Origin of the sequence: Sporosarcina sp. D27 (genome assembly GCF_000586555.1) — a bacterium.
Lineage (GTDB): Bacteria > Bacillota > Bacilli > Bacillales_A > Planococcaceae > Sporosarcina.
In genome coordinates, this window is the sequence record NZ_AZUC01000047.1 from 230686 (window position 1) to 288356 (window position 57671).

Annotated in this window: 60 protein-coding genes (2 of these 60 only partly in view); all 60 read right to left on the reverse strand. The window is 41.6% G+C overall.

Features of this window, described 5'->3' with window-relative positions:
• Window positions 1–320 carry the 5' end (the start) of a GntR family transcriptional regulator gene (locus N693_RS0111735; protein WP_025784992.1) on the reverse strand. It extends 409 nt beyond the left edge of the window, so the window shows 320 of its 729 coding nt (coding positions 1–320); the start codon lies at window positions 318–320; its stop codon lies beyond the left edge, outside the window.
• 151 nt (window positions 321–471) lie between these two features.
• The gene (locus N693_RS0111740) at window positions 472–2835 is read right to left on the reverse strand and encodes a DNA translocase FtsK (RefSeq protein WP_025784993.1); all 2364 of its coding nucleotides are present in this window, start codon (window positions 2833–2835) and stop codon (window positions 472–474) included.
• 72 nt (window positions 2836–2907) lie between these two features.
• Entirely contained in the window at window positions 2908–4575 is a 1668-nt protein-coding gene (locus N693_RS0111745; RefSeq protein WP_025784994.1) for a ribonuclease J, read from the reverse strand.
• Between the two features lie 101 nt (window positions 4576–4676).
• Window positions 4677–5570 carry a 4-hydroxy-tetrahydrodipicolinate synthase gene (dapA, locus tag N693_RS0111750; RefSeq protein ID WP_025784995.1) on the reverse strand — a complete coding sequence of 298 codons (894 nt, stop codon included), beginning with the start codon at window positions 5568–5570 and terminating at the stop codon, window positions 4677–4679.
• Between the two features lie 23 nt (window positions 5571–5593).
• Window positions 5594–6640 (reverse strand): aspartate-semialdehyde dehydrogenase, encoded by a 1047-nt coding sequence (locus tag N693_RS0111755; protein WP_037593173.1) that lies wholly within the window; start codon window positions 6638–6640, stop codon window positions 5594–5596.
• Window positions 6641–6738: 98 nt separating this feature from the next.
• On the reverse strand, window positions 6739–7332 hold the full coding sequence (locus N693_RS0111760; RefSeq protein ID WP_025784997.1) for a dipicolinate synthase subunit B: 594 nt from the start codon (window positions 7330–7332) through the stop codon (window positions 6739–6741).
• A gap of 4 nt (window positions 7333–7336) precedes the next feature.
• Window positions 7337–8116: a hypothetical protein gene (locus N693_RS19690; RefSeq protein ID WP_025784998.1), complete on the reverse strand. Its 780-nt coding sequence runs from the start codon at window positions 8114–8116 to the stop codon at window positions 7337–7339.
• Window positions 8109–8387: a YlmC/YmxH family sporulation protein gene (locus N693_RS0111770; protein ID WP_371257560.1), complete on the reverse strand. Its 279-nt coding sequence runs from the start codon at window positions 8385–8387 to the stop codon at window positions 8109–8111. Before N693_RS0111770 ends, N693_RS19690 begins: the two co-directional genes overlap by 8 nt.
• Window positions 8388–8450: 63 nt before the next feature.
• Window positions 8451–9680 carry a pitrilysin family protein gene (locus N693_RS0111775; protein ID WP_025785000.1) on the reverse strand — a complete coding sequence of 410 codons (1230 nt, stop codon included), beginning with the start codon at window positions 9678–9680 and terminating at the stop codon, window positions 8451–8453.
• A gap of 78 nt (window positions 9681–9758) precedes the next feature.
• Window positions 9759–11876, reverse strand: a complete 2118-nt coding sequence (pnp, locus tag N693_RS0111780; protein WP_025785001.1) for a polyribonucleotide nucleotidyltransferase — start codon at window positions 11874–11876, stop codon at window positions 9759–9761.
• A 185-nt stretch (window positions 11877–12061) separates the two neighbouring features.
• On the reverse strand, window positions 12062–12331 hold the full coding sequence (rpsO, locus tag N693_RS0111785; protein WP_025785002.1) for a 30S ribosomal protein S15: 270 nt from the start codon (window positions 12329–12331) through the stop codon (window positions 12062–12064).
• A gap of 129 nt (window positions 12332–12460) precedes the next feature.
• Window positions 12461–13408 (reverse strand): bifunctional riboflavin kinase/FAD synthetase, encoded by a 948-nt coding sequence (locus N693_RS0111790; RefSeq protein WP_025785003.1) that lies wholly within the window; start codon window positions 13406–13408, stop codon window positions 12461–12463.
• Entirely contained in the window at window positions 13395–14342 is a 948-nt protein-coding gene (gene truB / locus N693_RS0111795; protein ID WP_025785004.1) for a tRNA pseudouridine(55) synthase TruB, read from the reverse strand. Before truB ends, N693_RS0111790 begins: the two co-directional genes overlap by 14 nt.
• 87 nt (window positions 14343–14429) lie before the next feature.
• Window positions 14430–14783 (reverse strand): 30S ribosome-binding factor RbfA, encoded by a 354-nt coding sequence (gene rbfA / locus N693_RS0111800; RefSeq protein ID WP_025785005.1) that lies wholly within the window; start codon window positions 14781–14783, stop codon window positions 14430–14432.
• Window positions 14784–14802: 19 nt separating this feature from the next.
• Window positions 14803–15084, reverse strand: a complete 282-nt coding sequence (locus tag N693_RS0111805) for a DUF503 domain-containing protein (protein ID WP_025785006.1) — start codon at window positions 15082–15084, stop codon at window positions 14803–14805.
• On the reverse strand, window positions 15081–17504 hold the full coding sequence (gene infB / locus N693_RS0111810) for a translation initiation factor IF-2 (RefSeq protein WP_025785007.1): 2424 nt from the start codon (window positions 17502–17504) through the stop codon (window positions 15081–15083). Before infB ends, N693_RS0111805 begins: the two co-directional genes overlap by 4 nt.
• 13 nt (window positions 17505–17517) lie before the next feature.
• Window positions 17518–17832, reverse strand: a complete 315-nt coding sequence (locus N693_RS19240) for a YlxQ family RNA-binding protein (RefSeq protein ID WP_037593175.1) — start codon at window positions 17830–17832, stop codon at window positions 17518–17520.
• On the reverse strand, window positions 17829–18110 hold the full coding sequence (rnpM, locus tag N693_RS0111820) for an RNase P modulator RnpM (RefSeq protein ID WP_025785008.1): 282 nt from the start codon (window positions 18108–18110) through the stop codon (window positions 17829–17831). Before rnpM ends, N693_RS19240 begins: the two co-directional genes overlap by 4 nt.
• A gap of 24 nt (window positions 18111–18134) precedes the next feature.
• Window positions 18135–19340, reverse strand: a complete 1206-nt coding sequence (gene nusA / locus N693_RS0111825) for a transcription termination factor NusA (protein ID WP_025785009.1) — start codon at window positions 19338–19340, stop codon at window positions 18135–18137.
• Window positions 19341–19363: 23 nt separating this feature from the next.
• Entirely contained in the window at window positions 19364–19840 is a 477-nt protein-coding gene (gene rimP, locus N693_RS0111830) for a ribosome maturation factor RimP (RefSeq protein ID WP_025785010.1), read from the reverse strand.
• 310 nt (window positions 19841–20150) lie between these two features.
• Complete coding sequence (locus tag N693_RS0111835; RefSeq protein WP_025785011.1) at window positions 20151–24464, reverse strand: PolC-type DNA polymerase III; 4314 nt, start codon at window positions 24462–24464, stop codon at window positions 20151–20153.
• A gap of 58 nt (window positions 24465–24522) precedes the next feature.
• Window positions 24523–26124 carry a YbaK/EbsC family protein gene (locus N693_RS0111840; protein WP_025785012.1) on the reverse strand — a complete coding sequence of 534 codons (1602 nt, stop codon included), beginning with the start codon at window positions 26122–26124 and terminating at the stop codon, window positions 24523–24525.
• A gap of 44 nt (window positions 26125–26168) precedes the next feature.
• Window positions 26169–27431 (reverse strand): RIP metalloprotease RseP, encoded by a 1263-nt coding sequence (rseP, locus tag N693_RS0111845; protein WP_025785013.1) that lies wholly within the window; start codon window positions 27429–27431, stop codon window positions 26169–26171.
• A gap of 44 nt (window positions 27432–27475) precedes the next feature.
• Complete coding sequence (locus N693_RS0111850; protein WP_025785014.1) at window positions 27476–28624, reverse strand: 1-deoxy-D-xylulose-5-phosphate reductoisomerase; 1149 nt, start codon at window positions 28622–28624, stop codon at window positions 27476–27478.
• Between the two features lie 18 nt (window positions 28625–28642).
• Window positions 28643–29437 carry a phosphatidate cytidylyltransferase gene (locus tag N693_RS0111855; protein WP_025785015.1) on the reverse strand — a complete coding sequence of 265 codons (795 nt, stop codon included), beginning with the start codon at window positions 29435–29437 and terminating at the stop codon, window positions 28643–28645.
• Window positions 29434–30228, reverse strand: coding sequence for an isoprenyl transferase (locus N693_RS0111860; RefSeq protein ID WP_025785016.1), 795 nt, complete (start codon window positions 30226–30228; stop codon window positions 29434–29436). The genes N693_RS0111855 and N693_RS0111860 overlap by 4 nt, the downstream gene beginning before the upstream one ends.
• Before the next feature lie 127 nt (window positions 30229–30355).
• Window positions 30356–30913, reverse strand: a complete 558-nt coding sequence (frr, locus tag N693_RS0111865) for a ribosome recycling factor (protein WP_025785017.1) — start codon at window positions 30911–30913, stop codon at window positions 30356–30358.
• A gap of 2 nt (window positions 30914–30915) precedes the next feature.
• The gene (gene pyrH / locus N693_RS0111870) at window positions 30916–31638 is read right to left on the reverse strand and encodes a UMP kinase (RefSeq protein WP_025785018.1); all 723 of its coding nucleotides are present in this window, start codon (window positions 31636–31638) and stop codon (window positions 30916–30918) included.
• 80 nt (window positions 31639–31718) lie between these two features.
• On the reverse strand, window positions 31719–32603 hold the full coding sequence (gene tsf, locus N693_RS0111875) for a translation elongation factor Ts (protein ID WP_025785019.1): 885 nt from the start codon (window positions 32601–32603) through the stop codon (window positions 31719–31721).
• A gap of 93 nt (window positions 32604–32696) precedes the next feature.
• The gene (gene rpsB / locus N693_RS0111880; protein WP_025785020.1) at window positions 32697–33431 is read right to left on the reverse strand and encodes a 30S ribosomal protein S2; all 735 of its coding nucleotides are present in this window, start codon (window positions 33429–33431) and stop codon (window positions 32697–32699) included.
• Window positions 33432–33572: 141 nt separating this feature from the next.
• The gene (locus tag N693_RS0111885) at window positions 33573–34037 is read right to left on the reverse strand and encodes a hypothetical protein (protein WP_156028915.1); all 465 of its coding nucleotides are present in this window, start codon (window positions 34035–34037) and stop codon (window positions 33573–33575) included.
• A gap of 58 nt (window positions 34038–34095) precedes the next feature.
• Complete coding sequence (locus N693_RS0111890; RefSeq protein ID WP_025785022.1) at window positions 34096–34404, reverse strand: hypothetical protein; 309 nt, start codon at window positions 34402–34404, stop codon at window positions 34096–34098.
• On the reverse strand, window positions 34401–35180 hold the full coding sequence (locus tag N693_RS0111895; RefSeq protein ID WP_025785023.1) for a FliA/WhiG family RNA polymerase sigma factor: 780 nt from the start codon (window positions 35178–35180) through the stop codon (window positions 34401–34403). The genes N693_RS0111890 and N693_RS0111895 overlap by 4 nt, the downstream gene beginning before the upstream one ends.
• A gap of 150 nt (window positions 35181–35330) precedes the next feature.
• Entirely contained in the window at window positions 35331–35825 is a 495-nt protein-coding gene (locus N693_RS0111900; protein WP_025785024.1) for a chemotaxis protein CheD, read from the reverse strand.
• A gap of 1 nt (window position 35826) precedes the next feature.
• On the reverse strand, window positions 35827–36459 hold the full coding sequence (locus N693_RS0111905) for a chemotaxis protein CheC (RefSeq protein ID WP_025785025.1): 633 nt from the start codon (window positions 36457–36459) through the stop codon (window positions 35827–35829).
• On the reverse strand, window positions 36449–36922 hold the full coding sequence (locus N693_RS0111910) for a chemotaxis protein CheW (RefSeq protein ID WP_025785026.1): 474 nt from the start codon (window positions 36920–36922) through the stop codon (window positions 36449–36451). Before N693_RS0111910 ends, N693_RS0111905 begins: the two co-directional genes overlap by 11 nt.
• Before the next feature lie 15 nt (window positions 36923–36937).
• A complete protein-coding gene (locus tag N693_RS0111915) occupies window positions 36938–38968 on the reverse strand; it encodes a chemotaxis protein CheA (protein WP_025785027.1) in 2031 nt (676 codons plus the stop codon).
• Between the two features lie 12 nt (window positions 38969–38980).
• Window positions 38981–40111, reverse strand: a complete 1131-nt coding sequence (locus N693_RS0111920; protein WP_371257561.1) for a chemotaxis response regulator protein-glutamate methylesterase — start codon at window positions 40109–40111, stop codon at window positions 38981–38983.
• On the reverse strand, window positions 40108–40974 hold the full coding sequence (locus tag N693_RS0111925; RefSeq protein ID WP_025785029.1) for a MinD/ParA family protein: 867 nt from the start codon (window positions 40972–40974) through the stop codon (window positions 40108–40110). Before N693_RS0111925 ends, N693_RS0111920 begins: the two co-directional genes overlap by 4 nt.
• Complete coding sequence (flhF, locus tag N693_RS0111930; RefSeq protein ID WP_025785030.1) at window positions 40967–42085, reverse strand: flagellar biosynthesis protein FlhF; 1119 nt, start codon at window positions 42083–42085, stop codon at window positions 40967–40969. Before flhF ends, N693_RS0111925 begins: the two co-directional genes overlap by 8 nt.
• A complete protein-coding gene (flhA, locus tag N693_RS0111935) occupies window positions 42082–44115 on the reverse strand; it encodes a flagellar biosynthesis protein FlhA (protein ID WP_025785031.1) in 2034 nt (677 codons plus the stop codon). The genes flhF and flhA overlap by 4 nt, the downstream gene beginning before the upstream one ends.
• Window positions 44116–44140: 25 nt before the next feature.
• A complete protein-coding gene (gene flhB, locus N693_RS0111940) occupies window positions 44141–45220 on the reverse strand; it encodes a flagellar biosynthesis protein FlhB (RefSeq protein ID WP_025785032.1) in 1080 nt (359 codons plus the stop codon).
• A gap of 4 nt (window positions 45221–45224) precedes the next feature.
• Window positions 45225–46001 carry a flagellar biosynthetic protein FliR gene (gene fliR, locus N693_RS0111945; RefSeq protein ID WP_025785033.1) on the reverse strand — a complete coding sequence of 259 codons (777 nt, stop codon included), beginning with the start codon at window positions 45999–46001 and terminating at the stop codon, window positions 45225–45227.
• Between the two features lie 5 nt (window positions 46002–46006).
• A complete protein-coding gene (fliQ, locus tag N693_RS0111950; RefSeq protein WP_025785034.1) occupies window positions 46007–46276 on the reverse strand; it encodes a flagellar biosynthesis protein FliQ in 270 nt (89 codons plus the stop codon).
• A gap of 12 nt (window positions 46277–46288) precedes the next feature.
• Entirely contained in the window at window positions 46289–46954 is a 666-nt protein-coding gene (gene fliP, locus N693_RS0111955) for a flagellar type III secretion system pore protein FliP (RefSeq protein WP_025785035.1), read from the reverse strand.
• Window positions 46947–47657: a flagellar biosynthetic protein FliO gene (locus tag N693_RS0111960; protein WP_172643589.1), complete on the reverse strand. Its 711-nt coding sequence runs from the start codon at window positions 47655–47657 to the stop codon at window positions 46947–46949. The genes fliP and N693_RS0111960 overlap by 8 nt, the downstream gene beginning before the upstream one ends.
• Window positions 47629–47991: a response regulator gene (locus N693_RS0111965; RefSeq protein WP_025785037.1), complete on the reverse strand. Its 363-nt coding sequence runs from the start codon at window positions 47989–47991 to the stop codon at window positions 47629–47631. The genes N693_RS0111960 and N693_RS0111965 overlap by 29 nt, the downstream gene beginning before the upstream one ends.
• Before the next feature lie 18 nt (window positions 47992–48009).
• Window positions 48010–49203 carry a flagellar motor switch phosphatase FliY gene (fliY, locus tag N693_RS0111970; RefSeq protein ID WP_025785038.1) on the reverse strand — a complete coding sequence of 398 codons (1194 nt, stop codon included), beginning with the start codon at window positions 49201–49203 and terminating at the stop codon, window positions 48010–48012.
• Window positions 49196–50197: a flagellar motor switch protein FliM gene (gene fliM, locus N693_RS0111975; protein WP_025785039.1), complete on the reverse strand. Its 1002-nt coding sequence runs from the start codon at window positions 50195–50197 to the stop codon at window positions 49196–49198. Before fliM ends, fliY begins: the two co-directional genes overlap by 8 nt.
• 37 nt (window positions 50198–50234) lie before the next feature.
• Entirely contained in the window at window positions 50235–50663 is a 429-nt protein-coding gene (fliL, locus tag N693_RS0111980; RefSeq protein WP_025785040.1) for a flagellar basal body-associated protein FliL, read from the reverse strand.
• The gene (locus N693_RS0111985) at window positions 50653–50874 is read right to left on the reverse strand and encodes a flagellar FlbD family protein (RefSeq protein WP_025785041.1); all 222 of its coding nucleotides are present in this window, start codon (window positions 50872–50874) and stop codon (window positions 50653–50655) included. The genes fliL and N693_RS0111985 overlap by 11 nt, the downstream gene beginning before the upstream one ends.
• A 77-nt stretch (window positions 50875–50951) precedes the next feature.
• Window positions 50952–51749: a flagellar basal body rod protein FlgG gene (gene flgG, locus N693_RS0111990; protein WP_025785042.1), complete on the reverse strand. Its 798-nt coding sequence runs from the start codon at window positions 51747–51749 to the stop codon at window positions 50952–50954.
• Between the two features lie 100 nt (window positions 51750–51849).
• On the reverse strand, window positions 51850–52167 hold the full coding sequence (locus tag N693_RS0111995) for a TIGR02530 family flagellar biosynthesis protein (protein WP_253271193.1): 318 nt from the start codon (window positions 52165–52167) through the stop codon (window positions 51850–51852).
• 79 nt (window positions 52168–52246) lie between these two features.
• A complete protein-coding gene (flgD, locus tag N693_RS0112000) occupies window positions 52247–52894 on the reverse strand; it encodes a flagellar hook assembly protein FlgD (protein ID WP_025785044.1) in 648 nt (215 codons plus the stop codon).
• Window positions 52895–52897: 3 nt separating this feature from the next.
• The gene (locus N693_RS0112005) at window positions 52898–54178 is read right to left on the reverse strand and encodes a flagellar hook-length control protein FliK (RefSeq protein WP_025785045.1); all 1281 of its coding nucleotides are present in this window, start codon (window positions 54176–54178) and stop codon (window positions 52898–52900) included.
• Between the two features lie 45 nt (window positions 54179–54223).
• Window positions 54224–54829 (reverse strand): MotE family protein, encoded by a 606-nt coding sequence (locus tag N693_RS0112010; RefSeq protein WP_025785046.1) that lies wholly within the window; start codon window positions 54827–54829, stop codon window positions 54224–54226.
• A gap of 4 nt (window positions 54830–54833) precedes the next feature.
• Window positions 54834–55286 carry a flagellar export protein FliJ gene (gene fliJ / locus N693_RS0112015; RefSeq protein ID WP_025785047.1) on the reverse strand — a complete coding sequence of 151 codons (453 nt, stop codon included), beginning with the start codon at window positions 55284–55286 and terminating at the stop codon, window positions 54834–54836.
• Window positions 55283–56614 carry a flagellar protein export ATPase FliI gene (gene fliI, locus N693_RS0112020; RefSeq protein ID WP_025785048.1) on the reverse strand — a complete coding sequence of 444 codons (1332 nt, stop codon included), beginning with the start codon at window positions 56612–56614 and terminating at the stop codon, window positions 55283–55285. Before fliI ends, fliJ begins: the two co-directional genes overlap by 4 nt.
• 2 nt (window positions 56615–56616) lie before the next feature.
• Window positions 56617–57390 carry a flagellar assembly protein FliH gene (gene fliH / locus N693_RS0112025; protein WP_025785049.1) on the reverse strand — a complete coding sequence of 258 codons (774 nt, stop codon included), beginning with the start codon at window positions 57388–57390 and terminating at the stop codon, window positions 56617–56619.
• Window positions 57383–57671: the 3' end of a flagellar motor switch protein FliG gene (gene fliG / locus N693_RS0112030; RefSeq protein WP_025785050.1), read on the reverse strand. It continues 725 nt past the right edge of the window; 289 of the gene's 1014 nt are visible here — the last part of the coding sequence; its start codon lies beyond the right edge, outside the window — the gene reads right to left on this strand; it ends in the stop codon at window positions 57383–57385. The genes fliH and fliG overlap by 8 nt, the downstream gene beginning before the upstream one ends.

The following is a 57671-nucleotide window of genomic DNA, read 5'->3' on the forward strand; positions in this document are numbered from 1 at the left end:
ACTTCAAGAAAAATCGTTCCTGGCTCCATACCGGCATCCCGAATCATAGAAGAAACACTTGATAGTTCTTCGATGCCTGAAGAGAACAATGGACGCGCTTTCAAAAATGTCCCGACGCCGTGTTTTCGAACAATTATTTTCTCTTCTTCTAATACACGAAGTGCTTCTCGCAATGTCGCCCGACTTACTCCTAACGTCCTAGCCAGTTCAAACTCCGAAGGGAATTTTTCATTTTCTTTAAACACGCCGGCCTCAATGTCCTGCTTAATATGCTCGATGACTTGGACATATAAATGTCTTTGGTCTGCCTTTATCATCAACCCATCTCCCTCCGGCCGAGGTCAGACCTCTGATGTTTAACGTCGTTCTATTCACCCATACTATAACATTTAACGAAGAGAAAATAAACATCGTTTCAAAAAAATAATTTTCTACACCTGCTTATTGTTCTAAATCTGACAAATTCCTGTGTTACACGTCTGTTGAATCTTTCCCTACCAATACCTGTCTCGGCTTACTTCCTTCTGGAGGCCCTACCACCCCACGCATTTCCATTTGGTCGACAATGCGTGCCGCTCTTGAATACCCTACACGGAAACGTCTTTGTAGTAAGGAAACTGAGGCAGTTTGCATCTCTACGACTAACTGGACCGCATCATCATAGAGCTCATCCGTCTCATCAAAATGATGCACTTCTTCGATTTCTGTTGGAATCATTTCTTCCTGATACTGCGCTTTTTGTTGCTGTATGACAAAGTCCACAACTGACTCTACTTCACGATCCGAAACAAAAGCGCCTTGAACCCGCGTTGGCTTGGAAGCACCTGCTGGCAGGAAGAGCATATCTCCTCTTCCAAGAAGCTTTTCCGCGCCGCCACTATCAAGAATCGTTCGGGAATCGATGGCAGAAGAGACCGAAAATGCAATTCTAGATGGAATATTAGCTTTGATGATTCCTGTGATGACATCTACGCTTGGTCGCTGAGTTGCGATAATCAAATGGATCCCGGCAGCTCTGGCCATTTGAGCAAGTCTTGTAATTGCATCTTCCACTTCGTTGGATGCAACCATCATTAAGTCCGCAAGCTCATCCACGATGACTACGATATAAGGCATTTTCGGGTGCTTTTCATCATTTTCTTCATTCCAAGTGTCGATATGTGTATTATATCCCTCAATATTCCTCGTGCCTGTATGGGAAAATAGCTCATAGCGTCTTTCCATTTCAGATACGACTTTCTTCAAGGCTTGAGCCGCTTTCCTAGGGTCTGTAACAACTGGCGCCAGTAAATGAGGAATCCCATTGTAAACATTCAATTCGACCATCTTAGGGTCAATCATCATCATTTTCACTTCATGTGGCTTAGCTCTCATTATAATGCTAATAATGATTCCGTTTACGCAGACACTCTTACCACTACCGGTGGCTCCCGCGATTAGCACGTGAGGCATCTTGTTCAACTCTGAGAGCATTGCCTCTCCTGTGACATCTCGTCCTAAAGCAATAAGAAGTTTCGAATCCGGACGGTTATTCTCTTTCGCTTCTAGCACTTCACGCAAACTCACTACTGCAACCGCTGTATTAGGTACTTCAATTCCTACAGCTGATTTCCCTGGAATTGGTGCTTCAATCCGGATTCCACTTGCTGCAAGTGCAAGCGCAATGTCATCAGCTAAACTGACAATTCGGCTTACTTTCACACCGGTATCTGGCAGTACTTCATACTTGGTTACCGCAGGGCCTAGATGGACTTGGGTAACGCGTGCTTTCACGCCAAAACTGTGAAATGTCCGTTCCAATTTTTGTGCGTTTGCTTGTATTGCGTTGTATTCACCTGACTGATCATTTTCAGGAGGTTGTTTCAATAGATTAAACGATGGCAACTGGTAGGATTCGTTCTCTTTTTCTCCCGAGACACCTTGATAAGGATCGTTAGATATTTCAGTAGAATCGAGCTCCTTTTCATCTACATGAGGTACAGATTCTGTCTCTTTTTGCGTTGGTTTTTCTGCTTCTTCATTCCGTTCATTAAATGCTGAAATGATCGGCTGTACATAAGGTTCCTCTTCCTCATGCATCCCTACAACATTCGTTGTAGATTCTTTTTCTTGAACAGGCTCCTTCTGATGCTTGCTCGAGCGTGTTGTCCGTATTGGTTTTGACTTCTTTTCTGGCGTTACTTTAGGTGCAGTACGGAAATTAATGCCTTTTAGTTTCTGTTTTACAGTTGAGAATGCAGCTGGAAACCACTCAGCAAGATATGGCGCGAGCGCTTTACCAGATACGAGAATCAGACCTGTCAATAAAAGCAATACACCCGCGACAGCTGCACCTGCAGAATCGAAGAGTGAATAGAACATTGCAAAAAGGACGGCCCCGATCATGCCGCCGCCAAGCGTTCCACTTCTAGTACTAATCCCTCCATTTGAGATAAGTACTTTCCACGTTTCCTTTAGAGCGGAATCCGACATAAGGACACGACTAGCGGACAGTTCTTTAAACAAAAGGATGTGGCTAAATAAGAGCAAGCTTGCTAGTATGCAAAGACTTCCACCGACAATCCGATTTTTCCAACCAAGTTCTCCACGTTTCACCATAAACAGGATTGCTTGAACTATTAGGATGAACGGCAAAGCTACATGCCAATTACCAAAAAGGAATCTGCCAAATGAACCTAAACCTCTACCCACAATTCCAAATTCAAAAATCATGATGACTGCAAGTGCAAGCATCGCTAAACCAATTACTTCAAACAAAAGAGGATTTAATGGCGATTTCCCCTTTTTTTTACTTGGTGATCGTTTCTTTTTCTTTTTTGAGACTTTCTTAGACATGCTGTACCTCCTTTTTGCGAAAAAAGGATTTCCTGCCTGACGGCAAGGAAATCCTTAAGAAGAATCTTACGATCAATACTCCATTATTATTGGAATAATCATTGGGCGTCTCTTCGTTTGTTGATACAAATAAGAGCTGAGCGTGTCTCGGATCTCTTGTTTAATGTTTGTCCATTCAAACGTTTCTTTATTCACATATTTTTCTACAATTTTACGAATCAGATTAGATGCTTCTTCTAGCAGCTCCTCTGATTCACGAACGTAGACAAATCCACGGGAGACAATTTCAGGACCTGCCGCAATTTTCTTTTGTTTACGGCTTAATGTAATGACAATTGTAAAGATCCCATCTTGGGATAGGAGTTTACGATCGCGCAAGACAATATTTCCAACGTCCCCTACGCCAATTCCATCAATCAAAATATTTCCTGCAGTTACGCGACCACTCATTCTAATCTTACCATTCTTGTATTCAACGATATCGCCTTTATCTGCAATGAATATCTGGTTTTTGCGCATTCCAGTCTCTTGTGCAAGTTTCGAGTGAGCAATAAGCATTCTGTATTCACCCGTTACCGGAATGAAGTTTTTCGGTTGCATAAGATTAAGCATCATTTTCAAATCTTCTTGACTACCATGTCCTGAAACATGGACATTACGCGCAGACGTCAAGACGGTTGCACCCGCTTTTGCAAGTTCGTTCATCATTGAATATACAGAGACCTCAGATCCTGGAGACGGTGTAACCGTGATTAACACCGTATCTGTATCTTTAATACGAATATCCCGATGATGTTTGCGTACGATTTTTTCAAGTGCTTCGAGTGGTTCCCCTTGGTTACCTGTCAAAATAATGACGACTTCGCTATCATTGTAGTTCCCTATATCTTTAACAGAAATGACGATTCCTTCGCCAACATTTAAATAGCCAAGTTTTACGCCGACTTCAAAATAGCTTTCCAAGCTTTTACCGACAACAGCAACTTTCTTGCCTGCCTCAGCCGCTTTGTCTAAAACTTGCTGGATTCGTAAGAAATTCGAAGCATAGACTGCCACTAGAATTCTTCCCTCTGCTCCATAAAAAGTTTTTGACAATTGAGTTTCGACTACTGTTTCCGATGTTGTATAACCTGGTCGCTCAGCCTCTGTTGAGTCGGACATTAAAATAAATACACCCTCTTCGCCAAGAGCTGCCATCTTCCCAAGGTCAGGCTTGTAAGGTCCTTTAGCTGCTTGGTCAAATTTGAACTCTCCTGTGTGAACGATTGCTCCTTCACTCGTATGGAACACAATACCAAGTGCATCTGGAATACTATGAGTCGTATTGAAAAATGTCACGTATGTACGTTTGAAGTTCATACGACTCTTTGTTGACACTTCGAAAAACTTCACATTCGAAGGAGCAGGCATCACTTTTAAATGCTCTTTAGCAAGTGCAAGTGTAAGTTTTGATCCGTAAACTGGAGCTTGTACTTTTTGTAACAAATACGCGATTGCACCAATTGCATCCTCGTGACCGTGCGTTAAGAAAATCCCTTTAACACGTTCTTTGTTTTCTTCTAGGTATGTCATATCCGGAATTACGAAATCGATTCCCAGCATTTCTTCTTCTGGGAACATCAGGCCCGCATCGACAACAAATAATTCATCATCGATTTCTACCACATACATCGATTTCCCTAATTCTCCCACCCCGCCAAGCGGAATGACTTTTATTACTTCATTTTTGACTTTAGTCACATTGTTTCCTCCTATATAAAATTCCCGCGCTAAACGATTAGTTCTCATTATACTTGACATAGCACTTCTGCACAAACAAAAAAAGCCGGCAGTCTCGCCGGCTATTTCTTTTTCGAATCAAATTGTTGTTTAAATGTTTGTAGAGTAAGGTCCAAATAAGAATCCACTTCTGAAATTCCGACAAGGGGTAAACGTACATCTCCTACTGGAAGCCCAGCCTTTTTCAAGAAATACTTAATTGGCACTGGGTTAGGTTTTGAAAATACCGATTGAAACAGCGGCATGAGAGATTGATGGAGCAAGGCCGCATTGGCAATGTTTCCGTTCTGAAAATCGTGGATCATGCGTTGCATCTCGAGTCCGACGATATGCGAAGATACGGAAATAACTCCGGATCCACCAATTGCCATCAGCGGTAATGTTAACGCATCATCACCACTGTAGACACTGAATGTATCGTCTGTTCCTTCAATAATTGCAGCCATTTGTGACAAGTCTCCGCTCGCTTCTTTAACAGCTTCAATGTTCGATATGTTTGATAATCGAATCACTGTTTCTGCGGATAAATTCACACCGGATCTTCCAGGAATGTTATAGAGCAATACCGGTAGTGAAGTGCTTTCTGCAATGGATTTAAAATGTTCGTACATACCGTTTTGATCAGGTTTGTTGTAATAGGGCACTACAAGCATTACCCCATCAGCACCAAGCTGTTCGGCACGTTTTGTTGCTCGTATTGAAGCACGGGTATTATTACTTCCCGTACCAGCAATGACTGGGATTCGTTTATCCACAATTGAAATTGCATGAGCGAGCAACTGCTCTTTTTCTTCTTCTGACAAAGTAGGTGATTCCCCAGTTGTTCCATTGACAATGAGCGAATTCGTTCCGTTTTCGATTAAGTGATTAATAAGAAGTCGTGTCACTTCATAGTCAATCTCACCTTCTTCGTTAAACGGTGTGACCATCGCTGTACCAATCGAACCTAACTTCATTCGCACCCTTCCTTTTCAGTTATCTAGTTGTTTTGTGCGTCGCGATTTTTAAGGAGCTGTTCTGCAATTTGAACAGAGTTTAACGCAGCACCCTTCAACAAGTTATCCGCGACAATCCACAAGTGAAAGCCTCTTGGATGATCAGGATCTTTCCGTATACGTCCTACGTAGACATCGTCCTTATTTTCGGCAAAAAGCGGCATTGGATACGTTTGAGTTGATGGATTATCTTGAACGACCACACCTGGTGCTTTTGCAATCGCCCGACTGAATTCCTCCGCTGTAATGCCTTCTTTATCTATTTCCACATATACCGATTCTGAATGCCCCGTGACGACTGGCAATCTCACGCAAGTTGCGGAAACAGCGATGGAAGGATCATTGAATATTTTTTTCGTTTCATTAATCATTTTCCATTCTTCTTTTGTATACCCCATATCATCAAAAGAATCGATTTGCGGAATCGCGTTAAATGCAATTGGATAATGTCGCTCAGCACCAGCGCTCGGCAGCTGTGACGCTGAATTTTCCGCTCTACTGTCAAATTGTCCACTTTGCGATTTCAATTCCAAGATCGCATCTGCTCCTGCACCAGAAACCGCTTGATACGTAGATACAAGTATTTTCTTAATGCCAAATGCTTCTTTTATAGGATTAAGTGCAACGACCATTTGAATCGTTGAGCAGTTCGGATTTGCGATCAACCCATTATGGGTGTTCAATGCTTTTGGATTCACTTCCGGGACAACAAGTGGAACCTCTGCATCCATTCTGAACGCACTTGTATTATCAATCACGATCGTCCCTCGACGAGTGGCTTCAGTTGCAAGTTCTTCTGAAATTGCGCCTCCCGCACTGAAAAAAGCAAAATCGACGCCATTGAATGACTCTGGTTTCGCTTCTTCGATAGTGAATAATCTTCCACCCGCTTGTATAACAGTACCTGCTGATCTCGATGAAGCCAATAATTTCACAGAACGGAAAGGGAAAGCCCGCTCAATAAGTTTATCAAGAATTTTGGCGCCAACTGCACCTGTCGCACCAACAATCGCAACTGTATAAGTCTGCATGATGATTCTCCTTCTCTAACACGATGCCATACAAAAAATGAGGACATCGATAATTCGTATTGCAGGAATTATACCATAACATTGAATAATTGGTGGCTTTATTTTTCAGAAGAATGAAGTATTAATAGAGGCTGGAGCTGTTCCTTTTCTATCGCTGCCGCTGCTGCTTCAACAATTAATGAAAAGTCACTAATGAGGGAGTTTGGTTTTTTATAGGGATCGTCTTGACCGAATGGGATGAAGAACACATTTTTCATATTCAATAATTTGACTAGGTTAGCTGCATTCAATCCCAGAGCATCATTAGTTGAGATCCCGAGAAGAACTGGTGAATAATTGCGTAACGTGGCTTTAGCAGCCATTAGAACAGGGGAATCGGTGGCGGCGTTCGCAAAGCGACTCATTGAATTCCCTGTAAGTGGAGCGATAATCATGCAGTCGACCGGTGTGGAGGGTCCAAAGGGTTCAGCACCCGCAATTGAAGAAATCACTTTTTCGCCGGTAGCTCGCTCGATCTTCTCAATCCATTCCTCTCCAGTACCGAAACGGGTAGCTGCTGTAAGGACTGAATGAGTAATGACTGGCACGACCGTTGCTCCTGCGTCTTGAAGTTTAGTAATCATCGGCAACAATTCTTCATACGTACAATGGGACGCTGTAATCCCTAATCCAATACGTTTGTTTTCAAGCATTTTTTTACTCCTTTCCTCTGCACATCCTCAATATTGTATCTGCCAAATAGCTTGCTGCTCTTTGTGGGAAGTGTTTTCCCGGCAGTCCGAGGTGTAACGTATAGTATGCAGAGGACATTCCGGGCTTTAGGCACCCGGGCTTAGATGCCAGGTCAAACACACGGAGAGGATCTTCTGACACTAAAGTGAGCCATCGCGCGGGAATGGTGTTAATCAGATAACCCGGCTTGAATTCAACATCTGGGGATAGATTTTCCACTTCAAATCCCAAAGCTTCCGCTTCACCGAGCTGAGCTTCTGACCTTGCAAAAATTGTCAGCTTGGCACCAGCTGCCGAGAGAACGTGAGCAAGCATTCTGCCGACTCTTCCAAAACCAGCAATTTGAAAATGGGTACTTGCAATCGGCGTGTTTGTTTCCAGATAAAAGTCTTTCACGAAACCTTCTGCCGTAAGACGAGCATTATTCCAAACAAATCGTTCATCATCTAAATAGCTAGCTACAAAATGACCTGCTGATTCCAATTCTGCTTTCTGGATTTCAGGAATAATACCTGTAAAAAAGACAGTTCCCTTTGGAAATAGCTTTGAGTCGAGCAGCCCTTTCGCCCCTTGTATCGGCAACACGATGTGTGTGGGATGAGTTTCGCAAATTTTATCAGTAAGCTTATCTGATACTTCATCATTTAAGTGAGCAGTAACATCCAACCCTTTTTCTTTAAACAAACGGGCACATTCTTCTATTCGACGATCAGAACCAATCAATAGCCAACGTGCTTCACTCATCAAACTCTGCTCCATCCAGGAAGTGTGTACGACCAAATAAAATACGATGTTCGCCAATCAACACGATTTCGCTCCACGGAATATATTGTTTTGACGCCTCTTTCTTTTGAAGAAATGGTATCTTACTCGTACGATCACGAATTTCAAAACCAATAATAGTTCCGCTCGAGCGATCGAATAACAAATCCGTATCCGCTAAAAATCCATAACGAATCCCCTCTTCTACTTGAATCAGCTCTTTTTGAGCGAGTTCAGACAATAACACATGCATTCCTCCTAGTCTCTTTACAACCAGTCTATGATTGAACATGTGAAAAGCTGACAATCCGTTTGATTAGTCTTGATTTGGAGAAAGAATAGATATTGCAGGTGTATTGCCTAGTAAAGTTTTTGCCATTTCTGCTACATCTTTCGTCGTAACTGCTTGGATCCGAGCAATGACTTCCTCCTCCGTACGATGTTCGCCTAAGATCAGCTCGTTATTGCCATTTCGGTGCATTCTCGCTTCTGTACTCTCTAAGCCAATTAGGTAACTTCCGCGCATTTGTTCTTTTGCATTCCTGAGTTCTTCATCAGTTACTCCATACTCGATGATTTCGCGAATAACGGATTGAACGGTTTCAAATAACTGTTTTTCGTTCTCTGGAGAGGCTGCGCAGCCAATGACGAATGCACCTTCTTCGGCATGAGAGGCATAATAGGAGTATACCGAGTACGCCAAACCTTTTTCTTCTCTCACTTCTTGGAACAACCGCGATGACATAGTACCTCCAAGAATACTATCGAGCAATGCTAAGCTGTATATGTCAGGGTGCTTGAGAGGAAGACCTGGGTAGCCTAGGAACAGATGGGATTGCTCAATATCTTTTGCTTTTCGTCCTTCTCCACTTTTGAAATTAGCGGGTTTTAAAGTTGGACGTGGCTCTTCTGGAATGGGTTTGCTAAATGTACCAAATAGTTGCTCAATCGCTTGTAATAAGGAATCATCAAAGTTCCCTGCAACAGAAATAATAATCCGTTCCGGTGTATAAAAACGATCCATAAATGAGATAAGGTTCTGTCTTGTAAAGGACTTAACCCGCTCTGATGTGCCTCCGATCGGTCTGCCTATGGAGTGGTTAGGGTACATGAGTGCCCATAATCGTTCATCCGCATCTTCTTCTGGCGAATCTTCAACTGATGCAAGTTCGTCGATAATGACAGATTTTTCTTTCGTCATTTCCGTTTCATCTAATTTTGAATTCAATAGCATGTCCGCTAAAATACGAGCTGCGTCTGCTGCACGATCTTCTAAAACAGTGGCATAGAAACAGGTTGCTTCTTTTGTCGTAAAGGCGTTGATATCGCCTCCAAAGCGATCAAATTGCTGTGCGATTTCTTTGGCTGTCAGGGAAGTGGTCCCTTTAAAGAGCATGTGCTCAATGAAATGTGCGATGCCTTCCTCACCTTTCAACTCTTCGGCAGAACCTACTTTTACCCATATTCCAAGCGTTACCGAACGGGCGTGGGATATCGCTTCGCTTACGACCCTTACGCCATTTTCTAGTGTTTGAATAGTTACCATTATTGTGCCTCCCTATTATCCCTAAACAAAAAAGCCCCGCTCTCACAACTGTGGGAGGGAGGCTTCTTGCGATGTAAATTACTCGCCTTTTTGTTCTGCTTTTTCTTTTTCTTCTTTAATGACGATTTTACGTGATAAGTTAACGCGACCTTGGTTGTCAATTTCGATGACTTTGACGAAGAGTTCGTCGCCCAATTTCATAACGTCTTCCACTGCTTTTGTACGTTCTTCTTGAATTTCAGAAATGTGGAGCAATCCATCTTTTCCTGGGAATAACTCAAGGAAAGCACCGAACTTTTCAATGCGTTTCACTTTAGCCATGTAATACTCCCCGACTTTTGCTTCGCGGACGATGTTTTCGATCATCTTCTTCGCTTTGTCGTTCATCTCAGAATCCGGAGAGGAAATGTAGATTGTACCATCTTGTTCTGTATCGATTTTCACGCCAGTTTCTTCAATAATTTTGTTGATAACTTTACCACCAGGTCCGATAACATCACGGATCTTATCTGGATTGATGTGGATCATGATAATCTTAGGAGCATATTTTGAAAGCTCTTGAGCTGGCTGTGCAATTGTTTCGAGCATATGACCAAGAATCTTCATACGACCGATTTTGGCCTGAGTCAATGCTTCTTCCAAAATCTGACGAGAAAGACCGTCGATTTTTATATCCATTTGAAGTGCTGTAATTCCTTCAGCTGTACCTGCTACTTTGAAGTCCATATCGCCCAAGTGGTCTTCCATTCCTTGGATGTCAGACAGTACCGAGTAGTTGTCCCCTTTTTTCACAAGTCCCATTGCGATTCCCGCAACTGGTGCTTTGATTGGAACACCTGCATTCATCATAGCCATAGTTGAAGCACAAATTGAAGCTTGAGATGAAGAACCATTAGATTCAAGAACTTCAGCGACAAGTCGAATTGTATATGGGAAATCTTTTTCATCAGGAATGATTGTTGAAAGTGCGCGTTCTCCTAGTGCACCGTGACCAATTTCACGACGACCTGGAGCACGGATTGGACCCGTTTCTCCAACACTGAAGTTCGGGAAATTATAGTGGTGCATGAATCGTTTTGTTTCTTCTAATCCAAGTCCATCAATAATTTGCACTTCGCCTAGTGCACCTAATGTACAAACACTAAGCGCTTGAGTTTGTCCGCGTGTAAATAGACCTGAACCATGCGCTCTAGGAAGAATACCTGTTTCAGAAGATAGAGGACGAATTTCTTCGAGTCCCCGACCATCTGGACGTACTTTTTCGTCTGTAATAAGACGACGCACTTCGTCTTTTACAAGTTTCTCTAAAACGTTACGAACTTGTTTCATCGTCGCATCATCTGCTTCGTTTTCTTCGTAACGTGCGATCACTTCGTTTTTCACAGCAGTGATTGCTTCTTCACGTGCATGCTTTTCTTCTGTTTGGATTGCTTGGACTAAGTCGTTGTTACAGCTCTCCTTAATCGTCGAAACAAGATCCTGATCGAGTTCAAATAGTTCGATTTCCATCTTTTCTTTACCGACTTCAGAAATGATTTTCTCCTGGAAGGCAACGAGTTTTTTGATCTCTTCATGACCAAAAATGATTGCTTCCAACATAATATCTTCAGACACTTCTTTCGCGCCTGCTTCTACCATGTTAATCGCATCTTTTGTTCCAGCCACTACAAGATCCAGTTCGCTTGCTTCAAGTTGTGCCGGAGTAGGATTGACGATGAATTCACCATTCAGACGACCGATTTGAACTCCTGCAATAGGACCGTCAAACGGAATATCTGAAATGGAAATTGCAAGTGATGAACCTAGCATTGCCGCCATTTCTGATGAACAGTCTTGGTCTACTGACATCACAAGTGAAATAACTTGCAGGTCATTACGGAACCCATCCGGGAATAGAGGTCGAATTGGACGGTCAATAAGACGGCTGGTCAAAATCGCTTTTTCAGATGGGCGTCCTTCACGCTTGATAAATCCACCAGGGATTTTACCTACTGCATATAGACGTTCTTCATAATTCACTGTTAGTGGAAAGAAATCTAATGCTTTTGGCTTTTTTGAAGCCGTTGCAGTGGAGAGTACAGTTGTTTCTCCGTACCGTACGAGTACAGCCCCGTTTGCCTGCTTAGCGAGCTGTCCTGTTTCGATGGTGAGCTCTCTGCCAGCCCAATCCATTGTAAACTTTTTGTGTTCTGTCATGATTGATCTCCTCTCGATTTACATCCTGTGTATACGTAGTATGTATTACGTAATAGTGTATCAAATTAAGCAAAGGTTTGCGAAATATTTCATTAAGTGATGGGATATAGGAGTTCCGAACATCAGTGTTATTGTTCGTTTGCATAGAAAAAAGCGGGCAAAGCCCGCTTTTTCGGTTGTCAATATTAACGGCGTAGGCCGAGTTTAGCGATTAGATCACGGTAACGTGCAACTTCTGTTTCACGCAAGTACTTCAAAAGACGACGACGTGTACCGACCATCTTATAAAGACCGCGGCGTGAGTGGTTATCCTTCTTGTGTGAACGTAAGTGTTCGTTCAAGTTGTTGATCTCTTCAGTAAGGATAGCGATCTGAACATCTGCAGACCCTGTGTCGTTTTCATGAGTTTTGAATTCGTTGATCAATTCATGTTTACGCTCTTGTGTAATAGCCATCCTAGTCACCTCCCATTCTTTAATATCCCCAAGTCCCAAGCATACGTTGGTGAATCGTCATGCCAAGGAAAGGTTCGTGTACATTGTACACTCACCTATCATAGCATGCGCAACTTCCCCTTGCAACCATCAGTCTTTTTTAGAAAGAATCTTTTTGGCGGTTTCTTTATCTTGCGCAATCTGATTTATCAGCTTGTCAATTGAATCGAATTTCTGTTCAGGTCTAATATGGTCAATCCAGTCAATAATTGCTTGTTTGCCGTACAGATCTCCATCAAAATTGAAGACATTCACTTCAATCGTTTTTCGTGCTTCATCAGGATGATCGAAGGTGGGTTTGACGCCGATATTACAAACTCCATCATAAGTAGTTCCGTCTACTGTAAATCGAACGGCATAGACTCCATTTTGCGGAACTATGAGTTCAGCACCTGGGATAATATTTGCAGTCGGAAAACCAAGCTGCCTACCGCGTTTATCCCCATCTACTACTTTACCAATTGAACGGAAAGGTCTGCCAAGTAACGCTGCAGTTTTTGCTACTTTTCCTTCCGAGAGTAACTTACGGATACGTGTGGATGAAATTTTCTCATCGTTCTCAGCAACTTTTTCCACTTGAGTCGTACCAAATTCTCCATTAGCTAAAGAAGACATCTGATCCATTGTGCCTTTGCCTTTCGCACCAAACGTGAAGTCAAATCCAGCTGTTACATGACGCACATTCAACTTTTTCAACACTTGAATAACAAACTCCTCAGGTGTCAAGTCAGCAAGGTGTCGATCAAATGTAATGATAAACAGGGTGTCTATACCCATTTCATTAAGAATTCGCTTTTTCTCTTCCAAAGGCGTAATGTAACCAATCTTTCCTTTTTCACCCGAAAATAGATGCGAGGGATGAGGATTGAATGTTATGACAGCTGGTAAAACATCTAACTGTTTTGATGTATCAATCGCTCGTTGTATGACTGTCTGATGACCTTTATGCAACCCATCAAAAAAACCGATGGCTACCGAAAATTCTTTGTCTACAATTTTTACGATTCCATGGTCAACGTGCAAGTTAATTACTTCCAATGTCCTTCTCCTCCTCTTCCCTATTAATCGGGAACATTTTCACCGGTTTCATAAGCCCTTGTTTTTCTGGATGAGGCGCATACACCGCTAGCGCTTTACTATTTAACACAAACAGCGCTTCGTCTTCTGAATTGAATACTGGATGAAGTGGTAGAACTTGACCATTTAAAATCTTGGATAGTAGTTCTTCGTTTTCATCTAATTGAACCTCAACAATTCCATTTAAGGCTGATTCCAAAGGTCTTAATATTGTTTCAAGAATACCTGAGTCCTGCATCTTGCGTACTTCATCAAGAGTACGGCAGTCATTTTGTGTAAACGTTCCTGATGCCGTTCTGACTAATTGGGACATATGAGCAGGATACCCAAGTTGTTCTCCGATTTGAACTGCAAGTGTCCGGATGTACGTCCCTTTACCACAAGAAACTCTTATGGTAAAACGAGGTTCAACTCCTTTAAATTGCTCATCTTCACTTATTAACTCGATTTCATGGATGTGGACTATCCGTTCTGGACGCTCCACTTCAATTCCTTTTCTTGCATATTCGTAAAGTTTTCTTCCATTTACTTTTACAGCAGAATACATGGGAGGAATTTGTGTGATAGAACCTGTCAAAGATTCTAATGCTTGCAGGATTTGTTCCCGAGTGATGACCTTGTCCGATAAGTCTTCTTCAACAACAGCCCCGTCCGCATCTTCAGTTTCGGTTGCCTTTCCAATTAACACTTCAGCAACGTATTCTTTTCCTGAATCTGTAATATATGATGCAACTTTAGTGGCTGAGCCGATGCAAATCGGAAGGACGCCCTCTACATTCGGATCAAGAGTTCCTGTATGTCCTACTTTTTTCGTGCGGAGAATTTTCCGTAATTTAAATACACAATCATGTGAGGTTAACCCTTTTTCTTTCCACAGCGGTAGGATTCCATCCATTTCATCGCCTCCTCTTATCCAGCTAGCTAAGTATTATGTAAACGTAAAAAGGGATCGGAAATCCAATTGGATACCGATCCCTTTTGTTTAATTGTCCGACTCGTCGTCCTTCACTTCACGTAGAAGTGATTCGATTCGGTTGCCGTATGCGACGGATTCATCAAACGCGAAATCGATCTCTGGTGTTTTTCTTAAACGGATCCGTTTTCCAATTTCAGAGCGGATGAATCCTTTTGCTTTCTTAAGTCCTTCTAGTGACGCTTCTCTCTCAGAATCTTTTCCGAGAACAGAAATATAGATCGTCGCCTGTTGAAGATCCCCTGTTACTTCCACATCGGTAACAGTGACGAAACCAATACGAGGATCTTTTAAACGTTGGCCTATAATGTCACCGAGTTCTTTTTTCATTTGTTCTGCAACTCGATTAACACGCATTGACATGGAGTTTCACCCCGCTTCACTATCCTGGATAGTCAATCTGTATTTCAGTAAGTTCCCACTCTGGATTGGACTCAAGAAATCGCTGAACGCGATGAATTTCACGCTCAGCGGCTTCAGTTGATGAAGCAATTGCGACAACACCCAGTGTTGTTCTTTGCCATAAATCTTGATGATCCAATTCAGCTATAGAAACATTATACCCATTTTTGACACGATCCATCATACGTTTGAGCACTGACCGTTTATCTTTTAGAGAAGCCGCCATTGGAATGATGAACGAACACTCTGCGTAAACAATCACACGCGCTTAATTTCCTGCATGATGTATGGCTCAATAATGTCGCCTTCTTTTATATCATTGAAGTTCTTAATCGTGATTCCACACTCGTAGCCTTTTGCGACTTCTTTGGCATCATCTTTGAAGCGTTTTAATGTATCAAGTTCTCCTTCAAAAATGACGATGTTGTCGCGGTAAATACGAACTGAGGAATCTCTTGTAATCTTACCGTCAGTTACATAACTTCCGGCAATTGTACCGATTTTAGATACTTTAAATGTTTCACGGACTTCTACTTGACCGATTACTTTTTCTTCAAATTCAGGGTCAAGCATACCTTTCATTGCAGATTCAATTTCTTCTACAACTTTATAAATGACACGGTGTAGACGAATGTCTACGCCCTCTTCATCCGCAGCACGCTTTGCATTTACATCAGGACGTACGTTGAATCCGATGACGATCGCGTTTGAAGCAGCAGCTAAGGAAATATCCGATTCATTGATGGCGCCAGCACCAGTGTGAATGATTTTCACATTGACACCTTCTACGTCAATCTTCATGAGAGAAGCCGCCATTGCTTCCACTGTACCTTGAACATCCGCTTTGACAATCAGGTTCAATTCTTTCATTTCGCCTTCCTTCATCTGATCGAACAAGTTATCCAATGTAACACGCGTCTTTTCAGTACGCTGTTCTTGGATTGCTTCCCCTGCACGGCTCTCACCGATTTGACGGGCTGTTTTCTCATCTTTGAAGACTACAAAACGATCTCCTGCTTGCGGAACATTGCTAAGCCCAGTAATTTCAACAGGAGCAGAAGGACCCACTTCTTTTACACGGCGCCCAACATCATTAATCATCGCACGAACGCGACCGAAAGTGTTTCCTACTACAATCGGATCTCCGACTCGAAGTGTTCCATCTTGAACAAGTAACGTTGCAACTGCACCTCGACCGCGGTCAAGCTGAGCTTCAATGACAGTCCCTTTTGCTCGAACAGAAGGATCTGCTTTCAATTCAGCAACTTCAGCAACCAGTAAAATCATCTCGATCAGCTGATCGATTCCTTCACCTTTTAATGCTGAAATCGAAACAAAGATTGTATCTCCGCCCCATGCTTCAGGAACTAGTCCATGTTCTGTCAATTCTTGCATGACACGATCCGGATTAGCTGTAGGTTTATCCATCTTATTCACTGCAACAATAATAGGAACTTCAGCAGCTTTTGCGTGGTTAATCGCTTCAATGGTCTGCGGCATAACACCATCATCAGCCGCTACGACTAGGATTGTGAGGTCAGTAACCTTTGCACCACGTGCACGCATTGTTGTGAAAGCTGCGTGTCCAGGTGTATCAAGGAATGTGATCTTTTTCCCGCCGGACTTAATCTGATAAGCACCGATATGCTGAGTGATTCCGCCTGCTTCACCTTGAGTGACTTTCGTATCTCGGATGGAGTCGAGCAATGTTGTTTTACCATGGTCAACGTGTCCCATGATTGTAACAACAGGTGGACGCTCAGTAGCTTCTGTATCAGCTTCAACAGAATCCTCATCTGTATCTGGATCTTCAAAGTAAATTTCAAGGTCCGTTACATCAATGCGAATTTCTTCTTCCACTTCAACATCGTACTCTGCACAAATCAATTCAATGGCATCTTTATCAAGCTCTTGGTTAATGGTAGCCATAACACCAAGAAGGAATAGCTTCTTAATGATTTCTGATGGCTCGCGACCTAGTTTGTTCGCAAGTTCTCCAACAGATAGTGATTCATAAAACGTGATTTTTTCCGGTAACGGTTTTTCCACTTTAGGCATCGGGTTCGCTGGACGATGTCTACGACGCCCTTGGTTAATGCCTCGTGCTGGCGGACGTCCGCCTCGACGATTTCCGCCACCACCTTGTCGGTTTTGAGCAGACGGCCCTTGGTTAGGACGGTTTTGTCCTGCTGGAGCTGAGCTCTGTCCACCGCTTGCTGGACGATTGTTGGATTGACCTTGGGGACGATTGCTATTTTGTCCCTGTGGGCGGTTGCCTGTTTGTCCTTGAGGACGATTGTTGTTTTGTCCTTGTGGCCGGTTACCCGTTTGGCCTTGGGGACGATTACTATTCTGACCCTGAGGACGATTGCCCGTTTGCCCCTGCGGGCGACTGCTGCTTTGCCCCTGTGGACGGTTGTTGCTTTGGCCTTGTGGGCGGTTGTTACCTGACTGACCTTGTGGACGATTTGAATTTTGTCCTTGAGGACGAGGAGCACTTTGGTTATTAGATGGCGAATTTTTCGTAGTTGAAAACTTCTTATCCAATTTTTCTGCTGAGCTTGTATCGATCATTGACATATGATTTGATACACTCACATTCATTTTACCTAGTTCTTCAATGACCTCTTTGCTTGATTTGTTAACCTTCTTCGCGTATTCATGTACACGTATTTTCGTCATTAGCCCACCCCCGTTATAATTCGTTGAGGAGCGAGGACAGCTTTTTAGCAAAACCGCTGTCCGTTACCGCGAGGACGACCCGCGACTCTTTTCCGATTGCATGCCCGAGTGCTTCACGGCTCCCAAAAACATGCTTCTCAACGTTGTAGCTATTACATTTATCCGACAGTTTCTTTTGCGTATTGTCAGATGCGTCTTCTGATAGTATAACAAGTTTTGCACTTTGTGCCCGAACTTCGGAGACAACGAGTTCTTCACCCGTTGTCAGCTTCCTTGCCCGAGCGGCTAAACCTAGTAGTTGGAGTATTTTAGTTTCAGTTGAAATCATTTAATAGCCTCTCTCCGAATCGCATGCAGAAGATCTGCATACACTTGTTCCGGAACAGCGCTGCCCAACTGACTCTCAATGGCTCGAGTCGCTTGCGCTTTTTCTACAGCTGCTTCAGATTTCGATACATACGTTCCACGTCCGGATTTTTTACCAGTCAAATCGACTGATATTTCTCCTTCTTTTGTGCGGACAATCCGGATCATGTCCTTCTTAGGAAACATTTCGCCGGTAGCAGCACACTTGCGCAACGGCACTTTTCGGTTATTGACTGCCATGCGTATGCACCCTTTCGTCACTTCTTATTGAGGTTCGTCTTGATACAAGTCGATTGAATCCGCATCGATTTCTTCCGACTCTTCAGTCGAATCTAGCGTCGTTTCTTCATCTGAATAAATATCTACTTGCTCTGACTCTTCATCGTATTCTACCTCGGCTTGTTCTTCTTCAAAACGAGGATAGATACCTAGTTCACGAGCATCTGTTTCACTTTTAATGTCAATCTTCCAGCCAGTCAATTTTGCAGCTAAACGTGCATTTTGACCGCGCTTACCGATTGCAAGTGACAATTGGTAATCTGGTACGACAACAGTTGTTGAACGATCTTCTTCTTTCACTTGAACGTCCAATACTTTTGAAGGACTTAGTGCGTTCGCAACAAAGACAACTGGGTCTTCTGACCATTCCACAATGTCCACTTTTTCACCATTAAGTTCGTTTGAAATCGATTGAACGCGTGCTCCACGTGCTCCAACACATGAACCGACTGGATCAACTTCTTCATTTGTTGTAAAGACAGAGATTTTTGAACGGTCTCCTGCTTCTCGTGCGATGGATTTGATTTCTACAATTCCTTCAAATATTTCAGGAACTTCCATTTCAAACAGTCGGCGTAAAAGACCTGGATGTGTACGGGATACAAACACTTGCGGTCCGCGTGAAGTACGCTCCACTTTTGTAATGTACACTTTAATGCGGTCATGTGGATTATACTTTTCAGAGGCAATTTGCTCGGTCATCGGAAGTACAGCTTCCACTTTCCCTAACCCTACATACAGATTGCGAGCGTCAAAACGCTCTACAATTCCATTGACGATATCGTCTTCACGATCGATATACTCTTCATAAATAAGTCCGCGTTCGGCTTCACGTACACGCTGGGTAACGACTTGTTTAGCAGTTTGTGCAGCAATTCGTCCAAAGTCGCGAGGTGTCACTTCTTGCTCAACGATGTCCCCTACTTCATAAGCCGGATTTATAAGCAATGCGTCTTCAAGTGAAATTTGCAGACGATCTTCTTCCACTTCTTCTGCTACTACATCTTTACGTGAGAAGACTTTAATCGTTCCTACTCCTAAATTCAAGTCAACACGAACATTTTGAGCTTGATTGAAGTTTCGTTTATATGCAGTTACAAGAGCCGCTTCAATAGCGTCTACTAGTACCTCTCTTGATATGCCTTTTTGCTTTTCTAATGCAGTTAATGCATCGAGAAGATCACTACTCATGTTCATCACTCCTGATTATTCAATTATGCAGAAAAGTCGATTGCATATCTTGCAACAGCAATCTTTTGCTTATCGATTCTGACTGTCAATGTACGTGTCTTAATACGAATTTGAAGTTCAATAGCATCTGGTTCATTGACTAAAAGGTGCCCTTCGAATTCTTTCATATCTTTAACTGGCTCATAAGTTTTCACATAAATGTACTGACCAACCGCTTTTTCGTAATCTTGCTCTTTTTTAAGCGGACGCTCTGCTCCCGGAGAAGAAACCTCCAAAAAGTAGTTTTGCGGAATTGGATCAGTACGATCCAGTTCTTCACTTAGGCGTTCACTTACCTGAGCACATTGAAGTATATCGATGTTCCCTTCCTGCGTATCAACGTAAACGCGCAAAAACCAATCTCTTCCCTCTTTCAAAAACTCGATGTCGACTAGTTCGAGCGCTAACTCATTGACAATCGGGAGCACTAACGCTTCTACCTCTTCAGTAATTTTACTCATCTTACCCCTCCCTTGCAGGTTGTAATTTGCTTACATAATAACGGCAGACAACAGAAAAGAGCGGGGAATCCCACTCTTTTCGCGTAAGACTATAGCAAAAGTTGTTTCAATTATACCATACGTTCATATCCCGCGCAAATTTTCCAAATGTATAACTTGGATTATATGCTTATCGTACCAACACTTTTAAACAAATATCTGTTAAAAGAAGGTGTTGAGTTCCCTGATTACTGGATGATTATATTCGACGGGCTTCCACTTCATTCATCAGGTTTTCATCTCAAACTGGCAATGGATTACTTTTCACTTCTTAGAACAGAGAAAGTTGATTCATTTCCGGTAATCCTTCCAAACAGCCAAGCGAATCCATATATTCCGTAATTGTCTTGGACACACGTCCTCGTCGCTGAAGATCTTCTTTTGAAAGGAATTCTCCATCATCCCTTACCTCTACAATTGTCCTTGCGACGTTTGTTCCGAGTGATGGAATGGCGTTGAATGGTGGTATCAGTGTATTCCCTTCAATAATGAACTCTTCAGCAGATGATTTGTACAAATCAGGTTTTGCAAATGTAAATCCGCGTTCACACATCTCTAACGCAATCTCCAATACGGTGACTAAGCTTTTTTCTTTCGGTGAAGCGTCCAGGCCTTTGTCGTAAATTTCTTTTGCCTTCACTCGTATTGATGCTGGCCCTTTAATCATCGTTGCCAGATCATAGTCTGTCGCACGCACAGTGAAATAAGTTGCGTAGTACATAATTGGATGGTGCACTTTAAAGTACGCAATGCGGAGTGCCATAAGGACATAAGCCGCTGCGTGTGCTTTCGGGAACATGTACTTAATCTTTTTACAAGACGCAATGTACCACGCTGGCACCTTATTCTTCTTCATTTCTTCTTCGAATTCTGGTGTTAAGCCTTTCCCTTTTCGGACAGACTCCATAATTTTAAAGGCAATGGCTGGTTCCAGTCCTTGGTAGATTAAGTACACCATAATATCGTCACGACAACCGATTACTTCTGCAAGGACACATGTTTTGTTCTGTATTAGTTCCTGTGCGTTGCCAAGCCAAACGTCGGTTCCATGAGATAATCCAGAAATTTGAATGAGCTCAGAAAACGTAGAAGGCTTCGTTTCTTCTAGCATTTGACGAACGAAACGTGTACCAAACTCTGGCACACCAAGTGTTCCGGTTTTACAGTTGATCTGCTCTTCAGTTACCCCAAGTGAGTCTGTACCACTAAACAAAGCCATTACTCCTGGATCATCAGGTGGTATCGTTTTAGGATCAATTCCGGATAAGTCTTCTAACATTTTGATCATTGTCGGATCATCATGTCCTAAAATATCAAGCTTTAATAAGTTATTATCAATGGAGTGGAAATCAAAGTGAGTCGTTTTCCAACTCGAACCAACGTCATCCGCCGGGAATTGAATGGGAGTAAAATCATAGATTTCCATATTGTCTGGAACTACGATGATACCGCCTGGATGTTGACCAGTATTACGTTTAACACCTGTACATCCTTGAACGAGACGGTCAATTTCAGCACCTCTTAAATTAATGCCGTTATCGTTCATATACCCGCGGACATATCCATAAGCTGTTTTTTCAGCGACAGTACCAATCGTACCAGCCCTGTAAACATAGTCTTCACCGAAAAGTTCTTTTGTGTAATTATGGGCATTCGCCTGATACTCACCACTGAAGTTCAAGTCAATATCCGGTACTTTATCACCGTTAAATCCAAGAAACGTTTCAAACGGAATGTCATGTCCATCCTTTGTATAAGGGACGTCGCAAGTCGGGCAATTTTTGTTAGGTAAGTCGAAACCTGAACCTACAGAGCCATCGGAAAAGAACTCGGACTGCTTACACGTTGGACATACATAATGCGGTGGCATTGGATTCACTTCTGTAATCTCCATCATTGTTGCAACTAGAGAAGAGCCAACCGAACCACGCGAACCAACTAAATAGCCATCATCTAAAGATTTTTTAACCAACTTATGGGATATCAAATAAATAACGGCGAACCCATTTCCAATAATCGACTTTAACTCTTTATCAATTCGAGCTTCTATAATTTCTGGTAGAGTCTCCCCGTAGATTTTATGCGCCATAGTATACGTTAGCTGGCGCACTTCTTCGTCAGCCCCTTCAATTTCAGGCGGATATAGGTCATCTTTAATCGGTTTGACATCTCCCACTCGTTCTACAATGGCAAGAGGATTATCAATCACAATTTGTTCGGCGGTTTCTGGTCCTAAAAACGCAAATTCCTCTAGCATTTCATCCGTTGTTCTGAAATGGACTGCTGGGAGTTCATGACGATTCATCGGATTGGCGCCTCCTTGGGAACGAACCAATACTTGACGATAGGCTGCATCCGTTTCATCGACATAATGTACGTTTCCTGTTGCTGCTACAGGTAGCCCCGTCTTTTTACCTAGCTTAATCATCTTACGCATGATGTCTTCCAGGTTCCATTCATCACGAATGAGATCTAATTCAATCAGATGATTGTAAACCGGCTTTGGATGAAGTTCCAAATAATCATAGAATCCCGCAACTTCTTCCGCCTCTTCGATTGACTTCTGCATGAGAGCTTCAAACACTTCGCCTTTGTCACATCCAGAACCGACAAGTAACCCTTTCCGATATTTCACGAGTAATGATCGTGGAATTCTTGGCACTCGATAAAAATAATTCATATGAGAGTAAGAGACGAGTTTGAATAAGTTCTTCAATCCTTCATCACTCGTAGCAAGCAACGTGCAATGATTAGGTCGTGAACGCTTATAAGCGTCCCCTTCTCCTACATTTTTGTTGAAGTCATCTAACCAGGTGATTCCTTTTTCTGTAGCATCTTTCATCAGCCTTACAAACAAATGGGCAGTCGCTTCTGTATCGTAAATAGCCCGGTGATGCTGGGTCAAGTCGATATCAAATTTCTTGGCTAAAGTATTGAGGCGATGATTTCTGAGATCTGGATACAAGAGGCGGGCTAGTTCTAACGTATCGATTGCAGGGTAATCTACAGTTTCAATGCCAGCCTTCTTACAGGACTCGTAAAAGAATCCCATATCAAAGGAAGCATTGTGCGCGACCAAAATTGAATCACCAATAAACTCAATGAAATCAATCATCACTTCTGAAACTTCAGGTGCGTCTTTCACCATGTCGTCTGTTATTCCTGTCAACTCTGTCGTTGTGGACGATAAAGGATGATGGGGATTGGAAAAACGCTCAAACGTGTCTAAAATTTCACCGTTCTTGACACGAACTGCAGCAAGTTCAATCACCGTATCATACACAGCGGATAAACCAGTAGTCTCTACGTCAAATACAACATACGTATCATCTTCGAGTAGACGATGCTGTTCGTCATAGACAATTGGAACACCATCGTCAACAAGATTTGCTTCCAAGCCAAACAAAACTTTTATGCCATGCTTTTTACCCGCGTTGTAAGCATCAGGGAAAGCTTGTACGTTAGCGTGGTCTGTAATCGCAATTGCAGGATGCCCCCATTTTGCAGCCTGCCCAACAAGTGCAGCAGCAGACGAAACCCCATCCATCTGACTAAGCTTCGTATGTGTATGTAATTCAACACGCTTTCGTCCTTCCGGTGCTTTGTCTTTCTTAACAACCGGAGCAACTTCCATAATATCTTGCGCCATCATGATTAGGTCACGGACGAATGTATCGTTTTGAATACTCCCCCGAGCTCTCACCCATTTCCCTTTCGTGAGTGCTTTCATAAGCTCTGCGTCTTCGTTATCACGCGAGAACATTTTAACAAGGATTGAATCGGTATAATCTGTCACTTTCAGTGTTAACAGTGAACGTCCACTTCTCAGCTCTCTTACTTCTGCATCAAATACATAGCCTTCTATCGCTACACGTCGTTCTTCATCTTGAATTTGTTGTATTTCTAGTAGTTGTTCATCCGCACGGATTGGTGTGCCAAGAGAAATCGGCCCACTTGGTACTCCGTCACTCTCTTTTTTCGTTGTCTCTCTTTGTTGCATTGCTTCTAATGCTTTTTGTGCATACGCAACTTCTTCAGCTTTACGCTCCTCAAAGAAAGCAACACGGGCTTGTTCTTCTTCTACAGGTAATTCAGCAATCGTAAATTCTGGGTAGATCCGGGGGAACCCGAATGACTCATAAGCATTTGAAATGAGCTGCCCATACTTTTTTTTCAAAGTCCGTTGTTGGACATCATTTACACAGCAAATCGTGATTTTATCTCCAGATAAAACTGGTTTTTGTGAAGTTAGCGCTTCCCTAATTGGTGGAGAAACGTCACCTAACTCGTCCATAATCGATGGCCAATAAGCAAGGATCATTTCAGCTTCATGCACTTCGGTTCTTGTACTGATTTGCAAACGAATCGCTGCGATATTAGAAAATGCCTGTTCAACTTGTTTGCGGAATAGCTGAAATACATCAAACTGTAATGGTTTCTCAAGAGTCACAGCGAACTGCCACACCTTTGATTTTTTGTAAATATCCACTCTTTCTAGTTCAGCATCTTGAAAATGGATGACAAATGCATCTTCCGTAAGTCCAATTTGTTGGAGTAACATTGACATCTTTCTTTTAGCGTCCATCCGTCTCTCCTTTTCCGTAAAAAGAAGGGAAGGACCGTAAGCCGGCCTTCCCATGTCTTTACTCTGTTCTGAAAAATTCCTGAAGTTTCTCTGTCACTTCTTCTTTCCGCATGCTAACTGCCTCGCCAATCGTTCGATAAGTGACTTCCACCATTCCTGTAGCAGCTTCATCACCGACCACTATTTTCACGGGAACGCCTAACTGATTCGAAGTTTTGAGCTTACTATCAGAGCTTACATTTCGATCATCAAACAGCACACGATACCGATACCCATTCATGACTGAGTGAATCTCTTCAGCTAGCTGCTCTTGGATTTCATCTTCTATATCTTCAATCAACAAATGAATGTCATATGGGGCAAGTTGAATCGGCCATTTCAATCCGAGTGAATCACTGAAATGTTCAGCAGTTGCTGCAAAAAGGCGTGTCAAGTCCATATAATAATATCCCGTCAAGATTTCGAGGGATTCCTTGTTGGCAAAGTTAATTTTATTAAATACCGGTTCCGGTTCAATAATCCGGGCAAATGTGATGCCCTGTCTAAATGTAATCGTACCTTCTCCATCAGGTGAAGGATCTCCTTCCTTCACGAGACGAATGTCCACATAATGATCCACAGCAAAATCACGATCCGGATTTACATTCACCAAGAATGTATCTTTTTCATTCGCTCCACAAATTCCATTAACAATCGACGATACACCGAAGTCAGCATAAACCGGTAGACCAAATGGTAATTGTACTGGTCCAATCGATTTCACTTCAACATCTAATACATTTTTCATTTCCTTTGAATCTAATAATCTGATTGTTGAAGTGCCAAATACTTTCTTCAATTTCATTTCATTCAGTTCGTGATCTCCTCGGATAAGAATGAGTGCAGGTTCCGAATCAATGTCATATAGAAAGGCTTTAATCGTTTGAGAGTAATCTAATCCAAGTGATTCAGCAAGAGGTCCGATTTCTTTACCATGCCCGCTAACTTTTTCAGCTTTCTTCAGCTTTTTGGATTCTTCGATTTCTTCATGGACTGCTTCTGCGAGTTCTGCCCTTGATGTATAAGGCGAATTTGTACTTTGTGCAAACGATTCTTTGCCACACTCCGAAAATGCGATAAACTCGTATTCAGTTCTTCCATTATTGTTTTGTGATTCGATAATGCGATATGGAATCCCTATTCTATTCGCAATTGTAGAAAAGACTGAAAAAAGTGTCTCACCATTATTTTTCGCTTCAACCGCATCTGTATGGAAAGAATATCCGCTTACCAGCGAATATTCTTTTGCATACAGAAGATTGGAATCTTGAATGGGCTTCCAAGCCTTCCTAATGTGCTGCTTTATATGAAAAACTGAGATAGGTAATTGCTCAGAGCTAATAACTTCTTTTGCAATAAACGACAGTAAAATCATTTCATCTGATTTTCCTGACGCATGTTCAAATTGTTCATACGGGAGATCCACTTCAAGGACACGCGCTGACTCCATTTCCTCACGGATCACACGTTTTATATTTTCCAAGACCTTTCCAGCCAATGGAAAGTACGCATACATGCCTTCAGATGTTTCTTGGACATATCCAGATTGAGTGAGAAGCTGATCTGCCAGACAGTTAGTTGAAGTTTCAGCAGCGGGTATGAATACACCTGATTGTTTCATCGTGCGTCGCCTCCGTTACTCTCTGATCGATTAGATCGTCATTTCTAGAAAAAGAACTTTTGAATGTCGTTCCATGTTACAACAAGCATAAGTAACATGAGCAGCATAATTCCTACAAAGTGAACCATACCCTCTTTTTGGCGATCAATCGGTTTTCCACGTAACGCTTCAACTAAGAAGAACAGCAGCCGCCCACCATCTAGTGCTGGAAGTGGCAAAAGGTTCATAATTCCTAAGTTGATGCTCAAAACGGCAGCCCAATTCATGAGATTAAAAATACCATACTGTGCGACTTCTTCAGTTGCCTTGTAAATCCCTACAGGACCTGAAAGTGCATCCAAAGTAAACTGACCTGTTATCAGCATACCGAGAAGTTCAAATATCTTAGCAATCCAGAACCAAGTTTGTTCGGCACCATACGCAATGGCTTTTAAAGGATTTTTCTCTACTGGACTTGTATAGAAAACACCTATCTGGCCAAACTTTTGGCCCGCATCTTCCATTTCTTCAGGAGTTACTTGCAACGTTACAATTTCCCCGTTACGTTCAACTTCTATATCAACTGAATTTCCTGGATTATCTTGAATTGTTTCTGTAAACTCCGTCCATGTATCTACTGCTACACCATTCGATGATTTTACATAATCGCCTTTTTCTATACCAGCTGCTTGAGCTGGACTGTTATCTTGAACTTCAGTAATAATGGGTTCGTTAGTTGGAACTCCATTCAGTAAACCGAGCGCAACAAAGACAAAAAATGCGAGGATAAAGTTAAAGACCGGCCCTGCTAGTATCGTCAAGAACCTTCCCATAAGAGGTTTCGAGTCGAATTGTCGATCTTTTGGAGCAATAAGGGTTTTTTGTCCTTTTTCAATAATGACAGCAGTCCGAGATACTGAAAAGCGAACAAGACTTCCTTCGTCATCGTATCCTTTAATGAATAATTTATCATTTAGATCCGCTTCTTCCGTTTCAAGAAAGAGCACATCTGGATTCGAAACATTTGAATTCAAATAAATCTTAGTCACTTCATCTTGTGTATTAAGTATTAAACCTACACGATAGCCTGGTAATAATTCAACCGTGTCAAAGTCTTCTCCAGCCATCCGTACATAACCGCCAAGCGGCAGTAAGCGTAACGTATATAAAGTCTCACCTTTTTGAATACCAATTATCTTCGGTCCCATTCCAATCGCAAACTCACGTACCATAATGCCAGCTTTTTTGGCAAATAGAAAGTGTCCAAACTCATGGAAAAAGACTAATGAGCCGAAAATAATTATAAACGAGATAACTGTCGTCGCCATTTATACCCACCTTTTCAGCCTTCTAGGCTACTGTACTAAATACCTTATTTTATCATGGAATGGACGATTTTACGAGTTTGCATATCCGTCTCAATTATTGTTTCTAAATCAGGTTTATGAATCGTTCTATGTTGCTCCATTACTCGCTCAACTACATCATCGATTTGAATGAATGGAATATGGCCAGCCATGAATTGACTCACAGCCATTTCATTTGCTGCGTTCATAGCTGTCGGCATTGTGCCTCCAATGCGTCCCGCTTCGTATGCAAGAGCAAGCGCCTTAAAACGTGTTAAATCCATTTTTTCGAAATGCAACGCACCGATGTCCTCGAGTTTAAGACGTTGTGGATCTTTCATAGGAATTCGATCTGGATAAGACAACGCATACTGGATTGGTACACGCATATCAGGCGAACCTAATTGTGCCATGACACTTGTATCCTCAAACTCAATCATGGAGTGGATGATACTTTCTTTGTGTAAAAGACAATCAATTTGGTCATAAGGCATATTAAAAAGATGGTGGGCTTCAATCACTTCAAGCCCTTTGTTAAACATCGTAGCTGAGTCAATTGTCAACTTATTCCCCATAGACCAGTTCGGATGAGCGAGTGCTTGTTCCAGTGTCACATTAGCTAACTCGTCACGCGTTAAATCTCTGAAGCTTCCTCCAGAAGCCGTCAAGATAAGACGACTGATCGATTTGGATTTTTCGCCATTCAACGCTTGGAATATAGCGGAATGCTCACTATCTACCGGTAAAATAGATACGCCATAGCGTTTCGCTTCTGCCATCACGATATCACCTGCTGCAACGAGTGTTTCTTTGTTTGCAATTGCAATTGTGATTCCTTGACGAATGGCTGCAAGCGTCGGTTTAAGTCCTACACTTCCGATGACAGAATTAAGGAGTACGTCTGCACCCGAATTCGCCGCGACTTCTTCTAATCCTTCAGCTCCATAAAGGAATCGTACCGCAGGAAACTCACCTTGAAGTGTTTCGGCATCTGCCTTCTCCATGACAGAAACGAGTGGCGGCATTTGGAAAGCGGCAATTTCCCTTACTTTCTCAATATTACGCCCAGCAGAAAATGCTACAAGTTCAAACTGATTTGGGTGAGCTGCAATTACTTCAAGTGTTTGTAGCCCAATAGAACCTGTAGCACCAAGAAGGCTGATCTTTTTTTTCATCAAAAACATTCCTTTCAATTAACTAACAAAGTGCAATAAATGAAGAAGCGGCAAAACAAATAACAAACTGTCAAACCGATCTAAAATGCCGCCATGTCCTGGGAGCAATTTGCCTGAATCTTTCACATTATAATTTCGCTTCAACGCAGATTCAACAAGATCACCAAGTTGCCCAATAATAGACGCGACGATTGTGACACCAATTAAGATCAGGAATGTAGATGCGACAGGCTGTATAAATTGAAATAGTACCGCAAATACAACTGCACTCAAAATGCCTCCTACAAAACCTTCAACCGTCTTGTTTGGAGAAATATCTGGCCATAGCTTATTCTTTCCTAATTTACGACCAATGAAATACGCGCCCGAATCTGTCGTCCATACAATGACAAGTGCATAGATGATAAACACTAAACCAGCATCACGAGTAGCTGTGAGATAGTAAAATCCCATACCTACATAAAATGCTGACATCACTAAAAAGGATGCATGAGCAAACGTAAAACGATTCTTCACAAGTACAGTATAGATCAATAAGAGCAATATAATGATAAAAGCAGCTTCTAATTTTGTATAACCAACCGATCCTAACCAACTTAGCGCTAATTGGTTTGGCAATAATAGAATGGCTGACAAGATCCATGCTAGCGCACCTTCAATAGAAAGTAATTTTATGGATTGCATTTTCAACAGTTCATACAGTCCGATTGTTGCGATTGCATAGACCAAAATGGTGAATGGAATCCCTCCAACAACAACAAATGGAATGAATACTGCAGCTGCTACGAGAGCAGTTAGTATCCGTTGTTTCACTTGATTTCATCCCCTTCAAGACTTCCAAACCGTCTACTTCGTTTTTGATAATCTTCTATAACGCCAAGCATACTCGCCTCATTGAAGTCTGGCCAGAGTACATCCGTAAATGCGAGCTCTGCGTAAGCTAGCTGCCAGAGCATGAAATTGGATAACCGCACTTCACCACTCGTCCGGATGAGAAGATCTGGATCTGGGAGATGAGAGGTCATCATTGCGCCGGATACCGTCTCTTCAGTAAGGTCATCAAGGTGAATTGTGTTTTCTGAAAGCTGAGAGGCTAACTTTTTTACAGCTTCGGCGATTTCAAAACGACTTCCATAGTTCATTGCGAAATTCAGTATCATTCCATCATTATGCGCTGTAGCCTCCATCGCTTTTTGAATTGCTTCTTTTGTATGGATAGGCAATAACTCAGCACTGCCAATCATTTCTACTTTTACGTTATTTTCAACTAACTCTGGCAAATACGTGCTTAAAAATTCACCTGGAAGCTTCATCAGAAAATCAATCTCCCGTTTAGGGCGTTTCCAATTTTCTGTTGAAAATGCATATAACGTCAATACACGAATCCCTAGTTCGTTCGCAAAAAGAGTAGTCCTTCTAACAGTTTTCATACCTTCATGGTGACCTGCAATCCTAGGAAGTTTCCGTTGCTTCGCCCACCTCCCATTCCCATCCATAATAATGGCGACATGTGTAGGCATCGGCTTCTCTTTAGCAATGGTGAGCCGCTCTTGTAATGTCGACGGGACAGCCGTCGTCTTCTTTCGCAGTAGTTTATCGAACATCATTTTTCCTCCACTCGACGACGTTTCAAATCATTCATCCTCTTTATCCTAACAAAATAAAGGAAAACTTGCATGTTAAAAAGGACGTCCTAACGTTAGGACGTCCTTCGAAAAAGAAAGTTCATGTTTAGATTTCCATAATTTCGTTTTCTTTGTCCCCTGCAATGCTATCGATTTTAGAGATGTACGTATCGGTTAGCTTTTGGACTTCGTCATTATTACGACGCAATTCATCTTCCGTAATTTCGCCATCTTTCTCGAGTTTCTTCAACTCTTCATTGGCATCACGGCGAATATTGCGGATTGCTATTTTAGACTCTTCAGCGTCCTTTTTCACTTCTTTAACAAGATCTTTACGGCGCTCTTCGGTTAGAGCAGGGACTGCTAAGCGAATAACATTTCCGTCATTTGAAGGTGTGATCCCAATATCCGACTTCAAAATCGCTTTTTCGATATCACCTAAAGTTGTTTTATCATATGGCTGAATGACCATAAGACGAGCTTCTGGTACAGAGACCCCCGCCATCTGATTAAGTGGTGTTGGTGCACCGTAATACTCAACAGTAATACGGTCTAATAACGAAGCGTTTGCCCGTCCTGCTCGAATTGAAGCTAAATCTCTCCCAAGTGAGCTGATTGCTTTTTCCATTCTTTCGGTTGTTTGACCCATAACTGCTTTTGGCATGTTTAGTTCCTCCCGACGACTGTACCGATAGTTTCTCCACATACAGCCTTTTTTATATTTCCTTCTTCCATAATCGAGAATACTACGAGTGGGATATCATTGTCCATACAGAGTGTTGAAGCTGTCGCATCCATCACTTGCAGACCTTTGCTAATTACATCTAGATACGTTAACTGATCATATTTCACTGCAGTTGTATCGATCATTGGATCAGCGGAGTAAACGCCATCGACATTGTTTTTCCCCATTAAAATTACATCTGCTTCGATTTCAGCTGCACGGAGTGCTGCTGTTGTATCTGTTGAGAAATATGGATTCCCAGTACCAGCTGCAAAAATGACCACACGTTTCTTTTCGAGATGTCGGATGGCTTTCCGACGAATGTAAGGTTCTGCTACTTGACGCATGTCGATTGAGGACATGACACGAGACTCTGCACCTAACTTTTCAATCGCGTCTTGAAGTGCTAATGCGTTCATGACCGTTGCTAACATTCCCATATAGTCCGCAGTCGTTCGATCCATGCCCATTTCACTGCCAACTTTGCCGCGCCAGATATTTCCGCCACCGACAACAACAGTTACTTCAACGCCAAGATCCAGCACTTCTTTCACTTGAATCGCAACGGATTTAATAATTTCCGGGGAAAGACCAAATCCTTGTTCTCCAGCGAGAGCTTCCCCGCTCAGTTTTAACACGATCCGTTTATAAGTAGGTGTGTTCATATGTATCCCCCATCTTCTTGGTTTTCTTAAAAATAGGGAACACAAAATGTGTCCCCTACCATTAGTATGAGTTAAATCAATTACCCTTTGTTCACTTGGCTCATTACTTCATCAGCAAAGTTGTCTTCACGTTTTTCGATTCCTTCGCCTACTTCGTAACGAATGAATTCTGCTAACTTTCCACCGGTAGAAGTAACAAATTCTCCAACTTTTTGGTCAGAGTTCTTAACGAATGGCTGATCAAGCACACAGATTTCTTCGAAATACTTACGAAGACGTCCTTCAACCATTTTAGCAACGATGTTTTCTGGCTTTCCTTCGTTAAGAGCTTGTTCAGTAAGGATTTTGCGCTCATGCTCAACTTCTTCTTCAGAAATCTGGTCATGAGAAACGTATTTAGGATTCATAGCAGCGATGTGCATTGCTACGTCTTTTGCAGCTTCGTCATCTGTAGAACCTTCAAGTACTGTAAGAACGGAAATACGTCCACCCATGTGAAGGTAAGCGCCGAAAGCGTCATTATCAGTTTTTGTACGAATTTCAAAACGGCGAAGACTAATTTTCTCACCAATTTTTGCAATCGCATTTGAAATATAGTCAGCAACAACAAGACCATTAGTCATAGTTGAAGCCAATGCTTCTTCTACAGTTGCTGGCTTAGTAGTTAGTAGGTGATTGGAAATTTCTTTAACCAAAGTTTGGAACCCTTCGTTTTTAGCTACGAAGTCAGTTTCAGCATTGATTTCAAGAATAACTGCTTCGTTTCCAGAAACTTCAATTGTTGTTGTTCCTTCAGCAGCAATACGATCTGCCTTTTTAGCTGCGCTAGAAAGACCTTTTTCACGTAAGAAGTCTAGTGCTGCATCCATATCACCATTGACTTCTGTAAGTGCTTTTTTACAATCCATCATACCTGCGCCTGTTTTTTCACGAAGTTCTTTTACCATTTGTGCTGTAACTGCCATGTTGTATTCCTCCTATAAAAACTATTGATTTTGGTTTGTTTCTCTAAAAAAGACGATAAGGGGATTGGCCGCTTATCGTCTTTGATTTTTCAGTTACTCTGCAGTAACTGCTTCTGTTTGTTCTGCTTGAGCAGCTTCTTCGTCTTCACCTTGTCTAGATTCAAGCAATGCGTCTGCCATTTTGCTTGTCAAAAGGCGTACTGCACGGATTGCATCATCGTTAGCAGGGATAACGTAGTCAATCTCATCTGGATCGCAGTTTGTATCAACGATACCAACGAGTGGAATATTCAATTTATGAGCTTCCGCAACTGCGATGCGCTCTTTACGTGGATCTACTACGTAGATTACGTCTGGGATTGATTTCATATCACGAATTCCACCAAGGAACTTGATAAGACGTTCGTGTTCTTTTTTAAGTTGAGAAACTTCTTTCTTAGGAAGTACAGCGAAAGTGCCATCTTCTTCCATTTTCTCAATTTGTTTCATACGGCTGATTCGCTTCTGGATTGTACCGAAGTTAGTCAAAGTACCGCCCAACCAACGTTGGTTGATGTAATACATGCCTGCACGTTCTGCTTCTTCTTTAATAGCATCTTGTGCTTGTTTCTTTGTACCAACGAAAAGTACTTTTCCGCCGTCAGCACCAACTTGGCGCATGAAGTTATAAGCTTCTTCAAGCTTTTTAACTGTTTTTTGAAGATCGATGATGTAGATTCCGTTACGCTCAACAAAAATGAATTTCTTCATTTTAGGGTTCCAGCGACGTGTTTGGTGTCCAAAGTGCACACCAGCTTCAAGCAATTGTTTCATTGAAATTACTGACATAATTATTTCCTCCTGTTTGGTTGGATTCCTCCGCATACTTCATCCGCCGAGCGACCTTTCGGCACCATCTCAGTACGTCCATACACGTGTGTAGTAATACCACTTTCTAATATAGCACAAGCCTCATTGCTTTCGCAACAATTATGTTTTAAACTTTAAAATAAGTTCTACTTCTGTTTTCCCCTTTTTTAATTGGCTCGCAATTTCATTTAGCGTAAGTCCTTCATCGTGTAGTCGGTAAACCGTTTCATATTCAGTTTCTTGTTTGGGCTCTGAGCTAGAGTTTGTAACGCTTGTCACAATAGGTTGCTGCTGGGATCGATAGGAATTCAAAACTTTAGAAGTAGGTGGCTTAGGGTTAAAATACACAGACGCCGCAGCCACTTCATCTTTTTGTGAAATCTGTGATTTTTCCACTTCAACCTTACCTTCATTGTTTTGAGGTTTTTGCTGTATTTTAGAAAGTTGTTCGATTAAACGATCATTTTCCTCTTTGACTTCAGTAATATAAAGCGCCAGACTATCTTCCATTTCTTTCATAAGTTGCTGTTGTTTCTTCTCGGTTTTATCCACTCTTGACATTCGCAAATACAACAAAGCAATCATGTAAAATCCACCGAGCTGCAATACAAAAAGTGTTGCAATCCAAAATGCCGTCATTTCATCACCCTGTATAGTCTACGAAGCCGCCTTTGTATGGATGGCTCACGTGTATATGTTCATTCTGTTGAGAATCTTCCCGCTGTTCATTGTCCTCTGACTTTTCTTCGTTTGAAGAATTTCTTGCGTTCTTGGTTTTTTCGGACTCTGTCGATTCGATTACTGTATTGCGGTTTTTCATGACTTGTTGGTCAGTTTGGGCTATTGCTTGCTGATTATTTAGCATAGACTGCTGATTCTTTTGCTCTGTCAGTTTTCCTGCATCAAAAGTTTTCGGGATTGCAATTTGAAGTTCTATTGACTTTAAACTCATAATATCCCCCGATCCAGCACTTCAGGTAGCAATAACTTTCTTAGCTTAAAAAGTGCTTTCGAATGAATTTGTGAAATTCGTGAAGTTGATAAGTTGAGGATCTCTCCAATTTCGGTAAGCGTCATTTCATCAGAATAAAACAAACTAAGTACAAGTTGTTCGTTGTCATTCAAGTCTTTAATTTTCTGTATCATCTCACCTAACAGTTCATGCTTAACCGTGTGCTGCTCTGGAGTCACTGTTTTTTCATCTTTTAAAACAAAACTTTTCCCTGAATCATCTTCATCATCATTCATTCGTTCGTCGATAGAAAGTACACTTGAAAAATAGTGCTCCTGGACGGTCTGATAAACTTCAGACACATTTATACCAGTATGCTCAGCAATCTCTTCGGGTGTCGCTGTCCTCATCAGTTTCTGTTCAAGTTTACTGATTTGTTCTTCTAATTTTTTCGACTTCTCTCTCGACGATCGCGGTAACCAATCCTCTTTCCGTAATCCGTCAAGGATGCTACCACGGATCCGAAACGAAGCGTATGTATCAAATTTCAAGTCTCTACTTGGATCGAATTTTGTGAGCGCGTCAAATAATCCTTGGTAACCTAGGCTTTTGACGTCATCTCTGGAAACATTACGCGGTAATCCAGAACCTATGCGCTGGACGTGATAATTTACGAGCGGCATATATTTACGGACGAGCGCATCTCCGGCATCAGGATCACGTTTGTTTAACCACAGGTCCCAATATGTCTCCTCCGACATGTCTTTTTTCGACATAGAATCCCTCGCTTCCGTGCAACAATGTATATTTCGACACTATCATACTAGTTATTATAGCAAAGTATAGGTAGTAAAGACAGTGAACATCTATCATTTTTTCATAAAAAAAACAGCAGTTTCACTAACTGAAACTACTGTACGTTCGTTTTATATTACCATAGTTCCAGCGTTCACTGTACGTACTTGCAAGGTACCGATAGCAGGATCGAACTCTATTGTCCGGCCATTGGATCCACCCGTATCTTCTGCTACTAACGGTATGGAAAGTCTAGCAAGCTCTTTTTTCACGGCTTCCACGTTACGAGGACCAATACGCACTGTATCTCCTGAACCAAACTGAAACATTTGCGATCCTCCAGCAATCTTCGCTTTCAAAGACATCGGGCGTACACCCTCGGCTTTCAGTTGCTCCATTAGGGAATAAACTCCAGTATCTGCAAATTTCGCAACATTAATGGAATCCCCTTTGCCAAGCGAACTGTCAGGCAACATGACGTGCACCATTCCAGCAATCTTTCGTCGTTCATCGTACAACACAACACCAACGCATGAACCAAGACCTGATGTTCGAATTGTGTCTGGCTCTCGAACAATGTTCATGTCTGCAATCCCAACTCGTACTACTGTTTTCACCATTTCCATATTACATCACACCTAGAGATTTAAAAATCGTGATGTAAGAAGGGGGATCTGGAAGTAAAAAGAAGTGCCCGTCTACACTCTTATCGTTTTCCTCTTCTTCAACAATCTTCGTATCAATTACAATGACTTCATCGCTGTAGTGTGACACTTCAATTAGTCCGAAGCTCACAATGGCACCCACCATATCGACACTCAATGAAGGAACCGTCGGAAAAATCTTGAGTCCTGTGAAATCCGACAATGCAGACAAATAGGAACCGGACAAAATATTACCTAGTTCTTGCATAGCAGAAACACCGATTTCATCAATCGATTCCGGAGTTAAAAAGTCAAATTGAGGATTTCCGATTAAACGCCTAATAAAACGGTTAGCAGAATCAATCGGAAGAACAAAGAACATGCTTCCAGATAAGTCTCCTTCTATTCTCAAGAAAATCCCTACAACTACATTCTCACTACCTCCCGCAAGTTCGAACATGTCGTCAAATGACACAAGTGCAACTTTCGGGACGTGCATATCGATTTTGCGTTGAAGAAGCTCAGATAAAGATGTTGCCGCATGAGCCGCTCCTATGTTACCGATTTCTTTAAGAACATCTAAATGCATATCAGATATGTTGAGTTCAGTTTTCATCCGCATTCACATTCCTAATGGGACGCAGTACATTATCCAAGTTGAGCATAACGAGTAGCCGTTTCTCAATCTTTGCAACACCTGCCACAAATTCCGATTCTACAGAACCTACAACTTCCGGCTGAGATTCCAGTGCATTCGCAGGTATATCGATCACATCATTGGCGTCGTCTACAATGAGACCTACATCAAAGTTTTCAAGATTCACGATTATGATGCGTGTGTTGTCATTGTACTCCATTTCTGGCAAGTCGAAGCGATTCCGTAAATCTACAATAGGTGTTACCATCCCGCGTAAATTGATAACCCCTTTTACATATGAAGGTACACCCGGAATTCGCGTAATTGTCATGAGCAATAATTTTTCAATGGACTGAACAACATCCACTTCAATGGCATACTCTTTGTCGAGCAATCGAAATACGATTGTTTTCATTACATTATTTTCAGTTATAGCTGTCATTGGATTCCCTCCTACTTATTTTATGAGCGCATTGCAGTCTACAATTAATGCAACTTGACCGTTTCCGAGGATTGTAGCTCCAGATAGTGCGAAAACGCTCTGTAAGTAGTTACCGAGTGATTTCAATACAATTTCTTGCTGTCCGATGAACGAGTCAACGACTAGAGCTGCCAAACTCTCACCCTTACGAACAATGACGACCGACTTGAGTTCTTCAGGCTCTTCTGGAAGGCCCGTATCGAAAATCTCACGAAGATCCACAAGTGGAACAATTTTACCTCGGAAATCAATGACCCTCTGATTATGGGCATTCAAAATATCACTATTTTGGATAATTGCTGTTTCAATAATGGATGACAACGGCACAGCAAAAATCTCTTTTTGCATTTGTACGAGCATAACCGAAATGATCGAAAGTGTAAGTGGTAGCTGTACTTGGAATAACGAGCCTTGACCTTCTTTAGATTCAATTGAAATATGTCCGCCTAGTGATTCTATCGTGCTTTTCACAACATCCAGACCAACACCACGACCTGAAACGTCAGTAAGTTTTTCAGCAGTTGAGAATCCTGAAGACAAAATAAGCTCTGCTACTTGTTTGTCTGTCAATGTCTCTGCAATCTCTTCTGAAACAATTCCCCGCTCAATTGCCTTTTTTAGAACACGTGCGCGATTCACTCCTGCACCATCGTCTTCTAATTCAATGAACACATGATTACCGGAATGATACGCTCGTAACGTTACTGTTCCTTCTTCAGGTTTACCTGCTGCAATGCGCTCTGCTGGACTCTCCACTCCGTGATCCAATGCATTCCGGATAAGGTGAACTAGAGGATCTCCGATTTCATCAATTACTGTTCGGTCAAGCTCTGTTTCAGCCCCGATGATTTCAAGATTGATTTTTTTATCGAGATCACGTGCTAACTGACGAACCATTTTAGGGAAACGATTAAACACAGTTTCCACAGGCACCATTCGCATATTTAATATGATATTTTGCAAGTCCCCGGAAATTCTCGTCATCCGTTCCGTCGTTTCGTTCAGTTCCGCATTTTGTAATTCTGCTGCGATGGACTGGAGACGTCCTCTATCAATAACTAATTCTTCGAACAGGTTCATAAGTACATCCAAACGATCAATATTGACGCGTATCGTCTTGTTTGCAGAATGAGTACTGTTTGAACGCTTTGTTGGGCTAGCTTCTTTTTTGGCTGTCTGCTTAACAGGTTGTACAACTGGATCAGTAACTGGTGCCTCCATTGTTGTAGCTACCTCAAAAGTAGCCGATTGAAATTGGACTGGACGAATTTCAGCCTGTTCCAGTTCAGATACTTTTTGCACTTTTGCTTTTAACTCTTCTGCGTCTTCTTTCGTAATAATCACGACCGTAAATTGGCTATCGAACTCTTCATTCTCCAACCGCTCGACAGTCGGGAAAGTCTTAATGATTTCTCCTGCTTTTTCAAGAATTTCGAATACCATGAATACACGTGCCGCTTTGAGTAAGCAATCATCACGTAGAATTACTTTTAGTTCAAATGCATTGAAACCTTGTTCTACAGATTGTGAAACTACAGTTTGTTCAAAGTCATCATAAACAAGTCCACCAGTCATCTCCTCAGATTCTGATTTCCCCGCTTTTTCTTCTACCACCGCAAGTGGCGAATTACCCGCTTCAATTTGGTTTAGCATCGTCACTAATTTTTCAACGTCTTTTTTTCCGCTTCCGCCTTCTTCGATATCAATGACCATTTCTTCAAGTGCATCCGAAGACTCAAACACGACATCTAAAATTTCAGAAGTAACCCGGATTTTAGAATTTCGAATGGCATCAAGTACGTTTTCCATTTTGTGCGTCAGATTCGCAATATCTTCATATCCCATCGTTGCAGACATTCCCTTGAGAGTATGTGCCGCTCTGAATATTTCGTTGACAATCGCGAGATCATCTGGGTTTTTCTCAAGTTCTAGTAATTGTTCGTTACACGCCTGGAGATGCTCTTTACTCTCTTCCAGGAACATTTCTAAGTACTGATTTGTATCCATCAAAATGCCTCCTTAAGACTTTACATGCTCTGTAAGTAACTTACCGATATCTTGTACATGAGCTGACATGTCTGCTAGCCCCGCTTCTTGTATAGCTCTTGGCATGCCATAGACAACAGCTGTTTCTTCAGACTCCGCAATCGTAAACGTTGTGCAGTGTTCTTTAAGTATTTTCATCCCTTGAAGGCCATCATGGCCCATTCCTGTCATAATCGCAGTTACAAATTGTAATTCTGGTAGCTCTGAAACTGATTCAAGTAAGACATCGACAGCTGGCCGATGCCCCATCCGAGGTGCATCCTGTTCATCAAGACGAATGGCAAAGCTAACTCCTACACGTGCCACTTTCATATGCTTCCCACCTGGTGCAATATAGGCTGTATTTTTCTCAATAAGCTCTCCATTTTCAGCTTCTTTTACTGAAATATTACACAAGCTGTTCAAGCGGTCAGCAAGTGATTTCGTAAATCCTGCTGGCATGTGTTGAACAATTAAAATTGGAACTCCGATATTTTCAGGAAGTGCGACGAGAACTTGTTGAAGGGCTCTTGGACCCCCTGTCGATGTACCTATAATTATAAATTGCTTTACCGCAGAGCGTGGGAATGCTCCCTCAGTAGTAGGAACAAACGGACGTTTTGGTGTAACCGCCAATTTTGTTCCAGTCATTGCTGCTGAAGGATTAGATGATGTTGCACGCGCTCTGCGGGGTAAGATTTTAAACATATCGATTTGAGATGCATCAAACACTTTTTCTATAATAATCTTTTCACTATCACGTAAATTTAGTGAGATTGCGCCACCTGGCTTGGTGATGAAGTCCACTGCCCCATATTCCATAGCACGAATCGTATTTTCGGCGCCTTCTTTCGTCGTACTTGACAGCATAACAACTGGCAATGGGTTCTCTTTCATGATTTGCTGGAGTGCACCTAATCCATCAAGGACTGGCATTTCAATATCGAGCGTCATCACATCAGGCTTTAACAGACGTGCCTTATCGACTGCTTCTTGTCCGTTTCTAGCCGTACCGACCACTTCAAGGGCGGGGTGGGATGAGATAATTTCAGATATTAATTTGCGCATAAATGCAGAGTCATCTGCAATCAGTACTCTCTTGGAAACGTTCATGTCCACAGTCATCCACGTCCCCTCGCAAATATTTTTTTGAGTTGTCCAAGAAACGTACTGCCCTCTTTACTATCTATATCGGTTCCTGATGAAATATAGTTAGTAGCAATTGCATTCATTCTTCGAGAAATCATGGCATTCGGGTAAAGTTTTACGAAAGGTTGTTGTGCAACAACCGATTTATGGACGGCAGCATCTTCAGGAAGTGCCCCTAACAATGTCGTTTCCTTATTCAAAAACTTCCTCATAGCAAACTGCAAGCGAGTTACAGCTTCATTTCCATCTTCTTTTGGCTGTACTCGATTATTTACAATGAAGAACTTTTTTTCAGAATCTCTCAGACAAATGAATTTCATCATTGAATACGCATCTGTAATGGATGTCGGTTCGGATGTTGCAATTACAATGATTTCATCTACCGCTACAATCAGTTCTATTGAACTTTCCGAAGCTCCTGCACCCATATCGAACACTATATAATCGTACTGTTGTTGTAGTGTTTCAAAGGCTTCAATGAGCCTTTCAAAACGACTTTCCGTCCATTCCAATACAGTATCCAGACCAGATCCTCCAGAAATAAAACTTAATCCGTCTGCACTTTCAGATATAACTTCAACCAAAGTACGGTCACCTGTTAGATATTCCTTCAATCCATATTGAGCTGAAGCACCGAGCAAGATGTGGACATTCCCCATGCCGATATCCATGTCTACGATGATGACGTTCTTTCCTTGAGATTGTAAGCTACTAGCAAAATTAGTTGTGAAATTCGTTTTTCCAACTCCGCCTTTACCACTAATCACAGCAATGGAACGGGCTGCCATTCCTTCTGCTTTCATCATCTTCAGTCGAAGCGCTTCTGCCTGATCACGCATGTGTCCCCTCCTCAAGTAAGAGAGTCAATATTTTATCAACCGTTGCTTCTTCCAAATCCTCTGGCACTTCTTGACCATCTGTTACATATGCAATTCCCATATTATAATCCGTCAATAAATTAAAGACTGGTCCGATAGTTTCTGTTTCATCCAATTTTGTAAAGATAAATTGAGAAATCGGAAATTCTAGGAATTGGTCAACAATCGACCGCATGTCTGATTCTTTCGTTGTAGTAGAAAGAACTAAATAAGATTCCATCTCCAATTCAAAATCGATGAGTTGTTTCAAATCATCTACAAACTTTTTCTCTTTATAATTCCGACCTGCCGTGTCAATGAACACAACATCTTTCGCAGACAGGCTCTTTAATGCGTCTTTGAAATCGGAATCATTATAAGCTACTTCAACTGGTGACTGAAGCAAATTCGCATAGGTCCGCAATTGTTCGATTGCGGCAATTCTATACGTGTCTGTAGTTATGAACCCTACTTTGCGTTTATTCTCAATGAGTGAACGCGCTGCTATTTTAGCGATTGTCGTAGTTTTTCCGACTCCTGTAGGTCCGAGTACGTTCACATATTTCTTTTTAAAATGAACACCGCCGAACGGCAAGTCTGCAAGCTCATCTTTCAAAATTTCACGCGCGATTTTTTTCTGTTCATCAACTGTAAAATCAACTTTTTCCGCTTTCATACGAGCAAAGATCTCACTGGCAACTTTTTGGATTGTTTCCCTGTTCAACTCTTGTGCGCTCAATCTCGTCAACAATGGCTGCATTTCTTCAGGGTATTGGTTAAATTCAAGTGGAGCACGATTCGACTTAAGAAGCTGTTTCATTTCCTTCATTTCTTTTTTCAAATCATGAATCACTTCGTCTTGTGCAGATTCAGTTTTCAATTGCGCAGAGAACGAGGGACCTGTTTTTTCTTTAACCATAATCGGTTCGTCATAGCCCGCAACGACTTCTACACTTTTCTTTTTAAAAAGTCCTAAAAACCCTTTAGATTGGACAATGTTCGAACTCAAAATAACTGAGTCTTCACCGAAGTCTTGACGGATTTTCTCCATTGCTTGGACCATTGTATCCGCTGTATACTTTTTCATCTTCATGCGACATCCACCACCCCTACACTCTGTACTTCCACAGATGCTTCCAACTCATTATAAGACAAGATAGGGATTTGCGGGAAATAGCGTTCCGTAATTTGTCTCAGGTACATTCTAACTGCTGGTGAACAAAGTATGACAGGTGACTGGTCCAGTAACGCAACACGCTCCACTTCACTAGCAATCGATTCTAAGATTGCCTGCGAATTTTGTGGGTCAATCGTTAAGTAGTTCCCCTGTTCAGTTTGTTGGACACTATCTGCAATCAGTTTTTCAACTTTTCCAGAGACGGTCATCACTTTCAAAGCTTGTCCTTGAGGAGTATATTGTTCCGTGATTTGACGCGCGAGTGACTGTCTAGCGTACTCCGTCAACAAATCTACGTCAGCCGTATATTTTGAAGAATCCGCTAGTGTTTCAAAGATAATTGGTAAGTTACGGATCGATACATGCTCACTTAACAACTTCGCCAACACCTTTTGAATCTCACCAACAGATAGCGGCGTTGGTGTCAATTCATCCACGAGAATCGGGTACGACTCATGCACGTGGTCAATCAGTTGCTTCGTCTCTTGACGACCAATCAAATCTGAGGCATTTGCACGAATGATTTCTGTTAGATGGGTTGAAACAACACTTGGAGGATCAACTACTGTATATCCTAAGATTTCCGCATCCTCTTTTACTTCTTCAGTAATCCATTTTGCTGGAAGGCCGAAAGATGGTTCTACAGTGTCTATTCCAGAGATTGAATCATCTCCACCAGGACTCATTGCTAAATAGTGATCGAGCAACAACTCTCCTCTTGCCATTTCACTGCCTTTAATTTTTATCCGGTACTCATTCGGCTGAAGCTGAATGTTATCACGTATCCGCACAACTGGAATGACGAGACCAAGTTCTAGAGCAAGTTGTCTTCTTATCATAACAACGCGATCGAGCAAATCCCCACCTTGGGAAGCATCTACTAGAGGGATGAGTCCATAGCCGAATTCAAACTCCACTGGGTCTACATTCAATAGGTTTACGACGTTTTCTGGACTCTTTAGCCCTTCTGTTTGTTCGCTTTCTTCAAGTTCCAGTAATTCATCCGGATCCTCATCTTTAGGTCGCGACATTATAAACGCACTTACCGCAAGAGCAATTGCAATAGGAATTGTTAAAATGTCATTGATAGGTGTTGCAAGTCCTAACAAAAGAATCGTTACGGCTGCTACATATAATAACTTCGGCTGACCTAGTAACTGACTCGTAATATCCGTTCCTAAGTTTCCTTCTGATGCAGCACGTGTAACCACGATTCCGGTTGCGGTTGAAATGAGCAATGCTGGAATTTGTGAAACAATTCCGTCACCAACTGTCAGTTTAGAAAATGTTGTTGCCGCTTCTGCAAACGGTAAACCGAGTTGGACAACACCGATAACCATACCAACGAGCAAGTTGATCATAACAATGATAATCCCAGCAATTGCGTCTCCTTTAACGAACTTCGTCGCACCATCCATTGCACCATAAAAGTCCGCTTCATTACTGACTTTTTCACGGCGTTCTCGTGCTTGTGTGTCAGAAATCATCCCTGCGTTCAAATCTGCGTCAATACTCATTTGCTTACCTGGCATCGCATCCAATGTGAATCGAGCGGCAACTTCCGAAACACGCTCCGATCCTTTAGTGATAACGATAAATTGAATAATGATCAAAATCACGAACACGACAAGTCCTACAATTACATTACCTCCAGTTACGAACGAGCCGAACGTGTCAACGACGCCCCCTGCGCTTCCATCACTCAAAATTGCACGTGTGGTTGATACGTTAAGCCCGAGTCGAAAGAGGGTCAGTAAAAGGAGCAGTGAAGGAAAAATTGAAAACTGAAGAGCTTCTTGCATATTCATAGCTGTAAGAAGCACTAACAGCGCAAGAGTGATATTAATGATAATCAGGAAACTGAGCAACCAGTGAGGCAAGGGAACGACCAGCATCGCAACAATCATAATTACGGATGCGAGTACACCAATATCTCTAAACTGCATGTCATCCCCACTTTCTGTTGTTCATTTAAATTTTGCGCTGAACCCGGTATACATACGCCAATACTTCAGCCACTGCTTTAAAAAATTGATCGGGTATTCGATCCCCAATCTCGGTATCTGCATAGAGAGCACGCGCAAGTGGCCGATTTTCGACAGTCACAATTTCGTTCTCTTTCGCTATGAGCTTAATCTTTTGAGCTATGAAGTCGACACCTTTAGCAACAACTACAGGAGCATCCATTTCCCCGTCTGTATACTTGATCGCGATTGCGTAATGCGTCGGATTCGTGATGACTACGTCAGCTTGTGGAACTTCTTGCATCATTCTCCGCATGGCCATTTCACGCTGGCGTTGCTTGATTTTAGATTTAATCAGAGGATCTCCCTCTGAATTTTTATATTCATCTTTGATGTCCTGTTTAGACATCTTCAAGTTTTTTTCGTAGTCAAATTTCTGGTAAAGAAAATCGAGTATGGAAATAAACAACAAGACAAATGAAGCTGTTATTCCCATCAAAGCAACAAGTTCACCAACAGTCTTCATGACTGCTGACGGTGTTTTAAAAGCTAAATTCAATACTTTATCGATATTTAAATAAAGGATTATAGATGTAACGCCACCGATAAATGAAATCTTTAACAATGATTTAAGTAACTCGACGATTGCTTTTATCGAAAAAATTCGTTTAAGTCCTTTAATTGGGTCGATTTTCTTCAAATCGAATTTTAATGGCTCTCCTGTGAATAGCAATCCAAACTGTATTAAATTTCCCGCGATTGCGGCCACCATTGCAACCAGCATAACAGGCAACATAATGAATGCCATTTCTTTTATGACTTCCATGTAGATCATCATGGTCTGATCTATGTCTAACTTCTCCATCGTTATGTATGTATGAAATGTTTCCTTGAAAAACTTATAAAAACGATCTTTCATGAATCCTGCTGCAAAAAATAAAAAGAGGAATACTGAAAGTAGCACAATTGCACTGGTCACATCTTGACTTTTTAAGACTTGACCTTTTTTTCGTGAATCTTCCCTTTTTTTCGGTGTCGCTTTTTCCGTTTTTTCACCTGCGAAAAATTGAAGATCTAAGCGCAACATGTACTTATCCTCCTCCTAACAACACCATTAAGTCCCTCATACTAACCGCCATCACTTCAAATATCTTTTGCATCATCGCTACAATGACGCTTCCCATGATGAATAGGACGAGAAACCCTACCCCAATCTTAATCGGAAATCCAATTACGAAAATGTTAAGCTGTGGTACTGTTCGTGCAGTAATACCAAGAGCTAAATCGACTAGAAACAAAGTGGCTACAATGGGTATTGCCATTTGAAAGGAAATCCCAAACACGGCGGCCATTGTTTTCAATACGTGCTCAGCGACACGTTCACTTCCAAAGGATGGCCACAATTGGTCGATTGGAAGAAACTGATAACTATAAAACACGCCATCTAGCAACACATGATGTCCATTTACTGCTAGAAGCAATAGCAACGCGAGTGAGTTGAAAAATTGACCCATCAAAGGTGATTGCGTTCCGGTTTGAGGATCAATGACGTTCGCAATCGCGAATCCCATTTGAAAGTCAATAAGACCTCCAGCTACTTGAATTGCCGCCATAACGATAAAAGCGATAATACCTATCGTTAATCCTACTAATGCTTCTTTAATAACGAGCATAATATAAGCTGCATTAATTTCAAGGTCTGGCACGTTCAGAGTAAATACAAGCATCCAGGCAAGTAAAGCAGCAAATGCTATTCTCATTACAGGAGGTATAGCTTTGTACGAAAACAATGGAAGTGTAACAAAAAATGCGGAAATCCGGGTCAAAACTAATAAATAGGTTGCAACGAACGGCATGAATGCTTCCATTGGAGCTACCCTATATACCGGGATAAATTATCAAAGATATCAGCCGCATAAGCCGTCACTTTGGACAACATCCAAGGTCCAAAAAAGACTAGAGCAACGAGTACAGCAACAATCTTCGGAACAAATGCAAGTGTTTGTTCTTGAATCTGTGTAGTTGCTTGAAAAATACTGACCGCTAACCCGGTCACTAATGCAACAATTAGCAGGGGTCCTGCTGTCATTAAAATTACCCACACCGATCGCTCGGCGACAGCAATGATCATTTCACCTGTCAATATGAACCCCTCCTAAAAGCTTTGCAGCAGTGATTTGACGATCAGATACCAGCCGTCCACTAGTACAAATAACAAAATTTTAAATGGCAACGAAATCATTACCGGTGGTAGCATCATCATACCCATCGACATTAGAATACTAGCAACAATCATATCAATCACCAGAAATGGAATAAAGATCATGAACCCCATCTGGAATGCTGTCTTAATTTCACTTAACGCAAAAGCAGGAACCATCATTGTTAATGGAATGTCCTCCATCGTTTCAGGCCGATCTGCGTTGTTATATCTTAAAAATAACTCCAAATCTTTTTGCCGCGTATGTTTTCCCATAAATTCTTTAAAAGGTACACTGGCTTTCTCATAGGCTTCATCTAATGATATTTCTTCTGCAAACAACGGTTTCAAAGCATCATCGTTCACTTGTTGAAATGTGGGCGCCATAATGAAAAAAGTTAAAAACAGAGCTAGTCCTATAAGAACTTGGTTTGGTGGCATTTGTTGGGTTGCCAATGCTGAACGAACAAAAGATAAAACAATAATGATCCTGGCGAACGATGTCATCAGGATCAGAATCGCTGGAGCTAAGGAAAGAACGGTTAATAGAAGAAGCATCTTTACGGATGTCGATACTGCACCCGGATCACTATCCGAAAAAAATTGCATAAAGTCATTCATTCCGATTGCGCTCCTTCTCCGACAGCTGATTGAGCTGACGTTTCCTCTCGTTCTCGATTTCAGTCAGCTTATGTTTAAACAGTTTTCCGAAATCGTCTGGTTCTTCTTGTTTCTGATAGGAATCGGTTTTTCTTGCTTTAAATCCATTCATAAGTTTCATGATAAGACTTTGTTGAAGAACCTGATCCTCTTCATTATAATAGGCGGCTAGTTGAGCAATTTCCTCAGGGTTAGAGAGTTCTTTTAGCAATCGAACGTCTTCACCAACACCTATCAAGAAATATTGCTCACCAATTTTAACTAACTGAATTGACTTTTGCTGTCCAAGCGAAAGGCCACCCATATTTTGCATAAGCTTGCCGTGTTGAGTCACTCGATTTCGCGTATTAATGAACTTCACCATGCCATAGATCAAGGCAATGACAAAAGCAAGAGCTAAAAGGGTCTTAATATAATCCCATGCGGTTAAACCAACGGGCGAGGGATCAGAATTCAAATCTGCTTCTTCAGGTGTCTTGTTCTCCGAGGCAGGTGATTTATCTTTTTCATTGTTTTTATTAAGGTAGTCTGTTACCGAAGAATCTGTTTCTGCATGGACAGTCGAAGGAGTCACAATAGAAACTATGCAAAGTGTAACAAGCAACAGCATACTTATGACTGCAAAAGTTCGAAACTTAGCTAAGTGCTTTTTCAATTGCTTCAACAACCCGGTCTGCCTGGAATGGCTTCACAATGAAGTCTTTTGCACCTGCTTGAATAGCGTCAATTACCATTGCTTGCTGCCCCATTGCTGAACACATAATAATTGTTGCATTTGGATCTTTTTCTTTAATCGCTTTAAGCGCTGCGATTCCATCCATTTCCGGCATTGTAATATCCATTGTTACAAGGTCTGGTTTTAATTCGAAATACTTTTCGACTGCTTGTACACCATCTGCAGCTTCTCCAACTACTTCAAAATTATTTTTTGATAAAATATCCTTTACCATCATTCGCATAAATGCTGCATCGTCCACTATTAAAATACGTTTTGACATTTCCATGACCTCCAAGGTTTATCGTAAATTATTTAACCGTTCTGCTTGACTCAAGATGTCCGTAATCCGAACACCAAAGTTTTCATCGATAACAACAACCTCACCTTTTGCTATGTGTCTGTTATTCACGAGAATATCGACAGGCTCTCCTGCAAGTTTGTCGAGTTCAATAATAGAACCGCTCGACATTTCCAATATTTCCTTAACAGATCGCTTTGTACGACCTAACTCAACTGTAACTTTCAACGGGATGTCTAGCAATAAGTTTAAATTAGAAGCTTCGTTTTGACTCAAAGCTGGTGATTCGAAGCTCGCAAACTGTGCTTGTTGTACATTCGCATGCTGATTTTGTTGCTGCCGTGGTGGCAATTGCTGAGGTTCGTTATAGCCTGATTGTTGCTGTTCACTTTGTGATGAGTATTGCTGTACAGGTGGTTGCTGTTGAACCTGCTGGGGCTGTTCCGGTTGTGGTGCCACTTGTTGTGCAGGTTCTGCAACTGTCGGTGCTGCTTCTGCCGTCGAATTTCCGACTAGAGACGAAACTAGCTCTTTACCGAGACCTAAAGGAAACAGTTGCATAATATTCGAATCAATGAGAGTACCCACTTTTAAGTTAAATGATACACGTATGAGTAAATCCTCGTTTGGAATGCTTCCTGTGCCTTTATCTTTTTGGACATCTAGTAACTCAATCGTTGGAGGTGAGATATCTACTTTTTTATTGAACACTGTTGACATCGAAGTTGCAGCAGAGCCCATCATTTGGTTCATCGCTTCTTGTACAGCACTTAGATGAATCTCGCCCAAATCTTCATTCGGTGAAAGCCCATCTCCTCCCAGCATCAGATCAGCAATAATAGCAGCATCACTTTGCTTGATGACAAGTAAATTTGTTCCGCTCAGTCCGACAGTGTATTCAACACCTACTGCGACGTACGGATGAACAAATTCTGTTTCAAGATCATTTCGGTCAATTACAGAAATTGCTGGTGTAGTGATTTCAACTTTTTGACCAAGTAAACCAGATAACGCTGTTGCTGAACTTCCAAATGAAATATTCCCAATTTCTCCTAGAGCATCTTGCTCCATTTCATCAAGATAATCGTCCGTTAAAATACCTTGCATTTCTTGCTCCGCTTCAGCTCCAGTATCTATGGATTCTCCACGTAATAAAGCTTCTATTTCTTCCTGTGAAAGGATATTGTCACTCATCATCTTCGTCATCCCCTCCAATCAGGGTATCAAGTATTTGAACAGCCATACGATTTCTCAAATGGCCTGGTTGTGCAGTAAATTTAGGAATTCCGCTTACTTCTATAGTAAGTGGCGCGTCGTATGCAGTATCCAGTTCTATAACATCGCCAAGTTGTAAATATAACAAGTCTTCAACTGTCATAGCTCCTTCACCTAGTTTCGCAACAACCGGTAGGTCAGCCTTTTTAATTCTCTTTTCCAACACAATACTTTGCTCAGGTGTTGGTTCTTTCTTATTCGTCTGCATCCAATACCTTACAGAAAGGTTCGGTACGATTGGCTCGAGAACAACATGAGGAATACAGATGTTAATCATTCCACTTGATTCGCCTATCACAATATTGAACGAAATGACAACAACCGTCTCATTCGGAGAGATCATCTGAAGAAATTGCGGATTCACTTCCATTTCAGCAAGAAACGGATCGATGTCGGCAATATTCGACCAAGCTTCACGTAAGTTGTCAAAGGAACGCTCGAATAGCCCTGTCAGGATTTTCGTTTCAATCTCTGTCATGTTGTCAATTTTCCCTGAACTCTCACCATAGCCACCCATCAGTCGCTCCAGCATAGAATATGCAACATTCGGATTGACCTCCATGATGATGTTTCCTTCAAGCGGTGGGACTTCAAAAATATTGAGGAGCGTCATGTTCGGGATCGACCGAATGAACTCCTCAAATGGAATTTGGTCAACCGACGCCACATTGATTTGAATATAAGTACGTAATTTAGCTGAAAAATAAGTAGTGAGCAATCGTGCAAAGTTTTCATGAATTCTCGTCAAACTACGAATCTGATCTTTCGAAAATCGTAATGCTCGCTTAAAGTCATACACTTTAACTTTTTTAGTTTCATCTTCTTTTTTTATTTCTTCCGCTGACATTTCCCCAGTAGAAATGGCGGACAGTAGTGCGTCTATCTCATTTTGAGATAAAATATCTCCCGACATTTGGCCACCTCCTTCTCACTCTTAATTGGCCGAACCATTATTGAATAATATAGGAAACGATATATACCTTCTCAATCTTTCCTTCTTTCATGAGAGGATTTAGCTGAGCTTTTATAGCATCTTCAAAAGCTTGCTTCCCTGTTTTTCCCTCGAAATCTTTAGCAGTCTTTTCGGAAAGTTCCTGGATGACGATGTTATTCACTTGGAAGTCACGTTTTGTAAGTTCCTCTGCTGCTTTTTTATTGCTAGTTTGGATTTTTAGTGAAATCCGGATAAATTGTCTCCCACTCAAATTAGTTGTGATTTCTGGAATGTCTACGGATGATTCGATAATCTCATCAATGGATGGTTCTTTATCCACAGAGTCACCTTTGTTTAGTTGCATCGTTAAAATGAGTCCCACAACACCAACGAGAGTAATACAAACTAAAATAATTAGAGAGATTGTCAATACTTTATTCTTCATCTTTTTCACCTCGCAAATGTGGGTTCGACAGTATTTGAACAGATTGATAAAATTTAATGATACGTTCGTTCACGATATCGATAGGATCGAGAACAACGTATTTCGTTCCCGTCGTTAACGTAATCGTCGTATCAGGAAACGATTCTACTTTTTCTATGTAGAGAGCATTCAAATGGAATGCAGCTCCGTTTAAGCGTGTTACTTGAATCATATGTAAAGGGCCAGGCACAAGAGCCGGCCCGACCCTCCTTTAACGAAAAAATTATGTGTTGCGATATGCTATATTGATTATCGCTTCAAGTTAACAAGTTCTTGAAGGATTTCATCGGACGTTGTGATGATTCGTGTGTTCGCTTGGAAACCACGTTGTGCAACGATCATGTCTGTGAATTCTTCTGAGAGGTCGACGTTGGACATTTCTAGAGAGCCTGATTTCACAGCACCCGTGCCGTCAGTTAGTGGTGCTTTTTGTACAGCAGCACCGGAGTTATTTGTAACATCATACATATTTCCTCCAACCTTTTGAAGACCACCTGGATTATTAAACTTTACTAATTGGATTATACCAGCTGATTTAAGCGCACCATCTTTGTCTACATAACTAATATTCCCATCTTGTCCAACTGAAGCACTAGTAGCATCATTCGGAATTTTCCCCGGAGTATCTCCACCACTTACTACTAATTTCCTTCCATCGCCGTCGACTATTGTTCCATCTTTATCTAAATAAAAGTTGCCTGCTCTAGTGTATAAATTTTTATTAGCTGTATCTTGAACAACAAAGAAACCGTCGCCTTCAATCGCTAAGTCAAATGTGTTTCCCGTAAACTGTGTTGAACCTGCAGTGTGAAGTGTGTCAATTGACGCTAGCTGTGAACCCAATCCGACCTGTTTTGGATTCACTCCTCCTCGAGCACCTGCTGGTCCACTAGCACCCGCAACTGTCTGTGAATATAAATCTTTAAATACAGTTCTTCCTTTTTTAAAGCCGTACGTATTGACGTTTGCGATGTTGTTACCAATAACGTCTAGTTTCGTCTGAAAGTTTTTAAGTCCTGAAATTCCTGAGTACATTGAGCGTAACATAATGTGTTTTCCCCTCTCGGATTGTAGAGTGCATCTGCCTCTGTCGGTCGGCAGTGCGGTGGCATCCTCGCTTATAGAGGTCCTGCCAGTTGTTCGTAATTTAACTAAGGATAATTGTTCCGTCGATGTTCGTGAAAAGCTGATCTTTTGCTTCTTTACGATCCATCGCTGTAATGACTGTGGAGTTTTTAGCACTTACGATTAGTGCAGCTTGGTCCATCAGTACGAGTGAGTCGCGAACACCTTTCGCTTTTGCCTCGTTTACTTTGTCCGTGACGTGAGCCCATTCGGCTTCAGAAATCGTGATATTCCGTTCCGTCAGACGTTCTGTCGCATGTTTACTGACTTTAAGCGATTGTGGTGCGAGCGCGTTATTCAGTTGTTCGACGAATGACTGTTTGGGGACGGGCTGATTCAATTGTCCGGGTCGTAGGTTCGGCTGCGATTGGAGACGCTGAATGTTGAGCTGTTCCAAACAATCGCTCCGTTCTAGCTTTTTATTTGCTTATTGAAGTGAATTTGTTGCCTTCTATCTCTTCTCCGTTATCGAGAATATACAAAAGTTTTCCATCCTTATTTGAAACTGATGTAACAGTTCCAGTCTTTTCAGTTTCGCCATCAAGATAACCTACTGTTTTTCCGATTAGCATACTGGCTTCTACTAGACTATTTGAATTCATTCCACCTGATAGTACTTCTGAAATATTCCCTGGCGACAATTCTTGACCATCATCCATCGTGAATACTACAGAACCATTCACGTATTTGATGGATGTTATCGTCCCTGTACCTTCTGTAATAACAGGTTTACCATCTTCATCAGGTTCTTCAGCGACTTTATGCCACTTAATCTCTTTTCCAACAAATGAATTGTATTGAATCAATTGGCTTTGGTTTTGCGAGTCTGCAAACCTCTCAAAAGCTTTCGTGAGGTTCATTGTTTGTTCCAGTGCCGAAAATTGTGCCATTTGTGCGATGAACTCATTATCTTTCATTGGGTTTGTAGGATCCTGATTTTGCAACTGTGCAATCAGGAGCTTCATAAAATCGTCTTTGCCTAAAGTTCCTTGACCGGTTTTCCGTTCATCCCGTTGTTTGTTGATAAGATACATGGATTCTTTTATAGGTTGTTGTCCATCTACCATGTATTACACCTCCACATCGAGTAAATATTCTTGGAATGATTGCTGTTCATCAAGTTCATGCTCTTGCTGTTCATGCTGGTCGTCATTCCCTTTGAACTGTTGATGGTTAAAGTTCTGACTTCGATCATTTCGCGATGGATCTTGAACAGCTTGTGTTACGTCAATCCGATCTACTTGAATGTTTTGCTGGTTAAATGATTGTCTTAACTGATGTAGTTGGCTGTCGAGCATCTCTTTTCCGAGTGCTGTTGAAGCAAGTATCCTAGCAGTCATAACACCGTTAATTTGAATAAGCTCAATACGAATTTGCCCCAGTTGTTCCGGATTCAGCTTGACTAACAAACGATTTGTGCCACCCTGTTGACCAAAGTTCGTTTGTTTAAAAAGTCCTTGTAATTTTGCAAGCAATGCTTCAGATTGACTGGTTGGTCGTGCTTCTGGAGTCTCTAATGAAAAAACATTCCTAGATACTATCGGCTGAACCGAGGTATTTTGAAGAAGCTGCGATTGATTTTGCTCGCTTTCCCCTTCATTTGACGCTTGTTCTTGACTACTCTTTGTCACATTTACCATCGTATTCATAAAAGCTGATTGAACTTGATTCTCATTTCTATTAACAATCGCTTTTGGAATGGCTTCACTGTCATGAATACCTTTCAACTGTCCACTCAATTGTGTCAAACTATCTTGTTGCCATCCGAGCAAGTCTTTTTTTGGCAGCACAGTTTCAACAGTTTTTAGTAAAGCTAAAACGTTTGTCGCTTGTTGTTGAACTGATTGATCCTTGCTATTCAGCATACTTTCAAGTGAACTAGTTAGTTTTGATGCATGTGCGTTTACGACATTTAAAAGAGTCCAGAGATCGTTAGAATACATAACCTCCGCCAATTCTTCTTTCGATACGCCTGCTTCTTCTAACAATGAACTGATTGTTCCCATTAGCTCATTAGGGTCGATTTCTAAAGCCTTAGCCCATTCTTCAAGCGGACTCGCTTGTCCCAATTTACCAAGACTACTTAAAATATCTTCTTGTGGAATTGCAGTTAGTTCCTCTAGCGCTGATGCAAGATCTTCGACATTTGTTGCAGAAAAGATATTAGCAATTGTTTCAGTTAATGAGCCTAACTTATCGCTTGATGGAGAAGTTTTCGCTGCTTCTACATTTTTCGCCATTCCTGCAAGCACTGAACCGAATACTCCATTTGACCCTCCAGAAGCCTTAGTTGCTTTTCCAGCAACAGCAGTTGGTGATATCATTGCCATTGACATTGAACCAACATTCATTTTTTCACCTCCTTAGATAAAATCTATTACTTTATGATTATATCATCATTTTGCTAAAAGGGCAGTATATTTAGCGGCATCTTTTGCAGACATTTTTTCGAGAATAGCAGCCAGCGTATTTGCTTTCATTTGCGACAAAAGTTGAAGCGCCTGGGCATCGTCCATCTCTGTAATAACAGGAGCAGCTGATTTTGCAGACATTTGTTCAAAAGTTGAGACAAGCTGCCCAACTTCTTTTTTTGATTCATCATTCGTTCTCTTTAAAACTAAAATTTCCGCTTGTAATTTTTCTTGCGCTAAGACAAGTTCTTCGTTTTTCGCGTTTGACTTTTTCAAGTCTTCTTGAATACCCATTAGCTGTTGTTCTTTTTGCTTCAATTCTTCTTTCATTGCAACGACACGCTCTTCTAATATTTTCTTGTCTTTTTTTGTTGAAGAGTCTTGTTTTTTCTGTTCAAGGACAGGTACAGAAGCTGTCCATTCCTTTGCTTTTTCAACTACATTTACATCTGCAACTTTTGCAATAATGAGCAGAACAGCAATCGCGAATATAAGTGGAATTACAAACCACGCAAGCAACATCTGAAAAAAACTACCTGCCTTTTGCTGTTCTTTAAACGAGTCTGGGGTCTTATTCTTTTTTCGTTTCACCTGCTTACCACCCATTTTCATTTTTTCGGAATTTCAGTGTCGATAGCTCATCCAATCGTTCTGCTTCTTTATGTTCCATTTCATCTTGATAAGCATCCCGATCTTTTTCCCGCATCTTTTCGTATTTCTTTACTTCGATCGTTTTATCGAGCAAACGCTCTTCATACCAGTTCATCTTGTTTCGTGCTTGGATTACTTGTTGTTGCACAGAGTTAATCTTCATTTCCAAACTATCGATGAATCTGGCATAATGATGAATTTCATTCACCGCAAATCCTTTTGTCATTTTTTCTTGTTGCTCCATTAAAACATTCTCTTTCTTTTTCAAAAGATCATATAGTTCAGTAGCAATTGCTTCAAATGATTCAATAGACTCTTTGTATGCAGACTCTGTCTCATTCTTTTCCTGCTCCCGAAACGTGAGAACTTTCTCAAATCGATAGTGATAGGATTTCACGTGTGACCGCCCCCAGTAGCGAGAGCAATCAGTTCTTCAATACTTTCTTCCATCGAAATATTGTCCTTGTACCCTTGTTTCAGGAATTTTGTAATGAGCGGTTCGTATTCAATCGCTTGGTCGATCTCTTTTGAAGTCCCTCTTTTGTATGCACCGATATTGATAAGGTCTTCTGACTTATCATACGTATAATACAATTCACGTAGTTTCTCAGCAGCTTTCACATGCTCTGGATCAGCAATGTGATTCATAAGTCGACTGACACTCTTCAATACGTTTATAGCAGGATATTGGCCTTTGTTCGCAAGCGTTCTATCTAAAACGATGTGTCCATCCAAGATTCCTCGAACCGCATCAGCGATTGGCTCATTCATATCATCACCATCGACCAATACTGTATAGAATGCAGTTATCGCCCCAAATTCGTTTGTCCCACTTCGTTCAAGTAGCTTAGGTAAAATTGCAAAAACGGAAGGTGTATAACCTCGTGTTGCTGGTGGTTCTCCGACAGCAAGTCCAATTTCTCGTTGCGCCATGGCAACTCGTGTTACGGAATCCATCATAAGCATGACGTTCATGCCTTTATTTCTAAAATATTCCGCAATAGCTGTCGCCGTAAATGCGCCTTTTATCCGCATAAGTGCAGGTTGGTCAGAGGTCGCAGCAACGACTATCGTCCGACTTAGCCCTTCAGGTCCTAAGTCTCTATCGATAAATTCTCGAACCTCCCTGCCACGCTCACCGATAAGTGCAATGACGTTTAGATCTGCTGTAGTATTTCGTGCAATCATACCGAGAAGTGTACTTTTGCCTACTCCTGATCCAGCAAAGATTCCTACTCGCTGACCACTGCCTACCGTCAACATTCCGTCAATTGCTTTAACGCCAACTGCTAGTTTGTCATTAATGGTAGGGCGAGTTAAAACGTTAGGAGGGTTTTGCTCAGTACGGACTGTTGCAAGTCCTTTTGGTAGTGCCGACTGATCAATCGGGTTCCCCATCGAATCTAGAACTTTACCAATCAAATTCATGCCTACCTTAACTTCAAGTGGCTTCCCCGTTCCTTCTACTAAGCAACCACTCGAAATCTCAGTTACATTTGTAAAAGGCATCAGCATGACTATTTCTTCACGGAATCCAACAACTTCCGCCAAAATTTTCGTTTCTGATGTACTTGTCGGATTTAAGTGGATGATGCATAAGTCACCAATTGAACTTTCAGGACCTTTAGACTCAATCATTAAGCCCACGACTCTTGCCACACGACCATACTTCTTAAACGTTTTGACACTAGATATTTTGTTCGAAAGTTCTTCAGCTTTTTTCATGATTAGCCCTCGCTTTCCAATAGTTCCACAAGGCGCTCTTTCATCTCATTTAACTGCTCATCAACACTGACGACGATTCTCCCATGATTGGTCTCGATATAACACTCTGTAGATTCGAATTCATCATTCACAAAAATAAGCATCGGTACGTCAGGTGGGAAAATCGAAGCTAGTTCTTCTCGGCTATCTGAAACGAGTTTATAGTATTCAGGAGAGACATAAACTTTTACTTCACGCATTTCACGAGCCTCTTTCAAGCCGCGCTTCACAATGGATACATACAACTCCGTTTTTTCTTCTAACGCCTGACCGAGAATGCGTTCAGCAGATTTCATTGCAATTTCCAAGATTAATCGTTCTTGATGATCTAAGTAGGACTGACCATTCTTTTGTGCAATCTCGATGGTTTCATTGACATGTTTGATTGTATCTTGCATATCTGAAATACTTTTTTTAGTTCCTTCTTCAAAACCTACTTGGAACGCTTCTTCATATGCCTGTTGCTGGAGAGCTGCTTTTTCTGCTTCCCAAGCATTTCGCATAGCATCAATATCATCATGAGCTGTTTCACGCATTTGTTCAATTGCAGCTTTTTCAATTCCTGCTTGAGTACGCGCCTCATTCATTAGACGGTCTCGCTCCATAATGATTTCTGCTAAATTCATCTGAGGGGCCGTTGAAGTTTCTATGTTGTCCGTAACAGTCTGGAGACTGCGAATTCCAATCTTCTTCACACCTGCCATTTGGTTCGAGCCAGGTCTGTAGATATTAGACAATCACATCATCTCCTCCGCCACGTGCAATAATAATTTCCCCTGCATCTTCTAGACGACGTATTGTTGCGACAATACGGGATTGCGCTTCCTCAACATCACGTAGTCTGACGGGTCCCATGACATCCATCTCTTCTTTGAACGACTCGGCCATACGCTGAGACATATTTTTGAAGAGGATATCTTTAACTTCTTCACTGGATACTTTCATAGAAAGAATGAGATCTTCATTTTCACAGTCACGAATGACACGTTGAATCGAACGGTTATCGAGCGTAATAATA

What these genes read in the sequence shown, in the direction of transcription:
- fliY (WP_025785038.1), bottom strand. Translation starts at nt 49,203, where the DNA reads ATGAGTGACAATATCCTTTCACAGGAAGAAATAGAAGCTTTATTACGT.
- rimP (WP_025785010.1), bottom strand. Translation starts at nt 19,840, where the DNA reads ATGAGTAAAATTACTGAAGAGGTAGAAGCGTTAGTGCTCCCGATTGTC.
- rpsB (WP_025785020.1), bottom strand. Translation starts at nt 33,431, where the DNA reads ATGTCAGTAATTTCAATGAAACAATTGCTTGAAGCTGGTGTGCACTTT.
- N693_RS0111770 (WP_371257560.1), bottom strand. Translation starts at nt 8,387, where the DNA reads ATGCATGTGTTATTGTCTGAACTCGCTCAAAAAGAGCTGATTCAAGTA.
- N693_RS0111905 (WP_025785025.1), bottom strand. Translation starts at nt 36,459, where the DNA reads ATGAAAACTGAACTCAACATATCTGATATGCATTTAGATGTTCTTAAA.
- fliM (WP_025785039.1), bottom strand. Translation starts at nt 50,197, where the DNA reads ATGTCGGGAGATATTTTATCTCAAAATGAGATAGACGCACTACTGTCC.
- fliI (WP_025785048.1), bottom strand. Translation starts at nt 56,614, where the DNA reads ATGAAAAAAGCTGAAGAACTTTCGAACAAAATATCTAGTGTCAAAACG.
- fliP (WP_025785035.1), bottom strand. Translation starts at nt 46,954, where the DNA reads ATGAATGACTTTATGCAATTTTTTTCGGATAGTGATCCGGGTGCAGTA.
- tsf (WP_025785019.1), bottom strand. Translation starts at nt 32,603, where the DNA reads ATGGCAGTTACAGCACAAATGGTAAAAGAACTTCGTGAAAAAACAGGC.
- N693_RS0111925 (WP_025785029.1), bottom strand. Translation starts at nt 40,974, where the DNA reads ATGCGTGATCAGGCAGAAGCGCTTCGACTGAAGATGATGAAAGCAGAA.
- N693_RS0111850 (WP_025785014.1), bottom strand. Translation starts at nt 28,624, where the DNA reads ATGAAAAAAAAGATCAGCCTTCTTGGTGCTACAGGTTCTATTGGGCTA.
- N693_RS0111895 (WP_025785023.1), bottom strand. Translation starts at nt 35,180, where the DNA reads ATGTCGAAAAAAGACATGTCGGAGGAGACATATTGGGACCTGTGGTTA.
- flgG (WP_025785042.1), bottom strand. Translation starts at nt 51,749, where the DNA reads ATGTTACGCTCAATGTACTCAGGAATTTCAGGACTTAAAAACTTTCAG.
- fliR (WP_025785033.1), bottom strand. Translation starts at nt 46,001, where the DNA reads ATGGAAGCATTCATGCCGTTCGTTGCAACCTATTTATTAGTTTTGACC.
- pyrH (WP_025785018.1), bottom strand. Translation starts at nt 31,638, where the DNA reads ATGAACACACCTACTTATAAACGGATCGTGTTAAAACTGAGCGGGGAA.
- N693_RS19240 (WP_037593175.1), bottom strand. Translation starts at nt 17,832, where the DNA reads ATGATTTCAACTGAAACTAAAATACTCCAACTACTAGGTTTAGCCGCT.
- rbfA (WP_025785005.1), bottom strand. Translation starts at nt 14,783, where the DNA reads ATGTCAATGCGTGTTAATCGAGTTGCAGAACAAATGAAAAAAGAACTC.
- N693_RS0111915 (WP_025785027.1), bottom strand. Translation starts at nt 38,968, where the DNA reads ATGGATACAAATCAGTACTTAGAAATGTTCCTGGAAGAGAGTAAAGAG.
- N693_RS0111920 (WP_371257561.1), bottom strand. Translation starts at nt 40,111, where the DNA reads ATGACTGTGGACATGAACGTTTCCAAGAGAGTACTGATTGCAGATGAC.
- N693_RS0111740 (WP_025784993.1), bottom strand. Translation starts at nt 2,835, where the DNA reads ATGTCTAAGAAAGTCTCAAAAAAGAAAAAGAAACGATCACCAAGTAAA.
- nusA (WP_025785009.1), bottom strand. Translation starts at nt 19,340, where the DNA reads ATGAGTAGTGATCTTCTCGATGCATTAACTGCATTAGAAAAGCAAAAA.
- fliL (WP_025785040.1), bottom strand. Translation starts at nt 50,663, where the DNA reads ATGAAGAATAAAGTATTGACAATCTCTCTAATTATTTTAGTTTGTATT.
- N693_RS0111985 (WP_025785041.1), bottom strand. Translation starts at nt 50,874, where the DNA reads ATGATTCAAGTAACACGCTTAAACGGAGCTGCATTCCATTTGAATGCT.
- rpsO (WP_025785002.1), bottom strand. Translation starts at nt 12,331, where the DNA reads ATGGCTATTACACAAGAGCGTAAACATGAATTGATCAACGAATTCAAA.
- flhF (WP_025785030.1), bottom strand. Translation starts at nt 42,085, where the DNA reads ATGAAGATGAAAAAGTATACAGCGGATACAATGGTCCAAGCAATGGAG.
- N693_RS0111910 (WP_025785026.1), bottom strand. Translation starts at nt 36,922, where the DNA reads ATGACAGCTATAACTGAAAATAATGTAATGAAAACAATCGTATTTCGA.
- N693_RS0111890 (WP_025785022.1), bottom strand. Translation starts at nt 34,404, where the DNA reads ATGAGTTTAAAGTCAATAGAACTTCAAATTGCAATCCCGAAAACTTTT.
- rseP (WP_025785013.1), bottom strand. Translation starts at nt 27,431, where the DNA reads ATGGCGACGACAGTTATCTCGTTTATAATTATTTTCGGCTCATTAGTC.
- truB (WP_025785004.1), bottom strand. Translation starts at nt 14,342, where the DNA reads ATGGATGGAATCCTACCGCTGTGGAAAGAAAAAGGGTTAACCTCACAT.
- flgD (WP_025785044.1), bottom strand. Translation starts at nt 52,894, where the DNA reads ATGGTAGATGGACAACAACCTATAAAAGAATCCATGTATCTTATCAAC.
- N693_RS0111900 (WP_025785024.1), bottom strand. Translation starts at nt 35,825, where the DNA reads ATGGAAATGGTGAAAACAGTAGTACGAGTTGGGATTGCAGACATGAAC.
- infB (WP_025785007.1), bottom strand. Translation starts at nt 17,504, where the DNA reads ATGACGAAAATACGTGTACATGAATACGCGAAGAAGGTTAACAAATCA.
- flhA (WP_025785031.1), bottom strand. Translation starts at nt 44,115, where the DNA reads ATGCAGTTTAGAGATATTGGTGTACTCGCATCCGTAATTATGATTGTT.
- frr (WP_025785017.1), bottom strand. Translation starts at nt 30,913, where the DNA reads ATGCCAAAAGCAGTTATGGGTCAAACAACCGAAAGAATGGAAAAAGCA.
- N693_RS19690 (WP_025784998.1), bottom strand. Translation starts at nt 8,116, where the DNA reads ATGAGTGAAGCACGTTGGCTATTGATTGGTTCTGATCGTCGAATAGAA.
- N693_RS0111885 (WP_156028915.1), bottom strand. Translation starts at nt 34,037, where the DNA reads ATGATTGCTTTGTTGTATTTGCGAATGTCAAGAGTGGATAAAACCGAG.
- dapA (WP_025784995.1), bottom strand. Translation starts at nt 5,570, where the DNA reads ATGAAGTTAGGTTCGATTGGTACAGCGATGGTCACACCGTTTAACGAA.
- N693_RS0111860 (WP_025785016.1), bottom strand. Translation starts at nt 30,228, where the DNA reads ATGTTCGATAAACTACTGCGAAAGAAGACGACGGCTGTCCCGTCGACA.
- N693_RS0112005 (WP_025785045.1), bottom strand. Translation starts at nt 54,178, where the DNA reads ATGAATGTTGGTTCAATGTCAATGGCAATGATATCACCAACTGCTGTT.
- N693_RS0111840 (WP_025785012.1), bottom strand. Translation starts at nt 26,124, where the DNA reads ATGAAACAATCAGGTGTATTCATACCCGCTGCTGAAACTTCAACTAAC.
- N693_RS0111760 (WP_025784997.1), bottom strand. Translation starts at nt 7,332, where the DNA reads ATGCTTGAAAACAAACGTATTGGATTAGGGATTACAGCGTCCCATTGT.
- N693_RS0111835 (WP_025785011.1), bottom strand. Translation starts at nt 24,464, where the DNA reads ATGGACGCTAAAAGAAAGATGTCAATGTTACTCCAACAAATTGGACTT.
- N693_RS0111755 (WP_037593173.1), bottom strand. Translation starts at nt 6,640, where the DNA reads ATGCAGACTTATACAGTTGCGATTGTTGGTGCGACAGGTGCAGTTGGC.
- rnpM (WP_025785008.1), bottom strand. Translation starts at nt 18,110, where the DNA reads ATGGCAGTCAATAACCGAAAAGTGCCGTTGCGCAAGTGTGCTGCTACC.
- pnp (WP_025785001.1), bottom strand. Translation starts at nt 11,876, where the DNA reads ATGACAGAACACAAAAAGTTTACAATGGATTGGGCTGGCAGAGAGCTC.
- N693_RS0111775 (WP_025785000.1), bottom strand. Translation starts at nt 9,680, where the DNA reads ATGGTAACTATTCAAACACTAGAAAATGGCGTAAGGGTCGTAAGCGAA.
- flhB (WP_025785032.1), bottom strand. Translation starts at nt 45,220, where the DNA reads ATGTTGCGCTTAGATCTTCAATTTTTCGCAGGTGAAAAAACGGAAAAA.
- N693_RS0111965 (WP_025785037.1), bottom strand. Translation starts at nt 47,991, where the DNA reads ATGTCAAAACGTATTTTAATAGTGGACGATGCAGCATTTATGCGAATG.